The sequence below is a fragment of the Xanthomonas sp. NCPPB 3442 genome, from assembly GCF_056725145.1.
Window position 1 is genome coordinate 1,784,132 of sequence record NZ_CM161514.1, and the last position, 57,671, is coordinate 1,841,802.

The 57,671-nt window shown below is 65.3% G+C and carries 46 protein-coding genes and 1 tRNA gene (1 of these 47 cut by a window edge); 15 read left to right on the forward strand and 32 right to left on the reverse strand.

Going from position 1 to position 57,671, the window contains the following annotated elements; all coding sequences use genetic code 11:
• From dnaE to lpxD, 6 genes are all read right to left on the reverse strand, one after another.
• A protein-coding gene (dnaE, locus tag AC1POX_RS07620) for a DNA polymerase III subunit alpha (protein ID WP_372356923.1) crosses the window boundary here: on the reverse strand, positions 1-2,915 show its 5' portion. It extends 676 nt beyond the left edge of the window; 2,915 of the gene's 3,591 nt are visible here — the first part of the coding sequence; the start codon lies at positions 2,913-2,915; its stop codon lies off the left edge, out of view.
• A gap of 223 nt (positions 2,916-3,138) precedes the next feature.
• A complete protein-coding gene (locus AC1POX_RS07625) occupies positions 3,139-3,876 on the reverse strand; it encodes a ribonuclease HII (protein WP_051876393.1) in 738 nt (245 codons plus the stop codon).
• On the reverse strand, positions 3,873-5,144 hold the full coding sequence (lpxB, locus tag AC1POX_RS07630) for a lipid-A-disaccharide synthase (protein WP_372356924.1): 1,272 nt from the start codon (positions 5,142-5,144) through the stop codon (positions 3,873-3,875). The genes AC1POX_RS07625 and lpxB overlap by 4 nt, the downstream gene beginning before the upstream one ends.
• Positions 5,145-5,173: 29 nt before the next feature.
• On the reverse strand, positions 5,174-5,965 hold the full coding sequence (lpxA, locus tag AC1POX_RS07635) for an acyl-ACP--UDP-N-acetylglucosamine O-acyltransferase (protein ID WP_011346889.1): 792 nt from the start codon (positions 5,963-5,965) through the stop codon (positions 5,174-5,176).
• A gap of 25 nt (positions 5,966-5,990) precedes the next feature.
• Entirely contained in the window at positions 5,991-6,449 is a 459-nt protein-coding gene (gene fabZ / locus AC1POX_RS07640; protein WP_003485378.1) for a 3-hydroxyacyl-ACP dehydratase FabZ, read from the reverse strand.
• The gene (gene lpxD / locus AC1POX_RS07645) at positions 6,446-7,459 is read right to left on the reverse strand and encodes a UDP-3-O-(3-hydroxymyristoyl)glucosamine N-acyltransferase (protein WP_014089746.1); all 1,014 of its coding nucleotides are present in this window, start codon (positions 7,457-7,459) and stop codon (positions 6,446-6,448) included. The genes fabZ and lpxD overlap by 4 nt, the downstream gene beginning before the upstream one ends.
• A gap of 128 nt (positions 7,460-7,587) precedes the next feature.
• Here lpxD and AC1POX_RS07650 point away from each other — a divergent pair, with 128 nt between their 5' ends.
• On the forward strand, positions 7,588-7,779 hold the full coding sequence (locus AC1POX_RS07650) for a hypothetical protein (RefSeq protein WP_011346890.1): 192 nt from the start codon (positions 7,588-7,590) through the stop codon (positions 7,777-7,779).
• 76 nt (positions 7,780-7,855) lie between these two features.
• Here the strand turns inward: AC1POX_RS07650 and bamA are convergent, their stop codons facing one another.
• The 16 genes from bamA to AC1POX_RS07730 all read right to left on the reverse strand — a co-directional run bounded on the left by bamA (position 7,856) and on the right by AC1POX_RS07730 (position 25,887).
• Entirely contained in the window at positions 7,856-10,222 is a 2,367-nt protein-coding gene (gene bamA, locus AC1POX_RS07655; RefSeq protein ID WP_372356925.1) for an outer membrane protein assembly factor BamA, read from the reverse strand.
• A gap of 83 nt (positions 10,223-10,305) precedes the next feature.
• Positions 10,306-11,652, reverse strand: a complete 1,347-nt coding sequence (gene rseP, locus AC1POX_RS07660; protein WP_209260947.1) for an RIP metalloprotease RseP — start codon at positions 11,650-11,652, stop codon at positions 10,306-10,308.
• Between the two features lie 26 nt (positions 11,653-11,678).
• Entirely contained in the window at positions 11,679-12,869 is a 1,191-nt protein-coding gene (locus tag AC1POX_RS07665; RefSeq protein ID WP_127171364.1) for a 1-deoxy-D-xylulose-5-phosphate reductoisomerase, read from the reverse strand.
• A gap of 2 nt (positions 12,870-12,871) precedes the next feature.
• A complete protein-coding gene (locus AC1POX_RS07670; protein WP_372356926.1) occupies positions 12,872-13,699 on the reverse strand; it encodes a phosphatidate cytidylyltransferase in 828 nt (275 codons plus the stop codon).
• On the reverse strand, positions 13,696-14,454 hold the full coding sequence (gene uppS, locus AC1POX_RS07675) for a polyprenyl diphosphate synthase (protein ID WP_011346894.1): 759 nt from the start codon (positions 14,452-14,454) through the stop codon (positions 13,696-13,698). The genes AC1POX_RS07670 and uppS overlap by 4 nt, the downstream gene beginning before the upstream one ends.
• Positions 14,455-14,471: 17 nt before the next feature.
• On the reverse strand, positions 14,472-15,029 hold the full coding sequence (gene frr / locus AC1POX_RS07680; protein WP_005921623.1) for a ribosome recycling factor: 558 nt from the start codon (positions 15,027-15,029) through the stop codon (positions 14,472-14,474).
• 187 nt (positions 15,030-15,216) lie between these two features.
• Positions 15,217-15,939, reverse strand: coding sequence for a UMP kinase (pyrH, locus tag AC1POX_RS07685; protein ID WP_005911727.1), 723 nt, complete (start codon positions 15,937-15,939; stop codon positions 15,217-15,219).
• Between the two features lie 106 nt (positions 15,940-16,045).
• Positions 16,046-17,569 (reverse strand): sensor domain-containing diguanylate cyclase, encoded by a 1,524-nt coding sequence (locus AC1POX_RS07690; protein WP_372356927.1) that lies wholly within the window; start codon positions 17,567-17,569, stop codon positions 16,046-16,048.
• Positions 17,570-17,846: 277 nt separating this feature from the next.
• The gene (gene tsf, locus AC1POX_RS07695; protein ID WP_014089751.1) at positions 17,847-18,725 is read right to left on the reverse strand and encodes a translation elongation factor Ts; all 879 of its coding nucleotides are present in this window, start codon (positions 18,723-18,725) and stop codon (positions 17,847-17,849) included.
• A gap of 169 nt (positions 18,726-18,894) precedes the next feature.
• Positions 18,895-19,692: a 30S ribosomal protein S2 gene (rpsB, locus tag AC1POX_RS07700; RefSeq protein WP_011346896.1), complete on the reverse strand. Its 798-nt coding sequence runs from the start codon at positions 19,690-19,692 to the stop codon at positions 18,895-18,897.
• A gap of 383 nt (positions 19,693-20,075) precedes the next feature.
• Entirely contained in the window at positions 20,076-20,801 is a 726-nt protein-coding gene (locus AC1POX_RS07705; RefSeq protein WP_372356928.1) for a fimbrial biogenesis chaperone, read from the reverse strand.
• 2 nt (positions 20,802-20,803) lie between these two features.
• On the reverse strand, positions 20,804-21,136 hold the full coding sequence (locus AC1POX_RS07710; RefSeq protein ID WP_029819030.1) for a hypothetical protein: 333 nt from the start codon (positions 21,134-21,136) through the stop codon (positions 20,804-20,806).
• Positions 21,137-21,184: 48 nt separating this feature from the next.
• Entirely contained in the window at positions 21,185-22,219 is a 1,035-nt protein-coding gene (locus tag AC1POX_RS07715; RefSeq protein ID WP_011346898.1) for a Csu type fimbrial protein, read from the reverse strand.
• Positions 22,216-24,567: a fimbria/pilus outer membrane usher protein gene (locus AC1POX_RS07720; RefSeq protein ID WP_372356929.1), complete on the reverse strand. Its 2,352-nt coding sequence runs from the start codon at positions 24,565-24,567 to the stop codon at positions 22,216-22,218. Before AC1POX_RS07720 ends, AC1POX_RS07715 begins: the two co-directional genes overlap by 4 nt.
• A gap of 16 nt (positions 24,568-24,583) precedes the next feature.
• Positions 24,584-25,354: a fimbrial biogenesis chaperone gene (locus AC1POX_RS07725; protein ID WP_372356930.1), complete on the reverse strand. Its 771-nt coding sequence runs from the start codon at positions 25,352-25,354 to the stop codon at positions 24,584-24,586.
• An 8-nt stretch (positions 25,355-25,362) separates the two neighbouring features.
• On the reverse strand, positions 25,363-25,887 hold the full coding sequence (locus tag AC1POX_RS07730) for a Csu type fimbrial protein (RefSeq protein ID WP_005911736.1): 525 nt from the start codon (positions 25,885-25,887) through the stop codon (positions 25,363-25,365).
• 317 nt (positions 25,888-26,204) lie between these two features.
• Between AC1POX_RS07730 and map the strand changes: the two genes are divergently transcribed.
• The 6 genes from map (at position 26,205) to asnB (ending at position 34,717) form a co-directional block, all read left to right on the forward strand.
• Positions 26,205-26,981 carry a type I methionyl aminopeptidase gene (map, locus tag AC1POX_RS07735; RefSeq protein WP_008576697.1) on the forward strand — a complete coding sequence of 259 codons (777 nt, stop codon included), beginning with the start codon at positions 26,205-26,207 and terminating at the stop codon, positions 26,979-26,981.
• Positions 26,978-29,587, forward strand: coding sequence for a [protein-PII] uridylyltransferase (locus AC1POX_RS07740; RefSeq protein ID WP_008576698.1), 2,610 nt, complete (start codon positions 26,978-26,980; stop codon positions 29,585-29,587). Before map ends, AC1POX_RS07740 begins: the two co-directional genes overlap by 4 nt.
• A 20-nt stretch (positions 29,588-29,607) precedes the next feature.
• Positions 29,608-30,804 carry a 2,3,4,5-tetrahydropyridine-2,6-dicarboxylate N-succinyltransferase gene (gene dapD / locus AC1POX_RS07745; protein ID WP_008576699.1) on the forward strand — a complete coding sequence of 399 codons (1,197 nt, stop codon included), beginning with the start codon at positions 29,608-29,610 and terminating at the stop codon, positions 30,802-30,804.
• A 192-nt stretch (positions 30,805-30,996) separates the two neighbouring features.
• Positions 30,997-31,353, forward strand: coding sequence for an arsenate reductase (locus tag AC1POX_RS07750; protein ID WP_065628509.1), 357 nt, complete (start codon positions 30,997-30,999; stop codon positions 31,351-31,353).
• 245 nt (positions 31,354-31,598) lie between these two features.
• Entirely contained in the window at positions 31,599-32,729 is a 1,131-nt protein-coding gene (gene dapE, locus AC1POX_RS07755) for a succinyl-diaminopimelate desuccinylase (protein ID WP_014089758.1), read from the forward strand.
• A gap of 293 nt (positions 32,730-33,022) precedes the next feature.
• Entirely contained in the window at positions 33,023-34,717 is a 1,695-nt protein-coding gene (gene asnB / locus AC1POX_RS07760; protein WP_008576702.1) for an asparagine synthase B, read from the forward strand.
• A 67-nt stretch (positions 34,718-34,784) separates the two neighbouring features.
• Here asnB and hpaM read toward each other — a convergent pair whose 3' ends face one another.
• The 3 genes from hpaM to AC1POX_RS07775 all read right to left on the reverse strand — a co-directional run bounded on the left by hpaM (position 34,785) and on the right by AC1POX_RS07775 (position 41,252).
• Positions 34,785-35,837, reverse strand: coding sequence for a type III secretion-associated outer membrane-bound protein HpaM (hpaM, locus tag AC1POX_RS07765; protein WP_031421864.1), 1,053 nt, complete (start codon positions 35,835-35,837; stop codon positions 34,785-34,787).
• A gap of 441 nt (positions 35,838-36,278) precedes the next feature.
• Positions 36,279-38,417 (reverse strand): TonB-dependent siderophore receptor, encoded by a 2,139-nt coding sequence (locus tag AC1POX_RS07770; RefSeq protein ID WP_338334520.1) that lies wholly within the window; start codon positions 38,415-38,417, stop codon positions 36,279-36,281.
• A gap of 420 nt (positions 38,418-38,837) precedes the next feature.
• Positions 38,838-41,252 carry a penicillin acylase family protein gene (locus AC1POX_RS07775; RefSeq protein ID WP_218555910.1) on the reverse strand — a complete coding sequence of 805 codons (2,415 nt, stop codon included), beginning with the start codon at positions 41,250-41,252 and terminating at the stop codon, positions 38,838-38,840.
• A gap of 146 nt (positions 41,253-41,398) precedes the next feature.
• Between AC1POX_RS07775 and bfr the strand changes: the two genes are divergently transcribed.
• On the forward strand, positions 41,399-41,884 hold the full coding sequence (bfr, locus tag AC1POX_RS07780) for a bacterioferritin (protein ID WP_014089761.1): 486 nt from the start codon (positions 41,399-41,401) through the stop codon (positions 41,882-41,884).
• A gap of 263 nt (positions 41,885-42,147) precedes the next feature.
• On the opposite strand, the gene AC1POX_RS07785 is transcribed toward bfr, so the two are convergent.
• From AC1POX_RS07785 to AC1POX_RS07800, 4 genes are all read right to left on the reverse strand, one after another.
• Positions 42,148-42,804 (reverse strand): thiopurine S-methyltransferase, encoded by a 657-nt coding sequence (locus AC1POX_RS07785; protein WP_372356931.1) that lies wholly within the window; start codon positions 42,802-42,804, stop codon positions 42,148-42,150.
• 212 nt (positions 42,805-43,016) lie between these two features.
• Positions 43,017-43,268 carry a hypothetical protein gene (locus tag AC1POX_RS07790; protein ID WP_218495706.1) on the reverse strand — a complete coding sequence of 84 codons (252 nt, stop codon included), beginning with the start codon at positions 43,266-43,268 and terminating at the stop codon, positions 43,017-43,019.
• Between the two features lie 94 nt (positions 43,269-43,362).
• Entirely contained in the window at positions 43,363-45,606 is a 2,244-nt protein-coding gene (parC, locus tag AC1POX_RS07795; protein WP_081216239.1) for a DNA topoisomerase IV subunit A, read from the reverse strand.
• Positions 45,607-45,667: 61 nt separating this feature from the next.
• Positions 45,668-46,519, reverse strand: a complete 852-nt coding sequence (locus AC1POX_RS07800) for an AraC family transcriptional regulator (RefSeq protein WP_372356932.1) — start codon at positions 46,517-46,519, stop codon at positions 45,668-45,670.
• Positions 46,520-46,641: 122 nt separating this feature from the next.
• Between AC1POX_RS07800 and AC1POX_RS07805 the strand changes: the two genes are divergently transcribed.
• The 7 genes from AC1POX_RS07805 (at position 46,642) to AC1POX_RS07835 (ending at position 52,907) form a co-directional block, all read left to right on the forward strand.
• On the forward strand, positions 46,642-47,082 hold the full coding sequence (locus AC1POX_RS07805; RefSeq protein WP_014089765.1) for a MarR family winged helix-turn-helix transcriptional regulator: 441 nt from the start codon (positions 46,642-46,644) through the stop codon (positions 47,080-47,082).
• A 23-nt stretch (positions 47,083-47,105) separates the two neighbouring features.
• A complete protein-coding gene (locus AC1POX_RS07810; RefSeq protein ID WP_372357145.1) occupies positions 47,106-48,596 on the forward strand; it encodes an AdeC/AdeK/OprM family multidrug efflux complex outer membrane factor in 1,491 nt (496 codons plus the stop codon).
• Positions 48,597-48,606: 10 nt separating this feature from the next.
• Positions 48,607-49,800 carry an HlyD/EmrA/EmrK family protein gene (locus tag AC1POX_RS07815; protein ID WP_071118078.1) on the forward strand — a complete coding sequence of 398 codons (1,194 nt, stop codon included), beginning with the start codon at positions 48,607-48,609 and terminating at the stop codon, positions 49,798-49,800.
• Positions 49,801-49,806: 6 nt separating this feature from the next.
• Positions 49,807-51,387: a DHA2 family efflux MFS transporter permease subunit gene (locus AC1POX_RS07820; protein ID WP_014089768.1), complete on the forward strand. Its 1,581-nt coding sequence runs from the start codon at positions 49,807-49,809 to the stop codon at positions 51,385-51,387.
• A gap of 44 nt (positions 51,388-51,431) precedes the next feature.
• Positions 51,432-51,578, forward strand: coding sequence for a hypothetical protein (locus tag AC1POX_RS07825; protein ID WP_372184276.1), 147 nt, complete (start codon positions 51,432-51,434; stop codon positions 51,576-51,578).
• Between the two features lie 292 nt (positions 51,579-51,870).
• Entirely contained in the window at positions 51,871-52,332 is a 462-nt protein-coding gene (locus AC1POX_RS07830) for a hypothetical protein (RefSeq protein ID WP_228733734.1), read from the forward strand.
• Between the two features lie 155 nt (positions 52,333-52,487).
• Positions 52,488-52,907, forward strand: a complete 420-nt coding sequence (locus tag AC1POX_RS07835) for an STY0301 family protein (protein ID WP_372356933.1) — start codon at positions 52,488-52,490, stop codon at positions 52,905-52,907.
• A 131-nt stretch (positions 52,908-53,038) separates the two neighbouring features.
• Here the strand turns inward: AC1POX_RS07835 and AC1POX_RS07840 are convergent.
• The 3 genes from AC1POX_RS07840 to AC1POX_RS07850 all read right to left on the reverse strand — a co-directional run bounded on the left by AC1POX_RS07840 (position 53,039) and on the right by AC1POX_RS07850 (position 57,405).
• Positions 53,039-53,125 (reverse strand) — tRNA-Leu (locus AC1POX_RS07840).
• Between the two features lie 141 nt (positions 53,126-53,266).
• Complete coding sequence (locus AC1POX_RS07845) at positions 53,267-55,456, reverse strand: beta-glucosidase family protein (protein WP_372357146.1); 2,190 nt, start codon at positions 55,454-55,456, stop codon at positions 53,267-53,269.
• 179 nt (positions 55,457-55,635) lie between these two features.
• Complete coding sequence (locus AC1POX_RS07850; RefSeq protein WP_372356934.1) at positions 55,636-57,405, reverse strand: M14 family metallopeptidase; 1,770 nt, start codon at positions 57,403-57,405, stop codon at positions 55,636-55,638.
• Between the last annotated feature and the right edge of the window lie 266 nt (positions 57,406-57,671).

Below are 57,671 nucleotides of genomic sequence, written 5' to 3' on the forward strand. Positions count from 1 at the left end.
AGCGTTTCGCGCTCGCCGGTGAGCAGCTGGCCCAACGGCCATTCCTTGCTTTCGGGCAGGTCCAGGCGCATTGCCGGGGCGCTCGGGTCCGGCCCGCCGAACAGCGAGTTCTGCCCGGAGGCGCGTTCACGCGCCATCTGCTCGGTGGCCTTCATCACCTCGGGCAGCTGCAGCATCAGCGAGGCGCGGTTCTTGCCCAGCCCATCCATCGCGCCGGCATTGATCATCGCTTCCAGCGTGCGCCGGTTGAGCTTTGCGGTGCCCACGCGCGTGCAGAAATCCAGCAGCGTGGTGTAGGGGCCGCCGCGCTGGCGTTCTTCGACGATCGCCTCGCAGGCGCCCTGGCCGACGCCCTTGATCGCGCCCAGGCCGTACTGGATGGTGTCCGGGCTGGCGGCCTCGAACATGTAGGCCGATTCGTTGACGCGCGGCGGCTTGACGGTGAGGCCGAGGTTGCGCACTTCATCGAGAAAGCCGACCACCTTGTCGGTGTTGTCCATGTCAGAGGACAGCGTGGCGGCCATGAATTCGGCCGGGTAATGCCGTTTCAGCCACGCGGTCTGGTAGCTGACCAACGCGTAGGCGGCGGCGTGCGACTTGTTGAAGCCGTAGCCGGCGAACTTCTCCATCAGGTCGAAGATTTCGTCGGCCTTGGCTGCGCTCACGCCGCCCTTGGCCGCACCTTCGCGGAAGATTTCGCGGTGCTTGGCCATTTCGGCCGGCACCTTCTTGCCCATCGCGCGACGCAGCAGGTCGGCGCCGCCCAGCGAATAGTCGCCGACGATCTGCGCCATCTGCATCACCTGCTCCTGATACACCATGATGCCGTAGGTGTCTTTCAGGATGACTTCGGTGCGCGGATCGGGGTAGACGATCTCCTGCTGGCCGTGCTTGCGCGCGTTGAAGTCCGGGATCAGGTCCATCGGGCCGGGACGGTACAGCGACACCAGCGCGATCAGGTCCTCGAAGCGGTCCGGGCGCGCGTCCTTGAGCAGGCGGCGCATGCCCGAGGATTCGAACTGGAACACCGCACCAGTATTGCCCGAGGCGAACACGCCCTTGTAGGTGGGCACGTCGTCGAGCGGAATGGCGGTGATGTCCACCGGGTCGATGCCGGCGCGCGCGTGGCGCACGTTGATCGCCTTGACCGCCCAATCGATGATGGTCAGCGTGCGCAGGCCGAGGAAGTCGAACTTCACCAGGCCCACCGCTTCGACGTCGTCCTTGTCGAACTGGGTCACCGGGTTCTTGCCGCGGCCATCTTCGTCGTGTTCGGCGAACAGCGGGCAGAACTCGGAGAGTGGATCGGGGGCGATCACCACGCCGCCGGCGTGCTTGCCGGCGTTGCGGGTGAGGTCTTCGAGCTGGCGCGCCAGGTCCATCAGGTCGCGCACGTCGTCTTCGACCTGGTAGCGCTGGATCAGGTCCGGCGAGGCCATCTCCGAGTCCTTGCCTTCGCCCATCGCGTCCTTGAGCGTGATGCCCAGGATGTTGGGGATCAGCTTGGCCACGCTGTCCACCAGCCCATACGAGAAGCCCAGCACGCGCCCGGCATCGCGCACCACCGCCTTGGCGGCCATGGTGCCGTAGGTGATGATCTGGCTGACGCGTTCGCGGCCGTATTTGCGCGCCACGTAGTCGATGACTTCGTCGCGGCGGTCCATGCAGAAGTCGATGTCGAAGTCGGGCATCGACACGCGTTCTGGATTCAAAAAGCGCTCGAACAGCAGGTTGTAGGGCAATGGGTCCAGGTCGGTGATCTGCAGCGCCCAGGCCACCAGCGAGCCGGCACCGGAACCGCGGCCCGGGCCGATCGGAATGCCCTGGTTTTTGCCCCACTGGATGAAGTCGGCCACGATCAGGAAGTAGCCGGGAAAGCCCATCTTGATGATGGTGTCCAGCTCGAATTCGAGCCGGTCCACATAGTCCTGGCGGGTCTTGCCCGGCGCGATCGGGTTCTTTTCCAGGCGTGCGGCCAGACCCTGTCGCGACTGGCTGCGGATCCAGCTGTCCAGGGTCTCGTCTTCCGGCACCGGGTAGGCGGGCAGGAAGTAGGTGCCCAGGCGCATCTCGATGTTGCAGCGCTGCGCCAGCGCGTGGGTGTTGTCGATGGCGTCGGGGATGTCGGCGAACAGCGCCGCCATCTCCTCGCTGGACTTCATGTACTGCTGGTCGCTGTACTCGCGCGGGCGCTTGGGGTCGTCGAGCACGCGGCCAGAGGAAATGCAGACGCGCGCTTCGTGCGCATTGAAGTCGCTGGCGTACAAAAAACGCACGTCGTTGCTGGCCACTACCGGCAGCCCGCGCACGCCGGCGGCGTGCAGGGCGAACTGGTTGAAGCGTTCTTCGCCCTCGCGCCCGGTGCGGGTGAGCTCCAGGTGCAGGCCATCGCCGAACACGCGCTGCCAGTCGGCCAGCTGTTGCTCGGCCAGGTCCGCGCGGCCCTCGTTGAACAGGCGCCCGGCCAGGCTGTCGCGGCCGGCCAGCGCAAACAGGTTGGCGTGCCCGGCCTGCAGCCATTCCGGATGGATCGCCACGCCGCCTTCGGGGCGGTGGCCTTCCATCCAGGCGCGGGTGAGCAGCCGCGACAGGCTCAGGTAGCCCTCGCGGTCGCGGCACAGCAGGGTCATGCGCCAGGGCGTCATGTCCGGGGTGGCGATCATCACATCGGCGCCGGCGATCGGCTTGATGCCCACGCTTTCGGCCGCCTTGTAGAACTTGACCAGCGCGAACAGGTTGTTGAGATCGGTGACCGCCAGCGCGGGCATGTCGAGTTCGACTGCCCGGCTCAGCAGGTTGGCCTGCTTGGCCTTTTTCGGGTCAGCCTGATCCGGTTTCTCGGGCACACGGATGGTGGAATCCGCCAGCGAGAACTCGGTGTGGACGTGCAGATGGACGAAGCGGGAAGTGGACATGCGGGACCGGAATAATGCGCGGTCAGGGTACCGGCGGGGGCGGGGGCGAACAAGGCTTGACAGCTGGGGGCGGGACCGGGGACCTGCCAGGCTTGAGGAGCCGGGACCCGGCACCGGGGACCTGGGAAAGCAAAGCGGGAAGACGTGTCGGGACGCCACTCGTCGTTTCCTGGCTGTTGCTGTGCTGTTGCTTTTCCGAGTCCCGGGTCCCGGGTCCCGACCTCTAAAGCGGCACCACCAACCGGCCCACCTGCAGCTGTTCCGGGTCCCGGGTCCCGGGCCCCGGGTTGCGGCCTTCCAGCGCCAGGCGCACCGGCGCAAAACTGCGCCGGTGCTGGGGGCATGGCCCGTGGGTTTGCAACGCGGCCAGATGCACCGGCGTGCTGTAGCCCTTGTGCTGATCGAAGCGATATTCCGGGTGCCGCGTGTGCAGTTCGTGCATAAGCCGGTCGCGCGTCACCTTGGCCACGATCGAGGCGGCCATGATGGCGCGGTCCAGCGCGTCGCCACCGATCAATGCCTCGGCCGGGCAGGGCAGGCCTTTGGGCACGCGGTTGCCATCGATGCGCGCGAACCCGGCCACATGCGCCACGCCTTCCACCGCGCGCCGCATGCCGAGCATGGTCGCCTGGTAGATATTGATGCGGTCGATCTCTTCGCTGTGGATCAACACCACCGACCACGCCAGCGCCCGGTCGACGATGCGCGCATACAGCTGCTCGCGCCGCTCGGCCGTGAGCTGCTTGGAATCGTCCAGCCCATTGATGCGTGGTTTGCCGGGGTCGAACACCACGGCCGCCACGGCCACCGGACCGGCCAGCGGGCCGCGGCCAGCTTCGTCGACGCCGGCGATCAAACGCCGGGATTCGACATTCGGGATTTGGGATTGGTCAAACAAGGGCGACTGGCGCGCCTCAGCGTCGGCGCTATCGGCTTGGGTGCCTAAAGCAATGATTTTCATGCCTTCGCTCCTGCCGAATCCCCAATCCCGACCTCCGAATCCCTGCCTTCCAGCAGCCCGGCCACCGCATCCGCTGCCCGCGCCGACGCGTCGCGGCGCAACTGCGCATGCAGGGCCAGGTAGCGCGGTTGCAGGGCGGCGACCTTGTCGGGGTGTTTGAACCAGTCCAGCAGCGCCACGCACAGGCGCTCGGCGGTGCAGTCGTCCTGCATCAGTTCCGGCGCCAGGTCGTCATTGGCCAGGATATTGGGCAGGGCGTAGCGGTTGACCTTGAGCAGGCCCAGCAGCTTGACGATGCGGTAGGTGAGCGGTGCGACCTTGTAGCCCACCACCATCGGGCGCTTGACCAGCATCGCTTCCAGCGTGGCGGTGCCGGAGGCCAGCAGCACCACGTCGGCGGCCAGCATCGCAGTGCGTGCCTGGCCGTCGAGCAGGTGCGAGCGCATCACCGGCAGCGACGAGCGTGAGAGCTGCTCGGCCAGCAGTTGCTTGCAGCCCGGATTGGCGGCCGGTACCAGCACGTGCAGGTTGGGCAAGTGCTCGGACACCAGCCAGGCGGCCTGGAAAAAGGTGTCGCCGAGGCGGCTGATTTCGCCGTGCCGGCTGCCCGGCAACACTGCCAGGACGGTGCTGGAGGCGGACAGGCCCAGCGTTGCGCGCGCCGCTGCGCGGTCGGCCTGGTAGGCGATATCGTCGGCCATCGGGTGGCCGACAAAACGGGCGTCCACGCCATGCCTGGCGTAGATCGGCGGTTCCATCGGAAACAGGCACAGCACCAGATCGGCGCTGACGCCGATTTTTTCGGCACGCTTCTCGCGCCACGCCCACACCGACGGGCTGACGTAGTGCACGGTCTTGATCCCGCGCTGCTTGAGCCAGCGTTCCACCGGGAGGTTGAAATCCGGCGCGTCGATGCCGATGAACACGTCCGGCTTCCACGCCAGCACCCGCTCGCGGAACGCGCTGCGCAGCTTGAGCAGGCGCGGCAAATGCCGCAGCACCTCGGTCAGGCCCATCACCGCCAGCTCGCTGGCATCGAACCAGGTCTGGCAACCGACCCCACGCATCGCATCGCCACCGATGCCGACGAATTCGGCATTCGGATAGCGCAGCCGCAGCTGCTCGATCAGTCCCGCGCCCAGGATGTCGCCAGAGGCCTCGCCAGCGATCAGCGCGATGCGGGGGGCGCGGGGATTGGGGATTGGGGATTGGGGATTGGTCAGCGCGTCGTGCACGACTTCGCCCTGTGTGGTGTGGACGCTTTGCATCCCCAATCCCGAATCCCGAATCCCGGCCTTCATCGTAACAACGGCCGTTCTGCCGCTTCGATGAACTCGAGCATGCCGCGCACATCCTCGCTGCTCTTGGCCTGTTCGGCCAGCTGCAGCTTGGCATCGGCCAGCGGCAGGCCGGCCACGTACAGCGTGCGGTAGGCGCGCTTGATCGCGGTGATGCGTTCGGCGTCGAAACCGCGACGCTTGAGCCCTTCGCTATTGATGCCGCGCGGACGCCCCAGCGAGTCGCTGCCCACCATGGTGAACGGCGGGACGTCGCCATTGGTCAGCGCGCCCATGCCCAGGAAGGCATGCGCGCCGATGCGGCAAAACTGATGCGCGCCGGCAAAGCCGCTGATGATTACGTAGTCGCCCACGGTGACGTGGCCGGCGAGCGTGGTGTTGTTGGAAAACACGCAGTGGTTGCCTACATGGCAGTCGTGCGCCACGTGCGTATAGGCCAGCATCCAGTTGTCGTTGCCGACCACGGTGACGCCGCCGCCGCCGCCGGTGCCGCGATTGATGGTGACGAATTCGCGGATCACGTTGCCGTCGCCGATCACCAGTTCGGTGCGCTCGCCAGCGTACTTCTTGTCCTGCGGTTCGCCGCCGATCGCGGCGTGGCCGATGAAGCGGTTGTTGCGACCGATCCGGGTCGGGCCGTGGATCGAGCAATGTGGCCCCACCTCGGTGCCCGCCCCGATCTGCACATCGGCGCCGATCAACGAGAAGGCGCCGACGCGGACGTCGTCTGCCAGCGTTGCCGATGGATCGATGACCGCCGTCGGATGAATCAAAGGTGTTGAATCGCGCATCGTGTCTTACTCCGAAAGCGGGTGATTACCTGGCGCCGGCGCACATCACCTCGGCACTGGCCACCACTTCGCCATCGACCTTGGCTTCGCCGTAGAAGCATCCCACGTTGCGGATCAGGCGCTTCATCTGCACTTCCATGATCAATACGTCACCCGGGACCACCTGCTTGTTGAAGCGGGCCTTGTCCACCTTGACCATATAGAACAGCTGCGACAAGGCATCGCGGCCCAGACCGAGCTGGGTCATCACGCCGCCGACCTGCGCCAGCGCCTCGATGATCAGCACGCCAGGCATCACCGGGCGGTTCGGAAAATGGCCCTGGAAGAACGGCTCGTTGATGCTGACGTTCTTCTGCGCCACGATCCACTTGGTTTCAAGATCGAGTTCGAGGATGCGGTCGACCAGCAGAAACGGGTAACGGTGCGGGAGCAGCGTCTGGATTTGACTGACGTCGATCGGCAGTTCGTAAACGTGGTGGCTCATTCTTTCTCCTTGCCCACAGCCAGGATGCGCCTAGCGAGCACATCAAGCTGCTTGAAGCGCGCGGCGTTTTTGCGCCACGTGCGATTGTCGGTGAGAGGGGTGCCGGACGAGTACTCGCCCGGCTCATGGATGGAATTACGCACGACAGACTTGCCGGTGATCACCACCTTGTCGCAGATCTCCAGGTGGCCGACCACGCCGACATGCCCGCCCAGCAGGCAATAACGGCCGATCTTGGCGCTACCGGCAATGCCGGTGCAGCCAGCGATCGCACTGTGCGCGCCGATGCGGCAGTTGTGCGCGATCTGCACCAGGTTGTCCACGCGCACGTCTTCTTCCAGCACGGTGTCTTCCAGCGCACCGCGGTCGATGCAGGTATTGGCACCGATTTCGCAGTCGTCGCCGATCACAACACCGCCGAGCTGGGGCACCTTGATCCAGTGCCCGGCATCCATGGCCAGGCCGAAGCCGTCGGCGCCGATCACCGCGCCGGGATGGATGCGCACGCGCTTGCCCAACCGCACGCGCGTGACCAGGGTGACGCGGGCGAGCAGTTCGCTGCCCTCGTCCACCACGCAGTCCTCGCCGATGATGCTGCCGGTGCCGATCACGCAGCCATCGCCCACGCGGCTACGCGCACCGATGCTGACGAACGGACCGACATGGGCGGTGGCCGAGACCTGGGCGGTCGGGTCGATCACCGCAGAGGCATGGATGCCCGGTTCGCGCACCGGTGCCACGTCGAACAGCGCGGCGATCTTGGCGAATGCGGTATACGGATCCTTGGCGACCAGCACGGTGCCCTTGGCGGCGTCGGCATCGTCGGCACGCAGCACCACGACGGCGGCCTGGGTGTCGGCCAGTTGCGGACGATAGCGCGGGTTGGACAGAAAACTCAGCTGGCCTGCGCCGGCATGGGCCAGGGTGGCGACGCCGCTGACTTCAGTGGTGCCGTCACCGACGACGGTTAACCCGAATTGTTCGGCAATCGCACTGGCGGTCAATCGCATCAGGGTAAACCTCGCGTAAACGGTAAGTGGCTGGTTTAACAGGGGGAAAACGTCGCCAAAAGTTGGCTAAACAGTCGAGCGTATTGCTTGCCGGGCCGCAACGATGCGGCGAACCCAGGAAGAAACATATGAAAACTGTTCTCTCCATTTTCGGTAGCGTGATCCTGCTGGGCGCAATCACCAGTGCATCGGCCGACGATTTCGCGCAGCAGCGCACCAGCGCGCTGAGCTTCTGGGACCAGCAGGTGCAATGCGTGGACGCATCCGATTGGGGCGCCACCGCCACCTGCCTGGGCAATGTCTGGAACAACTACTTCTAAAGCTGTTTCATACCAGGGTGTTCAAACAACAATGGCGGCCCGGGCGTCCGGGCCGCCATTGTTTCGCGTGCCAATCTTAGAACTGGCCGCCGAAGGTGAACTGCAGACGCTCGATCTCGTCGTTGTCTTCCTTCTTCAGCGGGAATGCGTAGCTGATCGAAATGGGGCCGACAGGCGCGCGCCACAACAGCGCCACACCGGTAGAGGCGCGCAACTCGTTGGCCTTGAAGTTGTCCACCCCGTTGTACACGTTACCGAAGTCGACGAATGCCGAAACGCGCGCCGACGGGCTGTCGAACAGCTTGGGGAAATACATTTCCACCGAGCCCACCGTCTTGAACGAGCCACCCAACGGCTGGCCGCGGGTAAAGCCATTGATCGCTTCCGAACGCGGGCCCAGGGTGTTGTCTTCGAAGCCACGAACCGAATTGGTGCCGCCGGCGTAGAAGTTCTCGTAGAACGGCAGGCCGGTGGCGGTGACCGTGCGGGTGCTGCCATCCGGGTTGGTCAGCACGCGGGTGCTGTCCTGCCCGTAACTGTCGCCGTAGCCCAGTTCGAAGCGCGTGTTCAACACCAGCGCCGGAATGATCGGCCAGTAGTTGGAGATCTGGTAGTTGAGCTTGTAGTACTCGACCGTGGAGCCGGGCAGGGTGGTCTCCAGGCCCACGCGTTGGTACATGCCGCGGGTCGGCATGAAGAAGTCGTTGCGGGTGTCGCGTGCCCAGCCCAGCTCCGTGCGCCAGGCATGGAAGGTGCGCGTGCCGATCGCATTGATGTAGTCGATGATCGCCTGCGGTGTGGTGCCCGCGAAGGTCGTGATCTGGTTGCTGTCGATACCCACCATCGCCGAGACGGTGTCGTTTTCGGTGATCGGCACGCCGAACACCACCTGCGCCGAACCATTCTTGCTGTTGAACTGTGCGGTATTGAAGTCCGAGTAATCCAGCGCGCGCCAGGACAGGTTGTAGCCCAGCGACACGCCGTCGTCGGTAAAGAACGGATTGGTGTAGGAGAACGCGTAGCGTTGCTGGTAGCTGCTGCGCGAAGCCTCCACTGCCACGCGGTTACCGCCACCCAGGAAGTTGTTCTGCGACAACTGCACCGAGGTGGTCACACCGAAGCTCTGCGAGTAGCCCAGGCCGAACACGAAGCTGCCGGAGGTGGTCTCCTTGACGTTGTAGACCACGTCGACCTGGTCGTTGCTGCCGGGCACCGCGGGCGTTTCCACGTCCACGCTTTCGAAGTAGCCCAACCGCTGCAGGCGGATCTTGGAACGGTCGATCGCCGCCTGCGAGTACCAAGTGTTCTCGAACTGGCGCATTTCGCGGCGCAAGACCTCGTCGGAGGTGCGGCTGTTGCCCTTGTAGAGGATGCGGCGCACGGTCACGCGCGGGCCGGGCACCACCTGCAGGTTCACTGCCACGGTGCGGTCTTCGCGGTTCGGCGTCGGGATCGGGTTGACCTTGGCGAACGCGTAGCCGACGTTGCTCAGCGTGTTGGTGATCGCATCGGAGGTGTACTCCAGCAATGCACGCGAGAAGATGTCGCCGGCCTTGGGGATCACCAGGCGCTCGATGTCGGCCTGCGGCAGCACGGTGTCGCCGGTCACCTTGATTTCGGAAATCTTGTACTGCTCGCCCTCGGTGACGCCGGCGCTGATGAACATATCGCGCTTGTCGGGGCTGATCGAGACCTGGGTGGAGTCGATGCTGAAGTCGACATAGCCGCGGTCCAGGTACCAGGAGTTGAGCTTTTCCAGGTCGCCGGACATCTTTTCCTTGGAGTACTGGTCGTCGCGGCGGTACCACGAGGCCCAGTTGTGCTCCTTGGATTCCCAGTTGTCCAGGATGTCCTCGTTGGCGAACTTTTCCGTACCGATCAGGTTGACGTGGCGGATCTTGGCCGCCTTGCCTTCCTTGATCGCGATGGCCACGTCGACGCGGTTACGGTCCAGCGGACTCACCGTCGGGGTGATTTCCACGTTGTACTTGCCGCGGTTGTTGTACTGGCGGGTCAGTTCCTGGGTCACGCGGTCCAGGCTCAGGCGATCGAAGGTGCCGCCCTCGGACAGGCCGATGTCACCCAGGCCCTTGAGCAGTTCCTCGGACTTGATGTCCTTGTTGCCGGTCACGGTGAGCTTGTTGATCGCCGGGCGCTCCTTGACCGTGATCACCAGGATGTTGCCCTGGCGGTCCAGTTGCACGTCCTCGAAGAAGCCGGTGCGGTAGAGCGCACGGATCGCGTCGGCCACCTTGGCATCGTCCACGGTGTCGCCGCGGTTCACCGGCAGATAGGTGAATACGGTGCCGGAGGCGATGCGCTGCAGGCCGTCGACGCGGATGTCGCTGGCAACGAACGGCTCGACGGCCAGAGCAACGGCCGGCAGGCTGAGGCCGGCGGCAAGAGCGAGGGCAAGCAGGCGGCGAGTGGGAAGACGCGTCATGTCACATCCGGTTGGAGTCGTATTCGGGTGTTGCTGGATGCCGGCGTATGACGACGACAACAGGCGGAAAGAGTGGAGCAGCTTCATCGTGGAACCAGGCCGAGGATGTCGTTGTAGAACGCCAGTCCCATCAACCCGGCCAGGACCGCCAGGCCGACGTATTGTCCGGCAATCATGGCCCGTTCGCTGATCGGGCTGCCCTTGATCAACTCGATAAGGTAATACAGCAGATGCCCACCGTCCAAGATCGGGATGGGCATCAGGTTGATGATCGCAAGGCTGAGCGACAGCAATCCGAGGAAATACAGGAACCAGTCGAGCCCGCGTTCGGCCGAGGCGTTGGCGGCACGCGCAATGGTGACCGGGCCGGAGATGTTCTTGACCGAGGCCTGGCCGGTCAGCATGCGCTTCATCATGCCCAGCGAGTCGGCGGTCATCCGACCGGTTTCGCGGATCGCAGCCGGCACGGCGGCGAACAGCCCGTACTGCTGGCGGCTGTCGTATTCCGGAGCCGGCGCGGCGGCCGGACGCACGCCGATCATCCATTGGCCCTGCGGCGACTTGCGCGGGGCAATTTCCAGCGCCAGCCGGTCTTCGCCGCGCGCCACCTCGATCATGCCCGGCCCACCGTGGGCGCCCAATGCCTGCACTTGCGGAATGATGTCTTCGGCCGAGCGGATTGGCTGGCCGTCGATGGCCATGATGCGGTCGCCCGGCTTGAGCAGGCCATCGGCCACCGAGCCCTTCACCACTTCGGCAATCACCGGTGGCTGCAGCATGAACTGCCAGCCGATGCCGGCCAGTGCGGCCACGCGGCGTTCGTCGAAACCGAGCGGCAGCTGCGACAAGCGCAAGGTGTGCTCACTGCTGCCCGCAGTGTCAGAGGTGGTCAGGACGCGGACATCGCGCCTGTCCATTGCCGCAGTGGTGAGCTGCATGCTGGCATCGCTCCAGCTGCTCACGCTGCGACCGTCGATGCGCACGATGCGCTCGCCCGGGCCCAGCCCGGCCTCGGCGGCCAGGCCATCGGCCCGACCAATGGTTGCCGAATAATCCTGCTTGCCTACCACGAACATCGCCCACAGCATCGCCATGCACAGCAACAGGTTGGCAATTGGACCGGCTGCGACGATCGCGATGCGCTGCCACACGGTCTTGCGATTGAAGGCTTGGTCCTGCTCGGCCGGATGCACGTCGCCTTCGCGCTCGTCGAGCATTTTGACGTAGCCGCCCAGCGGAATCGCGGCAACCACGAACTCGGTGCCGTGGCGGTCGCGGCGCATCCACAGCGGTTTGCCGAAGCCCACCGAAAAGCGCAGCACCTTGACGCCGCAGCGCCGCGCCACCCAGAAATGCCCGAATTCGTGAAAGGTCACCAACACGCCCAGGCTGACGATCATCCACCAGACCGAACCGATGAAATCACCCATGTGTGCAACTCGCGTGCGTGGAACGATCAGGCATGAAGGGCGTGGTGGGCGAGGGCGCGTTCAGTGATTTGCCGGGCTTGCGCATCGGCAAAAAGCAGGGTGTCGAGGGAATCGGCATTGTGCCGCGGGAGCGTTGTCAGTGTGTGTTCGACCAACGCAGGGATCGCTAGGAAACCCACCTGGCCCTGAAGAAAGGCTGAAACAGCCACTTCATTGGCCGCGTTCAGGATTGCCGGGGCGGTGCCGCCGGCCCGTAACGCGTCCCAGGCCAGGCGCAGACATGGGAACGCGGCGGTGTCGGGGGCCTCGAAATCCAGCCGGCCCTGGCGAAGCAGGTCCAGCCCGCCGACGCCGGAGTCGACCCGCTCCGGCCAGGCCAAGCCCACCGCCAGGGTGGTACGCATGTCCGGCAGGCCAAGCTGGGCAAGCGTGGAGCCGTCGACGAATTCCACCAGCGAATGCACCAGGCTCTGCGGATGCACCAGCACATCGATCTGCTCGCCCGGCAGTCCGAACAGGTGATGCGCCTCGATGACTTCCAGGCCCTTGTTCATCAGGGTTGCCGAATCCACCGAGATCTTCGGGCCCATCGACCACTTGGGATGCGCCACTGCCTGCGCGGGCGTGACTGCGGCAAGTGCCGCGCGGTCGCGGCCGCGGAACGGGCCACCGGAGGCAGTCAGGATGACCCGGCGCACGCCGCGGCTGGCGTCGCAGGAGCGCAGGCACTGGAAGATGGCGCTGTGTTCGCTGTCGATCGGAATGATTTCAGCGCCGGCAGCGGCTGCGGTGCGGGTCAGCAGCTCGCCAGCCAGCACCAGCGATTCCTTGTTGGCCAGCAACAGACGCTTGCCGGCGCGCGCTGCCGCCAGCGTAGACGGCAGCCCGGCCGCACCCACGATCGCCGCCACCACGGTGTCGCACACATCGCCGCTCGCCAGTGCGTCCAACGCCTCGGCGCCGGCGTGCGCCTGGGTCGCCAGGCCCAGCGCGCGCAGGCCATCGCGCAGCGCGGGATACAGCGCTGCATCGGCAATCACCGCATGCGCAGGCCGGTGGGTGGCGCACAGCGCCAGCAGCTCATCGACCTTGCTGCCGGCCGACAGCACGCTGGCGCGCAGCCGCTCGGGGTGACGCGCGATCACGTCCAGTGCCGATGCACCGATCGAGCCGGTGGCGCCGAACACGGCGACCTGACGGAGAGAGGAGCCAGCCATGCCTAGAATCCGAGAATTTCCTTGCCGAGTGCGAACACCGGCAGGGCAGCGAGCACGCCATCGATGCGGTCCAGCACGCCGCCATGGCCCGGAATCAGCTTGCCCGAGTCCTTGGCGCCGGCGTGGCGCTTGAGCAGGCTTTCGAACAGGTCGCCCAGCACCGATGCCAGCACCGCCAGTGCGGAGACCAGCACCAGCTGCGGCACATGTGCCAGCGTCAGCCCGGCCAGCCAGCCGAACGCGCAGGCAACCGCAATGCCGGCGAGCAGGCCTCCGAGCAACCCTTCGATGGTCTTGTTGGGGCTGACCCGCGGCGCCAGCTTGTGTTTGCCGAACGCGCGGCCGGCGAAGTAGGCACCGGAGTCAGCCGCCCACACCATGGTCAGCGCGGTCAGCAACCACAGGTTGCCCTTGTCCGGGCTGGCATGCAGCAGCACCAGCGCTGCCCATGCCGGCAGCACCGCCAGGGTGCCGGCGGCCAGCTTGAGTGCGCGCGCCTGGCCGTTGCCATGATCGGCGCCGAAGGTGAAAAAGCGCAGCCACAGCAGCGCCAACAGCCACCACGCCACGCCGACCAGCGACGCAATCTGGAACAGCACCATCGAGCCGGCCGAGGCCCACACCATCAGCACCATCAGCAGCAGGTTGAGCGTCAAAAGCACGGTGCGCGGCAGGCTGTCGTCGATCCCGGAGAGCTTGAGCCACTCCCACAGGCCGGTCAGGAACAGGACCGCCGCCAGCGCTGCCAGCCATTGGGTGGGCAGCAGCACGATCGCGCAAATCGCGAGCGGCGCCATGATCAGCGCGGCAATCACGCGAGTCTTGGTCATGCGGAGGAGCTCTCCGTCGCCTTGTCGGCGATCTGTGCGCTGGTCAGGCCGAAGCGGCGTTCACGCCCGGCAAAGTCGTCCAGCGCTTGCTGCAGCACGCCGGCATCGAACTCCGGCCACAGGGTTTCGGTGAACCACAGCTCGGTGTAAGCCAGCTGCCACAACAGGAAATTGCTGATGCGGGTGTCGCCACCGGTGCGGATGAACAGGTCCGGCGCGGGCAGGTCGGCCAGGGCGACCCGGCTGGACAGCAGCGCTTCGTCGATCTGCTCTGGCTGCAGGCGGCCGGCAGCGACGTCTTCGGCCAATGCGCGGGCAGCCGCTGCGATGTCCTGGCGGCCGCCGTAGCTGGCTGCGATGCTCAGCACCAGCCGCGAGTTCGTTGCGGTGCTGCGCTCGGCGCCGGCCATGCGCTCGCGCAATGGTGCGGCAAAGCGGCTGCGGTCGCCGATGAAGCGCACCTGCACGCCACGTCGCTGCAGTTCTTCGACCTCGCGGTCGAGCGCATGCAGGAACAGCTTCATCAGCGCGTCGACCTCATCCTGCGGACGGCCCCAGTTTTCACTGGAAAACGCGAACAGGGTCAGCGCCGACACGCCTTTTTCCAGGCAGAAATCGATCGTGCGATTGACCGCGCGCGCGCCGGCGCGATGGCCGATCATGCGCGGACGCCGCCGACGCTGCGCCCAACGCCCATTGCCATCCATGATGATGGCGATGTGGCGCGGCACAGCAGCAGAAGGGACTGGATGCATGGCAGGCGATGCCACGATCAGACCGTCATCAATTCCTGTTCCTTGCCCTTGACGACCTCATCCACGTCCTTGATGGCCTTGTCGGTGAGCTTCTGGATATCGTCCTCGGCGCTGCGGGCTTCGTCTTCGGTGACGGCCTTGTCCTTGAGCAGATCCTTGACCTGCTGGTTGGCGTCGCGGCGGATGTTGCGAATGGCAACCTTGCTGTCTTCGCCCTCGCCATGCACGGACTTGCTGAGCTCCTTGCGGCGCTCCTCGGTCAGCGGCGGCAGGTTCAGGCGGATCACGGTGCCGACCACGGTCGGGGTCAGGCCCAGATCCGAAGCGTAAATGGCTTTTTCCACGTCCTTGATCATGCCCTTGTCGAACAGGCTGATGACCAGCGAGCGGCCTTCGGACACGCTGATGCTGGCAACCTGATTCAGGGGCGTATCGGCGCCGTAGGCCTTGACCTTGATACCGTCCAGCAGCGCCGGCGAGGCACGGCCGGTGCGGATGGTGGTGAGGGAATGGCGCAGAGCATCGATGCTCTTGGTCATGCGCGTCTGCGCGTCTTGTTTGATCTGGGTGAGCATCGCCGGAATCCGTGTGGAGCTGAATCCGGGGATTATAGCCGGGACTGGGGTTTCACGACTCGCGGGCCGTCAGCACCCGCGCAGCCGGTTCACTTGGCGCCCCTTTTCACGCCGGGCGCCGGGTTGGAGATCGCTGTGCAGCCTGCGGCCGTGCGCTCTTGCGATTCCCCAATCCCGATTCCCGACCTCAGCTGCGGCCCTGCACCAACGTGCCGATCTGCTCGCCGTGCAGGATGCGCAGCAGCACGCCCGGTTCGCTCATGCCGAAGATGCGCAGCGGCAGGTCGCTGTCGCGCGCCAGTGCGAAGGCGGCGGTATCCATCACTTCCAGGCCCTGCAGGATCACCTGGTCGTAGGTCAGGCTGTCGTAGCGCACCGCATCGGTGTGCTTCTTCGGGTCCTTGTCGTACACGCCGTCGACCTTGGTTGCCTTGAGCAGCAGGTCGGCACCGATCTCGATCGCGCGCAGCGCTGCGCCCGAGTCGGTGGTGAAGAACGGGTTGCCGGTGCCGGCGGCGAAGATCGCGATGCGGCCCTTCTCCAGGTGACGGATCGCACGGCGACGGATGAAGTCTTCGCAGACATCGTTGATCTTGATGGCGCTCATCACGCGCACCTTGGCGCCGAGCTTTTCCAGCGCATCCTGCATCGCCAGCGCGTTGATCACCGTGGCCAGCATGCCCATGTGGTCGCCGGTGACGCGGTCCATGCCGCTGGCAGCCAGGCCGGCGCCGCGGAAGATGTTGCCACCGCCGATCACCAGCGCCACCTGCGCGCCGGCCTGCTGGGCTTCGATCACTTCATGCGCCAGGCGATTGATGACCTTGGGGTCGATGCCGTAATCCCCGTCCCCCATCAGCGCCTCCCCGGAAAGTTTGAGAAGAATGCGGCGATAGGAAAGTTCGGACATGGGGAAACCTCGGGGGTGGGGGATCGGCAAACGCCGGCAATTCTAGCGGAAGCCTGTCACCTGGCGTGGTAAAAATTCCTTTGTTGGCAGTGGCGTGACCGGTTGCTCAATGCGCGCGCGGGTTCGGCGGCGTTGGTACATCGGTCGCATCGTACGCAGTGACGCGGTTGCGGCCGCGATGCTTGGAGCGATACAGCGTGCTGTCGGCGGCCTGCAACAAATGGTCGATGCTGTCGAACTGGCGCTCGGCACCGCCGTGCGTGGCAAGACCCGCAGAGAAGGTGATATGCAATGGGCCGCCCTGCAGTTGCGCCATCGGCGTACGCGCGGTTTCGGCCAGGATGCGTTCGATCACCATCAGCGCCGCATCGGCAGGTGTATTGGGCAGGATCACCAGGAATTCTTCGCCGCCGTAGCGCGCCACCAGGTCGCTGGTGCGCACCATGCGTTGCAGCGTTTGCGCGAAATTGCGCAACACTTCATCGCCGACCAGATGTCCGTGCGCATCGTTGACGCGCTTGAACTCGTCCAGGTCGATGAAGGCGATCGACAGCGGCCAGCCCTGGCGCGAGGCCAGTTCGAACTCATGCGTCAGCGCGGTACCGAGCTGATGCCGATTGAATACCCCGGTCAACGCATCGCGGCTGGCCTGTTCGGCCAGGTGACGCATGCGGTTTTCCGATTCGTCGGCATGCCGGCGCGCTTCGGCCACGTCCTGCAATTCGCGCAGGCTGCGCAGCATCGCCAGTTCACGCGCCTGCTCGAAGATCATCTGGATGTGCTCGGGCTGCGGCACGCGGATGTCGAACAGCGCCTCCAGTTCCGGCAGCGATTCGGCGATGCGTTCGATCACTTTTTCGAAGCGTTCGGCATCGAGCTCCAGCACGTCCTGCGCCTGCTGCTGCGCATGTTCGGTTGCAGTGACCGCACTGGCCGAGAGCCAGATATCGGCCAGGCGCCCGGATAGCGCCACGCAGGCCATGAACGGTTCCAGGCCTGCCGGTTCTTCTTCGCTTTGCGCAATCGCATTCTGCAGATACGGCGGCAGCTGCCACTGATGCGCCAGCCAGGCGCCGACTTCGGCATGCGTGGCGCCCAGCTGTTCGCGTTCGGCAACCAGCAGCGCGGTGTTGTCGGCGGCCTGTTCCAGCAACGGCCCGTATAAATCGGGCGCGCCCTGCAGCAGGGCCAGCTTGCCGATGTCCTGCAGCAGGCCCGCCAGCATCAATTCTTCGGGTTTGCGGATGCCGTAGGCCTGGCCGAGGATGCGAATGGCCAGCGCGCATAGGCCGGCGCGGCGCCAGATGCGCTCGTGCAAGGGGTGGGTGATGAAGGTGCTGCGCACGCCGTGCACCATCGAAAAGCCCAGTGCCAGGCTCAAGGTCGCGTTGAGACCGAGCATGGTCAGCGCCTGGCCGAGATTGTCGATGCGGCGGCGACTGGCGTAGAGCGGCGAATTGGCCACCCGCAGCATACGTGCGCTCAATGCCATGTCCATGCCGATGACCTTGGCCGTGGTGGTCATGTCCACGTCCGGATCCTGCGCAAGTTCGATGATGCGCAGCGCAACGCCGGGCGGCGAGGGCAGGTTACGGCAGTAGTGCAGGGCGGCCTGGAGATCTGGTTGCATGAGTCATCGCCAACAGTGGCCACAAGCATACAGCTGCGGTCGTTGAGTAGGGCGCGCCATGCTCCGCCATCGCCGTGCCACAAAACATGCGTGATGGAACGCCAGAGCCTGGTCGGCATCTTCAGGTAACGGCAATGCCGATGACATCTGTAGAGTTGAGGCCGCTTGCCGCCGTGCCGGATGCGTTCGCTTCAGGTTCGCGCCAGTGTGCGGATGCGCGAGCGACAGGCAAAAAAAAAGCCGCGGCATGCCGCGGCTTTTTTCCGAGCGGGGAAGATCAGGCCAGGCCGGCCTGCTTCATCACTTCGGCGGCGTAGTCTTCCACCACCTTCTCGATGCCTTCGCCAACGGCCAGGCGCTGGAAGCCGATCACGTCGGCGCCGGCGGCCTTGACTGCCTGCTCGACGGTCTGGTCGGTGTTGAGCACGTACGGCTGGCCGTACAGCGTCACTTCGTTGACGATCTTGCTGATCTTGCCGCTGATGATCTTTTCCAGGATCTCGGCCGGCTTGGCCTTGTCCTTTTCGGACATCTTGGCCAGTTCGATTTCCTTTTCCTTGGCAACGAATTCGGCCGGAACGTCGGAGGCCTTGACGTGCGGCGGGTTCATCGCCGCAATGTGCATGGCGATGCCGCGCGCCAGCTCGATGTCGCCACCCTTCAGTTCGACCAGCACGCCGATACGGCCGCCGTGCACATAGGCCGCGACGTTGTTGGCGCTGTCGATACGGACCAGGCGACGCACCTGCAGGTTTTCGCCGACCTTGGCGATCACCGCAGCGCGACGCTCTTCGATGGTCTCGCCGCTGTCGAGCTTGACGCTCTTGAGCGCTTCGGCATCGGCAGCGTTCGAGTTCAGTGCGGCATTGGCCACGACCTCGGTGAAGGCCAGGAAGTTCTCGTCCTTGGCGACGAAGTCGGTCTCGGAGTTGACTTCGACCAGCACGGCCTTGCCGCCGGCCTGGGCGGTGGCGATGCGGCCTTCGGCGGCAACGCGGTCAGCCTTCTTGTCGGCCTTGGCCAGGCCCGACTTGCGCAGCCACTCGGCCGCGGCGTCGATGTCGCCTGCGTTTTCGACGAGTGCCTTCTTGCACTCCATCATGCCGGCGCCGGTGCGCTCGCGCAGTTCCTTGACCAGGGAAGCAGTGATTTCCATGGAATTACCTCATATGGACGAATGCGTGCGGCGGAAGCGATTCCGCCAGTAGGAGACGGTGCGGCATGCCGCCGCCCCCGTAGATGTATGCAGTAGCCTCAGCGACGGAGCGCGAGGGCGCCGTCGGGACTGCGGCCGCACAGCATGGTGCGGCCGCATTGCACGCCGATTACTCGGCGGCGTCAGCCTTCTTGTCGCCCTTCTTGGCCGGAGCGCGACGGCCCTTGCCTTCGTCGGCGGACTCGGCCGAGAACTCTTCTTCGCGCACCGAAGCGGAGTTCGGCGCAGCCGCCTTGCCTTCCAGCACGGCGTCGGCAGCGGCGCGTGCGTACAGCTGCACGGCGCGGATGGCGTCGTCGTTGCCCGGGATGGCGTAGTCGACCAGGGCCGGATCGTAGTTGGTGTCAACCACGGCGATCACCGGAATGCCGAGCTTCTTGGCTTCCTTGATGGCGATGTCTTCATGGCCGATATCGATCACGAAGATCGCATCGGGCAGGCGGTTCATTTCCTTGATGCCACCGAGCGAGGCGTCCAGCTTCTCGCGCTCGCGACGCAGGCCCAGCACTTCGTGCTTGACCAGCTTGTCGAAGGTGCCGTCGGTTTCAGCCGCTTCCAGTTCCTTCAGGCGGGCAACCGACTGCTTGACGGTGCGGAAGTTGGTCAGCGTGCCGCCCAGCCAGCGCTGGGTCATGAACGGCATGTTGCAACGCTCGGCTTCTTCCTTGATGGACTCGCGCGCGCTGCGCTTGGTGCCCAGGAACAGCACGGTGCCGCGCTTCTGCGCAACCGAGGAGAGGAAGTTCATCGCGTCGTTGAAGAGCGGAACGGTCTTCTCGAGGTTGATGATGTGGATCTTGCCGCGCGCGCCGAAGATGTACGGCGCCATCTTGGGGTTCCAGTAGCGGGTCTGGTGGCCGAAATGGACGCCGGCTTCCAGCATCTGACGCATGGTGACTTGGGGCATTGAAAAAACTCCTGATAGCGGAATCGCCGTGCGCGGCTTGTTGTTGAAAAGTCCGCACATGGATGTGCGGGCTGTTGCGAGGGGCTCGCATCAAAACGCACACGATTCCGGGGTTGGGCTTCCCTGTTGCCTCCGCGACGAACCCTGTGTGAGGGCACCCCGGCGCGGATGGCGGCAGCAGGTGTGAATTCGTCGGTGACGTCCGACGTGGACGACGCAATGCGCAAGAGACGCAAAACAGCCGGCGGAGTATAGCTGGCGAGTGGGCGTGGCGCAATTGGCGGGAATCGGGAATCGGGATCGGGAATCGGAGAGCCTGGTTCGCTTGGGCCTTCACCAGCCCACGATCAGCTAGCGCAATCGGCTTGACCCATTCCCAATTCTCAATTCCCGATTCCCGGCTCCAGCGCCAACGTGCTTTCGATATCGCTGTTGATACGCGCCACGAAGCGGCCGCTGCCTGTGGGCAGGTTGGCGGGCAGGGCCCATTGGCGGGTCTGGCCGGGGAGGACGTAGCCGGCCAGGTCGCCGCGGATATTGCGGCGGGTGCCGCCGGCATCGATATAGGCCAGGTCGGCCAGGCGCGCATGGCTGGAGCCGGAATTGTGGATACGCAACGCGCGCTGGCTGCCGTGCCCGGCCAGGCTGGCGTGCAACGCCGGTTGCGCTGCGCTGGCCTGGCTGGGCTGTGCAAACACCGGGGTGGAATAACGCAGCAGGTCGGTCTCGTTGCCGATCGCGTGCTGGGTCACCACGAGCCGGTAGCTGTCTTCGGCCTGCGTGGGGCTGGGGCCGAGGCGGATCACGCGCAACAGCTGCCGGCCTTGCGACGGAATTTCGAAGTGCGACGGGCTGACCGTGACGCCGGTGGCTGGCTCGAGGAGTTCGCGCTCACCGTCCTGGCGCCAGCGGTAGAGCTTGGCGTCGGCACGCCATGGTTGCGCGGCCTGGTTGTAGAGCCAGACCGTTGCCTGGTCGCTGTCGGCCGGGATGTGCGCGGTGGTCGGCGCGATGGCGATCTCGGCAGCACTGGCGGCCCCGCTTGCTGCCATACAGCCCAGGGCCAGGGCCCAGGCCAACAGATCGCGAAGGTGGCGAGCAGTGGCCATGCTCAGAACGCGATGGTGGTGATGCGCGCGCTGCCGGCGGGCAGCGGCCCGGCAAGCGCGCTGGCGTCCTGGCCGGTGCTGGTGACGGTGGGTGCCTCATTGCTGCTGGGCGGCTCGGCGATCGCCATCGGCGTGCCCCTGGAGCAACTGGCGCGCGGCGGCGCGGTACGCAATTCGCAACCGCTGAGCAGACGCAGGCCGATGTGGAGCGTGGAATTTTCCGGCCCCCGCGCGGTGGCTGCGTTCGCGGCGGCAGACGTCGCGGCGCAAGCGAGAGCAGCCAGGGCCAAGCGCTTCAGGAAGGTGACCTGCGTCATGGAGGCAATCGTTTGCATTGGAGACGTAACGAATAGCGACGCCCCCGATACGAACTTTATTAACTGTCAGTAAGTGATGGAGACGGTCACCGTGTCGGTATAGGCGCCGGCAATCGGCAGTTGTGGGGCCGGCGCACGGCCATAGACGGTGACCGTCTGGGTGGTGCCATTGCCGGTGCCTGCCAGCGTATCCACCCCGATGACGGTGCCCCACCGATTACTGCGACCGGTATTGCTGTAGAGCTCGTAATTGATGTAATTGGCGCTGCTGGCGTGGCGCATTCGCCGCACGCTGCCGCTGGCATTGCTGCCATTGTCCAGGCCGATATTCCAGGCGGTGCGGTTGGTGCAGGCCAGGCTGATGGTGGAGGTGCGATCGATGGCGGTGTCGATGCTGCCGGCAATGCTGCCGAAGTCCAGGTCGGTGGTGACGTAGGCATTGCAGCGTGCCGGCACGGTCGCCGAGGCAGTGAACGGGAAGGCGTTGCTGGCAGTCTTGGAGCCGGTGCCGCCTGCCGTGCAACTGCTCGGCAGCGAGGGTACCCCGATGATGCTTTCGTTGTAGGAGTAGCGCAGCACGGTGTCGGCGCCGCCAAAGCTGCTGGTGTGGTTGCCGACCGAAAGGATCTGGTTGGCCGGAATCCGCCCATACACGGTGATGGTGGCGGTCTGCGAGCCGCCGGTGATGACCGGCACGTTGTAGGACAGTGTCAAGGTGCGCGGCGAGGGAGCCGCCGACCCGGTGGCGCCCCAGATCTGCGTGCGGGTTGCCTCGCTGTAGATCTGGAAATCCAGGCTGTCGCTGGTGGAGTTGAGCATGCGACGAGGGGCATACACGCCGCTGCTGGCACTGCCGGGGCCAAGGTCCAGGCAGAGGCTGACTTGTGCGTAGCCCAGCACGCTGAGCGCGGCAGTCGCGCAGGAAACGTTGAGTGTTGCCACTGCATCGGTGGTGCCGTTGGCCGCCACGTTGCCAAATGCCAACGGTGTGCCGAGGGTGACGGTGCAGGTGGTCTCTGCGTGCGCCCGCTCGCTGGGCCCAAGCCACACCATCGCGATCGTCAGCGCGAGCATCAGGCGCCAAAGCGTGGACATGCTCATGGCGTGGTCTGCTCAGGGATGCACTGCAGCGGCCCCACTCGCGGAATGCCGCCCGGATCGGCGGGATACGCGAATTGCGCCACGCAACGGCCCTCGGGCAGGTCGACCAGGATGCGGTTGTCGCGTTGCAGATTGTCCAGATAGGTTTCGCCGTCGTAGCCGACCACCACGCGTTCGGTACTGCCGTCGCGCTGTACCACGCTGCCCACGGGCAGCGGCGCGCCGCGCGCGTCGTGCAGCACGATGATGGCGGCGCGCACGCGGGTAATGCCGAAGCGCACCGCCACGCCGGATTGCTGGCGCGGTGTCACCGTGGTGTCGACACGGTCCACGCGCAGGTCTGCCGGCAGGCTCAAGGTGTCGATGGAGAGCTGGTTGCGCTGCCAGGATTGCAACGGCGTCACCAGCAGGGTGCCGCGCGCGTCGGTGACTCCGATCAGGCGGTTTTCCAGGCGGACCGGAATGCCTGGCTGGCCGTCGGTGGAGACCACCGCGAACGCGTCCTGGATATCGCGCGCGGCGAAGGTGCGGCCATTCATCCACACCAGGCTACCGCTGGCGCTGGCATAGCCGAAGCTGTCGCCGTCCTGGGTTGCGGCGCCGAGGTTGTAGCGGCCGACCCGGTTCAACCAGCCCAGTTCGGCCAGCCCGCCGCTGGCGTCGTCGCCGGCACGGCCTTGCAGGCGCCAGCCGATGCCGCCCAGATCGCCATCGCCAGGCAGCGGCTGGCTGACGTCGGCCACCAGGCCGGTACGCTCGCCGTTGCGCTGCATCGATGCGCTGGCCTGACGCACTTCGCCGAAGGTGGTCGACAGCGACAGGTACAGGCTGCGATCGCTGGAGACATCCAGATTCTGATTGCCCGACAGATTGGCCGCCCAGTTGCGCCCGAAGCTGCGGGACCAGAACACGCTCGCATAGCGCGAGGTATCGCCTTGCGGATAGCTCAGCCGCACATAGCTGGTGCCGAGCGAGCCGATCGGGTCGACGTTGACCCCGAGTGCTGCGCGGTCGCTGACGCGCGCTGGCAGGGCGCCTTGCAGTGCGCCCAGGTCGCGATAATCGCCATGGGTGCGCTGGCTGCCCAGATTGACGTTGAAACGCCGGTTGTTCCAGGCGTAGCCCAGCACGTACTGGCCGCCCCGTAGCGCGTCCATCCGGCTGTGCGCGTAGGCGGCATTGACCACACCGCCCACGCCAAGCAGCCACACGCCGCCTGCGCCTGCGTTGATCACGCCGCCGCCAGTTTCGGCTTGCGCTTCGATCGTGAAATCGTCGCGCAGGCCTTTGCGAAAGGTGGCGCTGGCCACACGGCGTCGGTCGTAGGAAAACGAGCGCACGCCGTAGTCGCGGCGCAGATGGCCGATGCCGGCCGACCATTCGGAAATGCCGCGCGCCAGCAACTGCGGTGTGCCATAGAACGCGAAATCCAGCCGACGCACGCGTCCGAACGCATCGGTCACCACGATCTGCGCCTGCCCGGTGCCGCTGATGCCCGGTTGCGCCGCCAGCTGAAACGGGCCGGCCGGCACCTGGCCGCTGTACTGGCGCAAGCCGTCCACATACAGCTCAACGGTGGAAGGCACTGCCGCTTCGCCGAGAAAGCTCGGCGTTGGCGTCAGCACCCGATACGGTTGCAAGGCGTAATTGCGGCCGATCTGCACGCCGCCCAGGCGGATCGAGCGGCTCCAGTCGACAAAGCCGCTATAGAAATCGCCCACGCTGAGGCTGGTGGCGCTGTCCGGGAAATCCATCTGCCAGGCACTGTCCAGACGCACCGCTTCGCTGCGCCAGCGTTTGTCCTGGGGGCGGTCGTAGCCCAGGAAGACCGCGGTGGTATCGACCATGCCGCGCCCGATGCCGAACGCGCGCACTTCGGTGGCCAGCGACGCGCTGCTGACGCCGGCATTGCGGGTGGCATACAGGTCGTAATTGAGCAGCATGCCGGGCGATGCAGTGGCGCTGGGCGGGGCCACTTCTTCGGCTTTGAGCACCGTGGTGGACAACGACAGCTGCGCCAGCGGCGCCTGCAGCGCCAGCCGCTGCAGCGCCGCGTCGTAGCGCACTTCCACGTCGGGCAGGCGGTCCAGATCGACCAATTCGCCAGGCACGCGGTCGGCCAGGATGAAGCCGAGTTTGCGCAGGGTTTCCACCGAGCCGCGTAGCCGCCCGTCGACCAGTTCGAATGGTGCCAAGCCGCGGTCGGCCTGGTTCAAGGTCACGTCCAGATACAGCGTTTGCGGCTGTGGCGTGGCGCTGGGTGGCGGCTGATCGGGAAGCGACGTCACATCGGCCAGATCGCCGGCTGCGGCGCTGCCCAGGCAACTGGCGGTCGCAAGGAGCGTCATCGCCAGCCGCGCCGCATCAAGGCGCCGTCGGCGCGGCCAACAAGATACGTTCGTCAGCCTCACCATTGATCCTTGCGATGATGGTGCCGCGGCCGAACTGCGCCAGCGGCGCACCCAGCGACCAACGCATGGTCTGCCCGGGCAGTACATAACCGACCAAGCCGTTCAACGCGGTCTTGGTTGCGCCATCGACCTGGTGCCGCAGGTCGGCGACCTGCGCATGGCCGGTGCCGGTATTGCTGATCTGGATCTGCGCCTTGCCATCGCTGCCGGCAACCACCTGCGCGCTCAGGGTCGGCGAAGGTTCGGTGTTGCCGGGCGGCAGCAGGAAGATCGGCACCGAATAACGCAGCACGAACTGCATGCCTTTGCGGTCGGCATCGGCACTGGGCAGCTCGTCGACGATGATGCGGTAACACTGCTCCTGCCCGCTCGGGGCAGGCCCGGCGCGGATGACCCGGATCAACTGGCGCTCGCCAGCGGCCAGGGTGCGCATCGGCGGGCTGACCAGCAGATCCTGGGTGGGGTCGAGCTGATCCTGCCCATCGCGCTGGGTCCAGCGATAGGCGCGGGTCTGCACCTGGACCGGCGCGCTGCCGCTGTTGCTCAGCCACAGGCCGTCGGCGGTCTGCTGGGCGCTCAGGTTCAGCGATGTGGGTGCCAACTGCAGGCTGGCGGCATGCGCCGGCGTCGGCACGGCGCCGTTGGCCATGACCAGCGTCATCGCCAGCCCGGCCGACATCAGCCAGGCAGGTAAACGTGACAACGGGCGGTGATGCACAGGCATGCGCGGGCTCAATAGACGATCGTGGCAGTGATCGTGTCCTGGTAACTACCGGTCGCAGGATTGTTGGCCGACGGATTGGTCACGCGGCCGTAGACCGGGTAGACCTGGTTCAGGCCGGTGGCGGTGCGGCTGAGCGTGTTGGTGCCGGTGGTGCTGCCCCAGACCGTGCTGCGGCCCAGATCCTGGTAGAGCTGGTAGGCGATGTAGTTGTTGGTGGTCACCAGCGCGTCGGTATTTTTCATGCGGCGGGTGGTGACGTCGTTGGCAGTCCCGGCATTGCTGCCCGCGCTCAGTGCGATGTTGTACGGCGTCAATGCGGTGCACTGGGCCGTCACGCTGCCGTTGGCGTCCGCATTGGCGGTCGAGGTCGAGAGTACCGAGCCGAAGTCGACGTCCGTGGCGGATGCGGCGGTGATCGTGCAGGCCTTGGTGACCGCGATCTTGACGTTGAAGGTGGTGGTGTCTGCCGCGCTCGCCATGCCAATGGTCGAAAGCAGGCCGAGCGATAGCAGGACAGGGCGGACAGTACGCATGGACATTTCCTTGACCGTTCTGGTCATTGATGACGCGACGAGTCGTCGCCTTCCCTGCAATGCATCAGCTGTGCCAAACATAACGCCGAATTCACACGCTATCTAGCTGTCCTGACTCGCTTTATTGGCAAAAGTGCGATGTCCTATGGATGACTTCGTTAGGATGTTTTTTGACGCCGCGTGCACGGCGTCACGCATGAATAGGCGGCTGCGCCGGTTTTCTGCTGTGCGGTCCGCTTGAGGCCAGTCGTTGCGTCCGCAAAAAAGCGCGTGCGCTGGTCGTTCAGATTCAGCCCGGATCGGCGATAATCGTGGCCATGAGCGTCAATCTGAAAACCAAAGAAGAAATCGAACTGATGCGTGTCGCCGGCCGCTTGGCCGCCGAGGTGCTCGATGTGGTCGCGCCGCACGTGAAGCCGGGCGTGACCACTGCCGAGCTGGACCGCATCTGCCATGACCACATCGTCAACGTGCAGGGCACCATCCCCGCCAATGTCGGCTATCGCGGCTTCCCCAAGAGCGTGTGTACCTCGGTCAACAACGTGATCTGTCACGGCATCCCGAGTGCAGCCAAGGTGTTGAAGGACGGCGACATCGTCAATATCGACGTCACCGTCATCAAGGACGGCTGGCACGGCGACACCAGCCGCATGTACTACGTCGGCACCCCGTCGGTGATGGCCAAGCGCTTGGTCGAAACGACATATGAAGCGATGTGGCGCGGCATCCGGGCGGTCAAGCCGGGCGCCACGCTGGGCGATGTGGGCCATGCCATCCAGAAGTTCGCCGAAGCCGAGCGCTTCAGCGTGGTACGCGATTACTGCGGCCACGGCATCGGCAAGGTGTATCACGACGAGCCGCAGGTCATGCATTACGGCCGTCCGGGCGAAGGGCTGGTGCTCAAGCCGGGCATGACCTTCACCATCGAGCCGATGATCAACGAAGGCACCTATCACCATAAGACGCTGCCGGACGGCTGGACCGTGGTCACCAAGGACCGCAAGTTGTCTGCGCAGTGGGAGCACATGGTTGCGGTGACCGAAGACGGCGTGGATGTGTTGACGCTGTCGGCCAATTCGCCCGCGCCGGTATGACCGACACGCCGGCGGAGCGACCCGACCCGGGCGTCGCCGGCGACGCGGACTGGGCCGCGCAGGCCCGTCCGCTGCTGGTGCATGCGGACATGCGCCTGTGCAAACGCTTCGATCAGGGCGAGCCGATCGAGCGTCTGGTCGCGCTGCGCGCACGCGCGGTCGACCAATTGATGCGCAATGCCTGGATGCGCTGTATTCCGGCCGACAGCGGTTTGTCGCTGCATGCGGTCGGTGGCTATGGGCGCGGCGAATTGTTTCCGCGCTCGGACGTGGATGTGCTGGTGCTGGGCGACACCGCCGCGCAACAGCAGCACGAGCAGGCCCTGGCACGCTTGTTCGCGCTGCTGTGGGATGTGGGCTTGCCGATCAGTCACGCGGTGCGCTCGCCAGCGCAGTGCACCGCTGCGGCGGCGGACCAGACCGTGCTCACTGCCTTGATCGAATCGCGCGCACTGGTGGCCGACGGCCAGGCGCGTGCTGCGCTGGCCACGGCGATCGCGCCGCCGCAGGTGTGGCCGCCGCGCGATTTCTTCCAGGCCAAGCGCGAGGAATTGCTGGCGCGCCATCAGCGCTTCGGCGACACCGCCGATAATCTCGAGCCGGATATCAAGGACGGCCCCGGCGGTCTGCGCGATCTGCAGACGCTGGGCTGGATGGCCTTGCGCGCGTTCGGGGTCAAGGACCTGGAGGCCTTGGTCGGGCTGGGCCATGTCGGCTTCGACGAGGCCGCCGCGTTGCGTCGCGAGCGCGAAGAACTTGCCCGTCTGCGTTTCGGCCTGCACATCGTAGCCAACCGGCCGGAAGAGCGCCTGCGGTTCGATTATCAAAAGACCCTGGCCGAACGGTTGGGGTTCGCCGACGACCCGGAAAGCCTGGGCGTGGAAAAAATGATGCAGCGCTTTTATCGCAGCGCTGCACTGATCCGCCGCATCAGCGACCGCTTGTTGCAGCGCTTCGAAGAACAGTTCGATGGCGAAGCGACGCCGGAGCCGCTGGGCGGCGGCTTCAGCCTGCGCCGCGGCTATCTGGCTGCCGACGCCGAGAGCTGGCCGGACGGCGATGTGCTGCAGGTGTTCGCGCTGTTTGCGCAATGGGCCGCGCATCGCGAGGTGCGCGGACTGCATTCGCTGACCGCGCGCGCGCTGGCCGAGGTCCTGCGCGATCTGCCGGCGTACGACATTGCCGATGCAACGGCCCGGGAACGCTTCATGGCGTTGCTGCGCGGCCCGCGTGCGGTGGAAACGCTCAATCGCATGGCGCGGCTGGGCGTGCTGGGCCAGTGGATTCCGGCATTCGCCAGCGTTTCCGGGCGCATGCAGTTCGACCTGTTCCATGTCTACACGGTGGACCAGCACACCTTGATGGTGCTGCGGAACATCGCGTTGTTTGCCGCCGGCCGTGCAGATGAGCGTTTCTCCATCGCCCATGAAGTCTGGCCGCGTCTGCGCAAGCCGGAACTGCTGTTGCTGGCGGGCCTGTTCCACGACATCGCCAAGGGCCGCGGCGGCGATCATTCGGAACTGGGCGCGGTGGATGCGCGCGCGTTCTGCCTGGCGCACCGCTTGAGCGAAGGCGATACCGAGCTGGTGACCTGGCTGGTGGAGCAGCACTTGCGCATGTCGGTCACCGCGCAGAAGCAGGACATTTCCGACCCGGAGGTGATTCACCGTTTTGCGACCTTGGTGGGCACACGCGAGCGTCTGGACTATCTGTACCTGCTCACCTGCGCCGATATTGCCGGCACCAGTCCCAAGCTGTGGAACGCCTGGAAAGACCGGCTGTTGGCGGATCTGTATTTCGCCGCGCGTCGCGCGTTGCGCGAAGGCCTGGAACACCCGCCGCCGCGTGAGGAACGGCTACGCGAAGCGCGCGAATCGGCGCGTACCTTGATGCAGGCGCAGGGGCACGATGACGTCACCATCGACCGCCAGTTCGCCGGCATGCCGGACGAGAATTTCCTGCGCTTCCGTCCCGAGCAATTGGCCTGGCAGGCGGCCTCGCTGATCGAAGTGGAGATCGGCCAGACCCTGGTCAAGGCGCGTCGTGCGGTGCCGGACAACGACGCACTGGAAGTGTTCGTGTATTCGCCGGACCGCGATGGGCTGTTTGCGGCCATCGTGGCCACGCTCGATCGCAAGGGCTACGGCATCCATCGCGCACGTGTGCTGGATGCGCCACACGATGCGATCTTCGACGTGTTCGAAGTGTTGCCGCAGGAGACCTATGCCGACGGCGACCCGCAGCGGCTGGCGGCAACGCTGCGTCAGGTGTTGGCAGGCGATCTGCACAAGGTGCGCCCGGCGCGCCGCGCAGTGCCGCGCCAGTTGCGCCATTTCCGCTTCGCACCGCGGGTGGAATTCAGCGAAAGCGCCGGCGGCCGCCGCACCCGCATCAGTCTGGTCGCACCCGACCGTCCCGGCCTGCTCGCCGATGTCGCGCACGTGTTGCGCATGCAGCACCTGCGCGTGCACGACGCGCGTATCGCCACCTTTGGCGAGCGTGCCGAAGACCAGTTCCAGATCACCGACGAGCATGACCGCCCGTTGTCCGAATCCGCCCGGCAGGCGCTGCGCGATGCGCTGTGCGCCTGCCTTGACCCTGTCTAGCTAGCAACTCCGGAGACCCCATGGCCACCAGCAAGAAGACCGCGCGCAAGCAGAGCACGACCACCCCCACCGCAGCGTCCAAGCGCGCGAGTGCAACGGCCAAGGCCGCCAAGGTGCCGGCTGTTGCCGCTTCCAAGCCAGGCGCTGGCGTCGGCAAGCAGGGCGCGGCAGCTGCCGCTGTCGGCAAAAAGGCTGCTGCATCTGATGCGGCAAGCCCGAAAACCGCTGCAAGGAAGACCGGCGGCAAGTCCGCGACGTCCGCTGCACCGCGCGTGGCCAAGCAGCCGACCAAGGTGGTTGCTGCACCGGCCGCAAAGAAGGCTGCGGCGGCAAAGAAGCTGCCGATTGCAGAGCAGGTCGTGCACAGCGCCGCAACGCAGGTCGGCAGCGACGAACTCAAACTGGGCATCGAAAGCGCATTCGAACGGCGCGCCACGCTGACCATGGACGAGATCGACGGTTCCACCCGTGCCATTGTCAATCGCGTGATCGACGGACTGGAAAGCGGGCAGTTTCGCGTCGCCGAGCCGGACGGGCAGGGCGGCTGGACCGTCAACGAGTGGCTGAAAAAAGCGGTGCTGCTGTATTTCCGCGTCAACGAGATGGCGGTGATCGAAGCGCAGCCGGCGCCGTTCTGGGACAAGGTGGAATCGCGCTTTGCCGGCTTCCATGAAGCCGAATTCCGCAAGGCCGGCGTGCGCGTGGTGCCGGGCGCGGTGGCGCGTCGCGGCAGTTACTTCGGCAAGGACGTGGTGCTGATGCCGAGTTTCACCAACATCGGTGCCTATGTCGGTGAAGGCACCATGGTCGATACCTGGGCCACCGTGGGGTCGTGCGCGCAGATCGGCAAGCACTGCCATTTGTCCGGCGGCGCCGGCATCGGCGGCGTGCTCGAACCGCTGCAGGCCAGCCCCACCATCATCGAAGATCACTGCTTTATCGGCGCACGCTCGGAAGTGGTGGAAGGCGTGGTCATCGGGCACCACAGCGTGATCGGCATGGGCGTGTTCATCGGCCAGAGCACACGCATCTACAACCGCGCTACCGGCGAGATTTCCTATGGCTATGTGCCGCCGTACAGCGTGGTGGTGTCCGGGCAGCTGCCCTCCAAGGACGGCTCGCACTCGCTGTATTGCGCGGTGATCGTCAAGCAGGTGGACGCCAAGACGCGCAGCAAGACCAGCGTCAACGAACTGTTGCGTGGTCTGGCGGATTAATCCGCTTCGCAGCGGCAACAGATGACGCGCAGCGCCGGTCGAGGGTGCGCCTTTGGCACTCTCGGCCGCTGCGATGACACGCGCGTCCAAGCGCGCTTGTGAGATCGCCTGCCGGTCGCGTTGCACGCAGTTTTATCGCACCCCCTTTCGAGAAGTGAGGGGCTCTGCAAACCGCCTTTTGGGATATTTCGCATGACCACGCTCTACGGACTCAAAAACTGCGATACCTGCAAGAAAGCCGCCAAGTGGCTGGATCGTTTTGGTGTGGCGTATACGTTTGTCGACTATCGCGATCACAAGCCGGAGCCGGAGACTCTGGCGGCGTGGGCGCAGCAAGTCGGTGGATTCGATGTGTTGATCAACAAGTCTTCGACCACCTGGCGGCAGTTGCCGGACAACCGCAAGGCGGCGGGCAGTGCGGCCGAATGGAAGCTGTTGCTGCGCGAGTACCCGCAGCTGATCCGGCGGCCGCTTGTCATCACCGACGAGGGCGCGCTGCATCAGGGCTTTTCCGACAACGGCTTCAAGAAGCTATTCGGCGTTGGCTAAGCGACTGCGGTTTTCGATGGTGCTGCGGATGGTGTTGCCGCTATCGTCGTGATGCGTGATGTCTGGCATGTTGATCGCGCGCTCATCGGCCGGGCAAGCCGTTCGACCTCGCGCCGGCAATGACGCGACGACTGCCTGCAAACCGGTTAGCTTCCACCACTGCAAGTGCGTTCAAGCCACGCCGATCGATGCAGACACGATCCCTCCATCAACGCCGCGCTGCGGCCCTACTGCGGTGACGTTTCATGAGCGATGTGCTGGAGTTGACCTGTGACCTCATTGCACGTGCCTCGGTAACGCCGGCGGATGCCGGTTGCCAGGCCGCGATTGCGCAGCGCCTGCGCGCAGCCGGCTTCGGCTGCGAGCGCTTGCGCCTGGGCGAGGTCGAGAATCTGTGGGCAACCCATGGCAGCGGTGCGCCGGTGCTGGTGTTGCTCGGGCATACCGATGTGGTGCCGCCGGGCCCGCGCGAGGCGTGGACCAGCGACCCGTTCGATCCGCAGATCCGCGACGGCGTGTTGTATGGGCGTGGTGCAGCGGACATGAAAGGCAGCGTGGCCGCGTTCGTGGTCGCCGCAGAGCAATTCGTCGCTGCACACCCAACGCACTCCGGCACGCTGGCGGTGCTGTTGACCTCGGACGAAGAGGGCGATGCCATCGATGGCGTGCGCCGGGTTGCCGAGGTGTTTCGCGAACGCGGGCAAACGATCGACTGGTGCATCACCGGCGAACCGTCGTCCACCGAGCGCCTGGGCGATCTGTTGCGCGTGGGCCGTCGCGGCAGCCTGTCCGGCACGTTGACCGTGAAGGGTGTGCAGGGGCATGTGGCGTATCCGCACAAGGCGCGCAACCCCATCCATCTGGCAGCGCCTGCGCTGGCCGAACTGGTGGCGCGGCAATGGGACGACGGCTTCGAAAGCTTTCCGCCCACCAGCCTGCAACTTTCCAACATCCACGCCGGCACCGGCGCCAATAACGTGATTCCTGGCGAGCTGCAGGTGGCCTTCAATCTGCGCTATACGCCACACTGGGACGCGCCGCGCCTGGAAGCTGAAATCACCGCGCTGCTCGATCGGCATGCGCTGGACTACACGCTGCGCTGGCACCGCAGCGGCGAGCCGTTCTATACCCCGGAAGGGCGGTTGCGCAGCGTCGCGCGTGAGGTCCTGGGGGAGTTCGCCGGTGCGCCGCCGGAAGAAAGCACCGGGGGCGGCACCTCCGATGCGCGGTTCATTGCGCCACTGGGTGCGCAATGCATCGAAGTGGGCCCGGTCAATGCCAGCATCCACCAGGTCGACGAGCATGTGCGCGTCGCCGACCTGCAGGCGCTACCGGCGCTGTACCGCACGTTGATCGAGCGCCTGCTGGTCGAGTGAGCGGGCCACGCAGACGCCGTCGTTGCCACTGAAACAGTTGCGCCGGTACCACCGAACCGTTAGCGTCGCCGACATGGTCCTTCGCCTCGCCAACCTCAATAACGCCAACCGCAGCAATCTGCGCGCGAATAATCGTGCGCGGCCGATGCGGATCTGCGACTAGGCGACGTCCACCAAGCGCCCAGGAACCAGAAAAACCCGCATCGACCGATGCGGGTTTTTTTATGGGCGTCAATCCATGCAGCACGCTCTCACCCGGCCGCCACCCCCCGCAGTTCTTCAGGAGAGTTTCCATGTGTTCCATCTTCGGTATTTTCGGCCTGCAACCCGGTGACGACCTGCAGGCGCTGCGCCGGCAGGCGCTGGAATGTTCGCAGCGGCAGCGTCACCGCGGGCCCGACTGGAGCGGCGTCTACGTCGATACCGGTGCCATCCTGGTGCACGAGCGCCTGGCCATCGTCGATCCGGCCGGAGGCTCGCAACCGTTGCTCTCCGATGACGGGCAGCTCGCCTTGGCGGTCAATGGCGAGATCTACAACCACCGCGAACTCAAGGCGGAGCTGCTGCAGCCGTACGCATTCCAGACCGGCTCCGATTGCGAGGTGATCAATGCGCTGTATCGCGAAGATACGCCGGCCTCCTATCTCAACCGCCTCAACGGCATCTTTGCATTCGCGCTTTGGGACAAGACGGAAGGGCGCGTCATCATCGCGCGCGACCCGATCGGCGTGGTGCCGCTGTACTGGGGACACGACCGCGAAGGCCGTTTGCGTGTGGCCTCGGAACTGAAATCGCTGGTGGACGACTGCGCCGATGCAGCGCAGTTTCCGCCGGGCCATTGGTACGACAGCGCCACCGGCGCACTGAGCCGTTACTACGAGCGCGCCTGGCGCCACTATGACGCGGTGGAAGGTGTACAGGTGCAACTGCAGGAATTGCGCGAAGCATTCGAGCGCGCCGTGCACCGTCAGCTCATGACCGATGTGCCGTACGGTGTGCTGCTGTCCGGTGGACTGGATTCTTCGCTGGTTGCGGCCGTTGCCGCGCGCTATGCCCGTCACCGCATCGAAGAAAACGACACCACCGAAGCCTGGTGGCCGCGCCTGCACTCGTTCGCGATCGGCTTGAAAGGCTCGCCGGATCTGGCCGCCGCCGAAGTGGCCGCCGCGGCGCTCGGCACCGTGCATCACGGCTTCGAATACACCTTCGACGAAGGCCTGGATGCATTGCCCGACGTCATTCGCCACATCGAAACCTATGACGTCACCACCATTCGCGCCTCCACGCCGATGTTCTTGCTGGCGCGGCGGATCAAGGCAATGGGCGTCAAGATGGTGCTTTCCGGCGAAGGCAGCGACGAGATCTTCGGCGGCTACCTGTATTTCCATAAGGCGCCGAACGCGCGCGAATTCCACGAAGAGCTGGTCCGCAAGCTCGACGCGCTCAACAACTACGATTGCCTGCGCGCGAACAAGTCGATGATGGCCTGGGGCGTGGAGCCACGCGTACCGTTCCTTGACCGCGAATTCCTGGATGTGGCGATGCGCATGGATGCCAGGTTCAAGATGATCGACAAGACCAGCGGTGGGGCAACGCGCATGGAGAAGGGCGTACTGCGCGAGGCATTTGCCGGCTATCTGCCCGAATCGATCCTGTGGCGTCAGAAAGAGCAGTTCAGCGACGGCGTGGGCTACGGCTGGATCGACGGGCTGAAGGCGCATGCACAGGCGCAGGTGAGCGACCGCGAACTCGCCGCCGCCGACCGGCGCTACCCGGTCAATCCGCCGCAGACCAAGGAGGCGTATTTCTATCGCAGCTTGTTCGAACAGTTTTTCCCCGGTCAGGCGGCGGCGGAAACCGTGCCGGGCGGCAAGTCGATTGCCTGTTCGTCGCCAACGGCGATTGCCTGGGATGCGAGTTTTGCCGCGATGGCCGACCCATCGGGCCGCGCGATTGCCGGGGTGCACGCGCAGGCGCTGGCTTCGTAAGGTTGCAGTCACTGCAGCGGCCGGCATGCATCGCTGCACGGCCGGCCGCTGTGTTGATCGGCGCGTCTTATTGCTCGTGACGCACGCAGTACCCATAGCGCTGCGGATCGATATCCACACCGGCCATGTCGGCCTGGTTGTTGCGCCATAGGTTCGGCTTGAAGTCGGCCGACGTGCAGTTGGCCGCGCGGTCCACGCCGATGGTGTAGGTAAATGGCGTGTTGGCGAAACGGTTGTTCTCGAACACGTTGTCCTGGCTCATGCTGTTGTCCCAGCACAAAATCTCCGGTGTGCGATAACGAATCGCGCAGGCCAGAAACACGCCGGCCACCTTGTTGCCGTCGAATTGATTGTTGCTGAAGCGATTGCGCCGCGCATCGGAGAGATAGATGCCCTGGCTGCCGTTGCGCTCGAAACGGTTGTTGCGGATCTCGCTGTCTTCCAGGTGTTCGGTGGTCAAGCCGGCGGCCACGTTGTCGTGGATGTAGTTGTTGACCATCGTGACCTTGGCGGTGCGGTTGAACGAGACGCCGTCCCAGATTGCGCCGGACACATCGTTGTTTTCGATGGTGATCTCGCGGGTGTCGTACTCGCTCAGCAGGCACGCGCTGCGGCACTTGTTGACCTGCAGGCCTGCAAGCCGGATGCCTTGCCCGGACCGCACCACCACCGCGCTGTTGCTCAGGTAGGGGCGCTCGGGCATGAACTCCTTGTCGCCTGTGCTCGCTACGATCTGCATGTCTTCGATGCTGACGTTGCGGATCACGCCGGTGGGCTGCTGGTTTTCGTAATCGCCAACCACCAGCACCGGCTGCTGCACGCCGTCGGCCATGCGCACGATGGTGCTGGGGCCCTGGCCGCGCAAGGTGAAGTTGCCGCGATGGATCGACACCAAGCCGTTGAGCGGGAACTCGCCCTTTTCCAGGCAAAGTACCGTGGGTTTGTCGCTTTGCGGCAGTTTGTCGATGGCTTTCTGCAGGTCCTGGCCAGGACGTACCTTGGCAGTGCATGCAGCCACGGGCGCATCCGGCGGGCCGGATTTGGCTGGCGGCGCTGCCGTGCAGGCAGTCGCAAACATCAGTGGCAACAGGGCGGAAACGGAGCGGGCAAGCAAAGGCATGCGGATTCCGGTCAGTGGGGGAAGTAGGGCGATGTGCGGAGCAAGACTCCACATTCGCGACGGGCTCTAGTGTGTCCCACCGAACGTTAAGTTCCAGCCCATGCGCAGCCGCTCGATTCGGCGCAGGTTCATTACGTTGCCGCAGTCGAGGCTGCCTTGAGCACACCGCACGGTCGGCTTGGCTGACCTGCATCACATTGCGCACGCTATGTTGTCAGCGTGCGATTCGTCTTGCGCCGAACGTCTTGGCGCCTTCAAGCGACGGCTGCGGCCGTTTCCAGGCGTTTTGCGCATGTAACTTGCACACCGAGCCAGACGCGGTTTGCCGTTCCAAACAGGAGAGACACGTGTCTTGAGCGCGTGGCGACCGCAGGCACGCTGCGCTGTTTGCGTTGCCGTCGCAGCGGGCCGGCGGCGCGCCACCGATCCGCTGCGCGCTGGTCAGAAGCTGTAAGCCAGCTGCGCGTGAAGGCGACGCGGCTCGCCGGGGAAGTGCCCGGCGCGCGTATTGAAACCGCTCACTGCATACACCTTGTCGAACAGGTTCTTGATGTTGATCTGCAGCTTCCACGCGTTCCATTGCGTCTGCCAGCTGATGTCGTAGATGGCGTACGGTTTGACGCGTTGCCCATCCAGGCTGACGCGTTCGCCCACGTAGTCGGCACCGAAGGCGATCGCCGAGCGCCAGGCGGGCAGGTCGTAGCGTGTCCACAGGCCAAAAGTGTTGCGCGGTGCATTGGCGAAGCGATCGCCAGAGGCATTGGTGATGCCGTTGGTGCCGGCATCGAGCACGCGTGCATCGTTGTAGGCATAAGTGAGATTGAGCACCCAGCGTTCGGTCAGGTCGGCCAGCAGGTCGACTTCCAGCCCTTCGCTGCGCACCAAGCCAAGCGCGGAGAGTTGATTGACGCCGTCGACGACGCGCCCGTTCGCCTGCACGATGTTGCTACGCTCGATGCGATACAGCGCCGTGTTGAGGGTGAGTCCGCCATCGTTGAGCGCAGTCTTCAGGCCCACTTCCCATTGGGTGCTGCGTTCCGGTGCGAACGGGCCGCCCACGCTGCTGTCCTGATTGGCCGCGTCCTGCGGCAGGAAGCCGCTGGCATAGCTTGCGTAGGCATTGATGCCGTCGCGTAACACGACGGTGCTGCCGACGCGCCAACTGAGATCGTTGCCGGTGACGCGCGAACCAGTCAGCAGGTCGTCGTCCTTGAAGCCGTCCCAGCGTAGCCCGGCCATTGCATACCAGCGCGGCGTCAGCGTGAGTTCGTCCTGCAGATATGCACCGTAGCGTTGACTGCGCGTGCTGGTGGCGCGCCAGGGCAGGGCATCCAAGCCGTAGTCGTAGAAGCCGCTGCGGCCGTACACCGGGTTGAACAAATCGATGCCGGGCACCGGGCCACGTACGCGTCCGGTGTCGGCGGTGTTGGCGGTTTGCGCGCGGAAATCCGCGTCCAGGCGGTAGTAGTCCGCGCCCATCAGCAACGTGTGGTCGATTGCCCCGGTACTGGTGCGGAATATCGCGTTGACGTTGCTGGAGATCGCATCGTTGTCGCGGTATTGATTGCGCAGCTGCCGGGTCATCCACTCGGCGGTACCGTCGCGATCGCGGTCGATCAACCCCATTGGCTCGTGATAGATCTGATGCTCCTGGTTCTTGAACCAGCGCAGCGCCATGTCCACCTCCCACGCGCTGGACGGCGCAAACCGATATTGCGCAAGCGCCACCTTGGCGCGCATGTCCAGGAAATCTGTGGGTTCGTTGTGGTTCCAGCGCCGGTCGGTGAGGAAGTTGCCGGCGTTATCGACCGGCACGCCGCGCAAGCGGTTGCCGCCCAGGTTTTGGGTGATGTCGGTGTATTGCAGGGTGAGCTCGCCGGTATCGCCCAGATCGAAGGCCACCGACGCATCGCCGATCTGGCTCTGGCTGTCGGTATTCCAACGAAATCCGTCTTCGCCATCGGCATAGGCGCCGATGCGGTACCGGATGCGGCCATCTGCGCGCGCAGGGCCGGTGGCCTCGAACGAGGCTGCACCGAAGGATTGATTGCCCAGCTGCAGCTCGATGCGTCGGGCCGCCTGATGAGCGGGTTTGCGCGTGACATAGTTGATCACACCCCCGGGTTCGCCACCGCCGTACAGCGCACCGGCTGGACCCTTGAGCACTTCCACACGCTCGATGTTGAACAGTTGCGGCACCGAGAACCCGGCATACGGGTCGCCACGCAGGCCGTCGTACAGCACGTTTTCCTGGCGGAAGCCGCGCAAGGTCACACCGGCATAGCTGAAGAAGCTGATGCCACTGATGCTGCGATACAGATCGGTGATCTGCCGCGCAGCCTGGTCGTCGATCAACTCGCGCGGCAGCACCTGCACCGACTGCGGCACCAGTGCCAGCGGGGTATCGGTGCGCGTGGCAACAGCTGCGTCTTCGGACTTGTAGAGCGTCTGCGCACGGCCGATGACATCCACGCCATCCAGCTCGGTCACGGCTGGCGTGGTGGTGTGTTGAGCGAAGGCGGGCAGGGTGTGCAGAGCGAGCGCAGCGGCGAGCGCGGTGACAAGAAGCGTGGGGCGCATTGATCACTAATGGGAATGGTTATCAAATGCATCTTAGCATGATGTGTTTGCTTGATCACGGAGGTGGCCGGGTGTGGGGCGCCCTGTTTGGTGGCAGATGCGCGCGCACCTGTGCGGATGCAGACATGCGACGCGAAGATGCGGAGCCCTGAAATGGAGGCATGAGTGCGCAGCTTCCCCTCTCCTGCCGGAATATTGTCCTGCTGCACGGGTGAGAAGGTGCCCGAAGGGCGGATGAGGGTACGTGCGAAGCCTCATGGGCGCGCACGCAGGGTCACATCACGCACTCTTCCAATCGTGCGTGATGGCCGTACCCTCACCCACCCCCTCTCCCGAGGGGAGAGGCGCCTGAAGCGGCGATGCTGTTGACGTCTTCGTCCTGCTTCGCTGCACGCTGCGCAGCCGCGTTGCCGCCCGCTGTTACTGCGGATGCAATTGCAGCGTGTACCGCGTGGCAGTGGGCAAGAATGGTGTGGGTCTGCCATGCACCCAATCGTCGTGCCCTGCGCCCCAGAACGGCGAGAGCGGGTGGCCGCTCTGGCCGCCGGGCATGTGCACGATGCCGTCCTGCTCGTGGCCGGGCGAAACCACCATGCGCTCGGAGGCGCCAAAGGCCGGGCCTTGCACACGCGGCATGTCGCGGTCGCCCGGCAGTTGATCGGGCGGCATGCAGAGCCAGCGCTTGGCCAGGGCGGGCAGGGCACGCGCGATGGGGTGGCAGATGGCAGCGGTGTTGCGCTGGCCCCAGGTGTGCTGGCCGCGCGGTTCGCTTTGTGCGTCTTCTGCAATCACCTCTGACTGCGCACTGCGCGCAGCATCGTCGAGCAACTGGTCCCAGCTTGCGGCGGTGGGCGGTAACAGGTGGGCCGGGCGCTGTTGCAGCAACGGCCAGACGACGCCCTCCAGTTGCGCGCGACGCGGCGGCAGGAACTCCTCGCCAAGTGCGGCTTTTGCCGGGGCCAGCAGGCCGGCTTCCACCGCTTCGATGGTCTTGTTGCGGAATTCGCGCACGATGCGATAGCTGGCCGAGCCAGTCGATGCGTGCCCGTCCCAGTCGCGCGTGGCATGTGCAATCTGTTGCAGTGCCGGGTCCTTGCTGTGCTCGACCACGCTACGCAGCAGTTGCCACCAGCGCGTAAGCAGCACGGCGCGATCGTCGAGCTGGATGGCGAGCAGATCGCGTTCGTTGAAGCGCTGCTTTGCGAAAAGATCATCGCGAATTTGCTGGGCACGCGCGCCAAGGTCGTAACCTGCGTTGCCAAGCGTGGCCAGTTGCTGCGCATCGACGATACGGTTGTTGGCGGTCCAGAGCCGGTGCGACGGCGGATCGATCAACGCAGGCGCAGCATCGCTGCGCAGCGACCATGGCAGGCAGGTGCCCGACATCGGCGCTGCAGCCGGTTCTGCAGGTGCGCCGGATGCTGCCTCAGGGACGGGCGTCGATGTCGCCAGTTCGGCAATCCCGCTCGGGCCGCACCCGGCATTGCGGGCGGGGCGCGCGCCGATCAGCCGCCAGGCGATGCGCCCGCTGCGATCGGCAAGCAGCAGGTTCTGCGCCGGAATGCCGGAGCGGTCGGCCACCGCGAACGCCGCCTGCAGATCGCCCGCCGTGCTCATCTGAGCGAAGTCCAACCGGATCGCACCGGGCAACTGCGCCACCCAGCGCAATGCCAGCGCGCTGCCGTCGGCGTTGACGTGCAGCAGCGGTCCCCACGCCGCTTCGCGGACCTCGAACTGCACCGGCGCTGCGCCCGCCACGCGGATGGTTTCCACATGCCTGGTCAGTGCTTGCGGGTGACCCGGCGTGGGTGCAGGAATGCGCGCGAAATCCGCGGTGTCGATATAGCTGTTGGTAAATGCCCAAGCCACGTGCCCATTGCTGCCCACGACCACCGCCGGCAAACCCGGCAGGGTGAATCCGGTGACATCCACCTTGCCCTCGGGCGCATTGCTGTCTGCATAGCGCAGGCGTGCGCGGAACCAGATATTGGGCGCGCGCAGGCCCAGGTGCATGTCGTCGGCAACGATGGCGCGGCCGTCGGCGGTGAGGCTGCCGTCTACCGCGAAGTTGTTGCTGCCCGGTGTCGGCGTTTCCGCGTGGGGCGCGGCAGGCCGATGCGGTAGACGCCGTAGATCCAGCGTGGTCGCATCCGGCAAGCTGGCATCGCCCTGCGGCTCCCCGAACAACGGCGCGTCCCAACTGGAGCCCTGGTGGTCGAGCAGTGCCGCCAGCGCAGGCGGCACCACGGCACGGATGCGCGCGGCGGCCAGCTCGGTCTGGTTATCGCTGTCCTGCAGGTCCGCGTACATCGCAAGGCCGGTGAGGATGGAGTCGTCCAGCGTCCATGCGCGCGGTGTCTGGCGCAGCAGCAGATAGGGCCAGGGCCGTACGCGCAGTGCCGCCAGTCCTGCGTTGACGCCATCGGTATAGGCTTGCAATGCAGCGTGCTGGCTGCTGGTGGCGATGTCCAGGCTGGCCTGCACGCGGGCACGCAGGCGATGCACGCGGTTGCGCTTGTCCAGGTCCACGGCCTTGGCGCCAAACAGCTCGGACAACTCGCCGGCCGGTGCGCGGCGCATCAGATCCATCTCGAAATAGCGTTCCTGCGCATGCACGTAGCCGAGCGCGCGCATCGCATCGAGCTGGTTTGCTGCATCGATGGTGACCACGCCCAGCCGGTCGCGCTGCACGCTGACCGGCGCAGCCAGGCCGCTGAGCGCGCTGTCGCCATCCAACTGCGGCAGGCTGCCGCGCATCAACAGATACAGCCCCAGGCTGGCCGCCAGGACCAGCAACACGATTCCCAGCAGCAGCCGGCCCAGCCATTTACGCATTGTCGGTTCCTTGGACCCCGGTGAAGTGTGGCCGGCGGACATGACCGTGGCGGGTCCGGCCGCAAGCGCAACTGAAAGTGATTCCGATTAGATCATTGCCCGGCGGCTTAGGGCACCATGCGCGCATTGCGTCGCTGGAGCACACCATGAAAGGCCATCCCGAAGTCATCGATTACCTCAAGCAGCTGCTGCGCGGCGAATTGGCGGCGCGCGATCAATATTTCCTGCATTCGCGCCGGTACGAGGATCAGGGCCTGATGGCGCTGTACGAGCGCATCAACCATGAGATGGAAGAGGAGACCGAGCACGCCGACGCGCTGCTGCGGCGCATCCTGTTCCTGGAAGGCGACCCGGACATGCGCCCGGCCGAATTCACCCCCGGCAAGACCGTGGTCGAAATGCTGGAGCGCGACCTGGTGGTCGAGTACGAAGTGCGCGCTGCGCTCGCTGCCGGCATGAAGCTGTGCGAAGAACATGGCGACTATGTCAGCCGCGACGTGCTGCTCAAGCAGCTGCAGGACACCGAAGAAGATCATGCGTGGTGGCTGGAGCAGCAGCTTGGCCTGATCAAGCGCATCGGACTGGAGTTGTATCAGACATCAAAGATCGACAAGGGTCACGTCGCCGGTTGAGCCGGCAACGCCGCTGCGCAGTCGCTTGGCTGGCTGACGCGGCGTGAACCGGCTCGGCATGGAATAGGCGTGCCTGGCCATTCCACGATGGTCTGTGCGGCCTGCCTGCCACTCCTGCAGCTGGCTGCAGGATTCCGTTTTGTCGCGTTTTGCTGCAGAACGACCGCATGGCGCAATGCCGCGCTGTCCTGATCCGCCACCCACGCTTGCCGCATGCAGACATGCAATTGCCACGTGATGGGCGTGCAGCGCCCGACGGCCTTTCAGCGGCGTTGCAGGCGATAGACAGCCGTCGATAACCCGGTGACGCCTTCATCGCGGAAGCGTGGTTCCTGATCGAGGATGTCGCGGTGTTCCAGCTGGTCTACCTGCCAGGCGGCATCGAAAAGTGCATGCACGTGCGTTGCGTCCACCGAGAACGGCGGGCCGGCCTTTTCAGCCTGCGGATATTCCAGGGTGATCAGCAGGCCGCGGCAGTGTGTGGGCAACGGCGCGTAGACCGTTTGCAGGTAATGCTGGCGCAGTTCGGCCGGTAGCGCGACCAGTGCGGCGCGGTCGTAGACGGCCGTGCAGTCGGCCAGCGCGCTGGCGTCCAGCGCGAATGCATCGCCGCAGATGATCTCGATCGGGCCGGCGATGAAATGCTCGCCAGCAGCGCCGCTGTGACGCTGGGGTTTAAGCCCTGCCTCATCGAAGAATTGCGTCACCGCCAGCGGCGACAGCTCCACGCCAAGCACGCGATGGCCTTGCGCCGCCAGCCAATGCATATCCAGCGTCTTGCCGCACAGTGGCACCAGCACGCGCGATTCCTTCGGCAGATCCAGTGCGTGCCAGTGCTTTTGCAGCAGCGGCAACACCTCTTGCTGATGAAAGCCGGTGTGTCCCAGCTGCCAACGTTCCAACCAGAAATTCGTGTCCATGCGTTGCCTTGTCAGTGGCTGTCTCCACTGTGGTCATGCGAGAGCGGGGCGTGGCGCGTTCTGAAGCGGTGCGCGGCGTGGGCTGTGCGTTTGCGACTGCATCGTTGCGCCTGGATGAGCGAATACTTGATGCCAGTGCATCAGCAGTTTTATTGCCTACAATGCCACAGGTGTTCGGACGCCTGGTCGCGTTGCACAGGAAAGGTAGAGGTTCAATTGCCCTGCAGCTGAGATGTGCCGCGTTGGAGAAGAACGAGTTCTTCGGCAAGTGCAGACGCTTGCGTGTAGTGGACAAGGCCGCAGAAATCCGTATCGACCATGATGCCCTCGCCAAGGTAGCCCCAGCTTTCCTGTCCCGCAAGGTAATCGGCAGTGTCCATGCACGCGATGACCTTGCCGCGATACAGCGTGTCTATCTGGATCAGATCACCTGATTTCGCTTCGTGGTTATCCGAATATTGCACATAGCCTCCTGGCTCGATAACGGCGCCCCAGCAGCCTGAGGCGACCGCAGTCCCCACCGCGCCGCTGCGCGCCGGGCGAGTGAATTGCCGTCTCCTACTGCACCTCCAACCCGTCCACCTTCTGCCACCCACGCGGCAACAACGATCCACGGCTCGCACGCGCACCCACATACGTATCCAGGTCCTTGAACGACAGGCTCATGGTGCGTGCGCCGCTGCGCACCAGCAGCGTGTTGCCTGGTGCGACCGCCACCACGGCCACCACGCGTTCGGTGCCGAGCTTGGCCTTGGGGATTTCGATGATCTTGTTGCCTTTGCCCTTGTCCAGCTCGGGCACGTCGGTGGCCGGCACCGCCAGCAGATTGCCGGCACTGGTCACGGCGACGATGCGATCGGTTTGCGGGTTGCTTACCTGGGCCGGCGTCAGCACATGCGAGCCGGTGGTGAGATTGAGCATCGCCTTGCCGGCCTTGTTGCGGCCGGTGAGGTTTTCGAAACGGGTGACGAAGCCGTAGCCGTGCGAGGATGCCAGCACGAAGCGGGTGGCGTTGTCGGCGCTGGCCATGACCTGGAACGCTGCGCCCGAGGCCGGCGAGAACCGTCCGGTCAACGGTTCGCCATTGCCACGCGCCGAGGGCAGGGTGTGCACGGCGGTGGAATAGGCGCGGCCGTCCGAATCCAGGAACGCCACCTGATGCGTGCTGCGGCTGCGCACTGCCGCCAGCAGGCCATCGCCTTCGCGGTAGGACATGCCGGCAGGATCTACCTCGTGGCCCTTGGCTGCCCGCACCCAGCCCTTCTCCGATAGCACCACGGTCATCGGTTCGCTGGCCACCATTTCGGTTTCGTCGATGGCCTGCGCGGCGCCACGCTGCACCAGCGGCGAACGCCGCGCATCGCCGAACTTCTTGGCGTCGGCAGTCAGTTCGTCCTTGATCAGCTTCTTCAGCTTGGTCTTGCTTTCCAGGATCGCCATGATCTGCGCGCGTTCCTTGGCGAGTGCTTCCTGTTCGCCGCGGATCTTCATTTCCTCCAGGCGCGCCAGTTGGCGCAGCTTGGTTTCCAGGATGTATTCGGCCTGTTCTTCGCTCAGCGCGAAGCGCGAGATCAGCACCGGCTTGGGTTCGTCTTCGCTGCGGACGATGCGGATCACTTCGTCCAGGTTGAGGAAGGCGATCAACAAGCCTTCCAACAGGTGCAGGCGACGCTCGACCTTCTGCAGGCGATGGTTGAGGCGGCGGGTCACCGTATCGCTGCGGAAGCTCAGCCATTCGCTCAGCAGGTGCTTGAGGTTCTTGACCTGCGGGCGGCCATCCAGACCGATCACGTTGAGGTTGACGCGGTAGCTGCGCTCAAGATCGGTGGTGACGAACAGGTGGCCCATCAGCTGTTCGGCATCGACGCGATTGGAGCGCGGCACCAGCACCACCCGCACCGGGCTGGTGTGGTCGGACTCGTCGCGGATGTCTTCCAGCCACGGCAGCTTCTTGGCACGCATCTGCTGGGCAATCTGTTCGATCACCTTGGACGGGGAGACCTGGTAGGGCAGCGCATCGATGACGATGTTGGCGTGCTCTTTCTTGTAGGTGGCGCGCGCGCGCACGCTGCCGTGACCGGTCTCGTAGATGTTCCGCAGGTCCGCAGCCGGGGTGATGATCTCGGCGGTGGTCGGGTAATCCGGGCCCAGCACGTGCTCGCACAGCTGCGCGACCGTGGCGTCAGGGTCATCGAGCAGCCGCAGCAGTGCGCTGACGATCTCGTTGAGATTGTGCGGCGGCACGTCGGTGGCCATGCCCACCGCAATCCCGGTGGTGCCGTTGAGCAGCAGGTGCGGCAGGCGTGCCGGCAACCAGGTGGGCTCTTCCAGGGTGCCGTCGAAGTTGGGCGCCCAATCGGTGGTGCCCTGGCCAAGCTCGCCCAGCAGCACTTCGGCGATCGGGGTCAGCTTGGACTCGGTGTAGCGCATCGCTGCAAACGACTTGGGGTCGTCGGTGGAGCCGAAGTTGCCCTGGCCTTCGATCAGCGGATAGCGGTACGAGAACGGCTGCGCCATCAGTACCAGCGCCTCATAGCAGGCACTGTCGCCATGCGGGTGGTACTTACCGATCACATCGCCCACGGTACGCGCGGATTTCTTCGGCTTGGCGGCGGCGTTCAGGCCCAGCTCGCTCATCGCGTAGACGATGCGGCGCTGCACCGGCTTCAGGCCGTCACCCAGGAACGGCAGGGCGCGGTCGAGCACCACGTACATCGAGTAGTCGAGATAGGCGCGTTCGGCGTATTCGCGCAGCGGCAGCTGTTCAAAGCCGTGGAAGGTGGGGCGGGTCAGATCGGTCATGTAAAGCCAGGTCCTGCGTGAAGAGGAACCCGCGCCGGGGCGCGGGCTCGAAGAGCGCCGATTATCCGGATGCGGCGGGGGATGCCAAGCCGCGCGCATGCGGGCTGGCCAGATAACGGGTGGGCGGGGCGCCGAAATGGCGATGGAACACGCTGACGAAGGCGCTGGGGCTGCTGTAGCCAAGCTGGTCGGCCACCTGCGCCACCGCGTGGCCCTGGCTCAGCTGCCGCAGGCCTTCGGTCAGCCGCGCCTGCTGCCGCCACTGCGCAAAACTCAGGCCGGTCTCGTCGCGGAAATGCCGGCTCAGGCTGCGCGGCGACAATCCGCCCCAGTCGGCCCAGGCGTCGAGCGGGCGCGGGTCGGCGGGCGTGTCGAGCAACTGGCGGGCGATCCGCAGCAGCCGGCGGTCGGCCGGCATCGGCAGGTGCAGGTGGTCGATCTGCACCTGGCATAGCTCGTCCAGCAGCACCGCGGCCAGGCGTTGCTGGGCGGCATCCAGCGGCTGATCCAGTGGCCAGTCGGCGGCCCGCATGATGGCCTCGCGGGCCAGCCCGGTCAGCCGGATCACCCCGCCTCGCGCAGGCAGGGCGGCGCAGGCATCCGGCCGCACAATCACGCCCCACCCGCGCATCGGCCCGGCCAGCTCCACGGTGTGCTGCTGCCCGGGCGGCATCCAGCCGGCGCAGCCCGGCGGCAGCGACAGGGCACCCTGTTCGGTATGTACGGTGAGCACGCCATGCTCCACATACATCAGCTGGCCGCGGACATGCGCGTGCCAGGCAGTTTCCGGCGCCCACACCTCGCGCAGCTCCGCCAGGAACGCGATCAGCACCGGCCCATCGGCTTTTTCGAAGCTGGCGCGTACGCCTGGCGGCAGGGCATCGATCTGGGTTGGCGGGTTTTCGATACTCATTGGCCGAATTGTATTACCGAGCCAGCGCACGCGCCGCGTAAGGTGGCGATCCTTGCGGGCGGTTTAATCCCTGGCGGGATAATTGCGTTGACAAATATATTTTTCGGAACAAAATGTGCGGCATGAATGTTTCGTCTTCCGCCACACCGTCGTTCGGCCTGTTGCTGCGTCAGGTGCGCGATGCGCTGATGCGCCAGCTCGATGCCGAGATGAAGGGCGAACTGCCCGATTTCGGTTTCAGCCACTACGTGGGCCTGAAGATCCTGGCGGTGCGCTCCCCGTGCACGGCCAACGAACTGGCGCTGGCGCTGGACCAGACCCCGAGCGCGGTGACCCGCCTGCTCGACAAGCTTGAAGCGCTGGGCGCGGTGCGGCGTGAGCCGCATGCGCAAGACCGGCGCGCGCTGCAGATCGTCATGACCGAGCAGGGCGTGGCGCTGTGGGAGCGGTTGCGCCTGCGCGGCGAACGCGCCATCGAGCACGGCCTGCGCGACCTGTCCGCGGCCGAGCGCGAACTTCTCACCTCACTTCTTATCCGTGTCCGCGATGCACTCAACTCATGAACGTTGCTAGTTCCCCGACCCAGATCCTGCGCCCGCGCTCGATGCGCCTGGCGCGGCCGCTCGTTATCACCGCCCTGGCATTGGCGTTGGCCGCCTGCGCCAGCAGCCGTGGGCTGAATCCGCAAGGCGCCGTGCTGGATCCGAGCACGCTGCATGCAGAGCGCACCCTGGCGCAGCAAACCACGTTGAGTCCGGCCGCGTGGCCGGCCAGCGATTGGTGGCGCGCGCTGGGCGATGCGCAGCTGGACGCGCTGATCGCCGAAGGCCTGCAGCACAGTCCCAGCCTCGCTGCGGCGGATGCGCGCCTGCATCAGGCGCAGGCGCGTATCGGCACTGCGCAGGCCGAGCGCGGCCCCAGCCTGTCGGCGTCCGGCGGCTACACCGGCCTGCAGCTACCTGAATCGATGGTCGGCGAAGAGCTCGGCGGCAGCTACGGCGGCAGCGCGCAGGTCGTGCTGGATTTCCGCTACGGCATCGATCTGTGGGGCGGCAAGCGCAGCGCGTGGGAAGCGGCGGTCGACCAGGCGCATGCGGCCGAAGTGGATGCGCAGGCGGCACGATTGAATCTGTCGTCGGCGATTGCCGAAGGCTATGCACAGCTCGCGTACGCGTGGAGCCTGCACGACCTGGCCAACGACGAATTGAGCCGTGCGCAGAAGACCCTGCAGCTGACCCGGCAACGCCGCAGCGCCGGCATCGACAGCGAGTTGCAGGTGCGCCAGGCGCAGGCGCGCGTGCCGGCCGCGCAGCAGCAGCTGCAATCGGCGCAGCAGCAGATCGACGAAGCCCGCACCGCGCTGGCGGCCTTGGTCGGGCAGGGCCCGGATCGCGGTTTGGACATCGCCCGCCCCGTACTCGGCGGGGGCATCGTCACGCAGTTGCCAAGCATGCTGCCGGCCGACCTGCTGGGTCGTCGGCCCGACGTGGTGGCGGCACGCTGGCGCGTGGAGGCGGCCGACAAGGACATCGCAGTCGCCAAGACCCGCTTCTATCCCAGCCTCAACCTCACCGCGCTGGGCGGTGTGATCAACCCGGATGTCGGCAAGCTGCTGGAAAGCGGCTCGGTGTTCGGGCTGGTCGCGCCGGCGCTGAGCCTGCCGATCTTCGACGGCGGCAAGCTGCGCGCCAATCTGGCCGGCAGCGACGCGCAATACGACCTGGCCGTGGCCGACTACAACCAGAAAGTGATCGCTGCGCTGCGCGAAGTGGCCGACCAGGTCACCGCCGTGCGTTCGCTGGAGCAGCGCGCGCAAGCGCAGAACGATGCCGTGCAGACCGCCACGGCCGCCTTCGATCTGGCCCAGCAGCGTTACCGCGCCGGCATCGGCAGCTATCTGGAAGTGCTCAGCGTACAGGAGCAGTTGCTCCTCGCACGCCAACGCATGGCCGGGCTGCAGTCGCAACAACTTCTGGCCTCGGTGAGGTTGCAGCGTGCGCTGGGCGGCGGATTCACGCCGGAACCCGCACGCGACACCGCCCACGCCGCGCCCACTTCCGCACAACCGAATTCCTGAGACATCGACGATGAGCCAGACGACTTCAACTTCTCCTCAACCCGCACCGGCCGCGCCCAGCAAGCGCCGCGCTGCGCTGCGCATCGTGGCCATTGTGGTGATCCTGGCGATCATCGGTCTGGTGGTGTGGTACTTCCTGGTCGGCCGTTGGCACGAAGACACCGACGATGCGTATGTGCAGGGCAACCAGGTGCAGATCACCCCGATGGTGGGCGGTACCGTGGTCAGCATCGGCGCCGAAGACGGCATGCGTGTGGAGCGCGGCCAGTTGCTGGTGCAGCTGGATCCGGCCGACACCGAGGTCGCCTTGCAGCAGGCCGAAGCCAACCTGGCCAAGACCGTGCGTCAGGTGCGCGGTCTGTATCGCACCGTGGAAGGTGCGCAAGCGGAGTTGTCCGCTCGCGAAGTCACGCTGCGCAGTGCGCGCTCGGACTTCGCACGGCGTAAGAATCTGGCCGCCACCGGCGCGATCTCCAACGAAGAACTGGCGCATGCCCGCGACGAACTGGCCGCCGCCGAAGCGGCCGTAAGCGGCTCGCGCGAGAGCTTGGAGCGTAACCGAGCGTTGGTGGACGACAGCGCGGTGGCCAACCAGCCGGACGTGCAGACCGCCGCCGCACAACTGCGTCAGGCGTATTTGAATCATGCGCGCACCGGCGTGGTGGCGCCGGTGTCCGGCTATGTCGCACGGCGTTCGGCGCAGGTGGGTCAGCGCGTGCAGCCGGGCAGCGTGTTGATGGCGGTGGTGCCGCTGGAGCAGGTGTGGGTGGAAGCCAACTTCAAGGAAACCCAGCTCAAGCACATGCGCCTGGGCCAGGAGGTGGAACTGCATTCTGATCTGTACGGCGGCGGCGTGAGCTACACCGGCCGTATCCAGAGCCTGGGCCTGGGCACCGGCAGCGCGTTCTCGCTGTTGCCGGCGCAAAACGCCAGCGGTAACTGGATCAAGATCGTGCAGCGCGTGCCGGTGCGCATTGCAGTGGATTCCAAGCAGCTGGCCAGCAATCCGCTGCGGATTGGCCTGTCGATGAAGGTCGATGTGAACCTGCACGATCAGCAGGGCAGCGTGCTGCCGACCAAGGTCGCCAACGGCGCGGTGTTTTCCACCGACGTGTATGCGCAGCAGCTCAAGGCTGCCGACGCCGACATCCAACGCATCATCCAGGACAACCTGCCCTCGCAGGCTGCCAGCAAGGCGGGCTAAGCCACCATGTCTTCGCAAGCTCCCACCGCGCCCGGCGGCCCGGCGGCACCGGCGCCGGCCGCCGGATTTCGCCCGGCCAGCGTGGCGTTGTGCACCGTGGGCCTGGCCATGGCCTCGTTCATGCAGGTGCTGGACACCACCATCGCCAACGTCTCGCTGCCGACCATCGCCGGGAACCTCGGCGCCAGTTCGCAGCAGGCTACCTGGGTGATCACCTCGTTCGCCGTCAGCACTGCCATTGCGCTGCCGCTGACCGGTTGGTTGAGTCGCCGGTTTGGCGAAACCAAGTTGTTCGTGTGGTCCACGCTGGCGTTCACCATTGCCTCGCTGCTGTGCGGCCTGGCGCAGAGCATGGGGATGCTGGTGGTGGCGCGCGCGCTGCAAGGATTCGTTGCCGGCCCGATGTATCCCATCACCCAGAGTCTGCTGGTGTCGATCTATCCGCGCGAAAAACGCGGACAGGCGCTGGCGTTGCTGGCGATGATTACCGTGGTGGCCCCGATCGCCGGGCCGATTCTCGGCGGCTGGATCACCGACAACTACAGCTGGGAATGGATCTTCCTGATCAACGTGCCGCTGGGCGTGATCGCCAGCAGTATCGTGGGTTCGCAATTGCGGCATCGCCCCGAACAGCTCGAAAAGCCGCGCATGGACTACATCGGCCTGATCCTGCTGGTGGTTGGGGTGGGCGCACTGCAGTTGGTGCTGGATCTGGGCAACGACGAAGACTGGTTCTCTTCGGACAAGATCGTGGTGCTGGCCTGCATCGCGGCAGTGGCGCTGGTGGTGTTCGTGATCTGGGAGTTGACCGACAAGGATCCAATCGTCGATCTCAAGCTGTTCCGGCATCGCAATTTCCGCGCTGGCACCTTGGCGATGGTGGTGGCGTATGCCGCGTTCTTCAGCGTGAGCCTGCTGATCCCGCAATGGCTGCAGCGCGATATGGGCTATACCGCGATCTGGGCCGGCCTTGCCACCGCGCCGATCGGCATCCTGCCGGTGCTGATGACGCCATTCGTGGGCAAATACGCGCTGCGCTTCGACCTGCGCATGCTGGCCACCATCGCTTTTATCTTCATGTCCTTCACCAGCTTCTTCCGCTCCAATTTCAACCTGCAGGTGGACTTCGGCCATGTGGCCACGATCCAGTTGGTGATGGGCGTAGGCGTGGCATTGTTCTTCATGCCGGTGTTGCAGATCCTGTTGTCTGATCTGGATGGCCGCGAGATCGCGGCGGGTTCGGGCCTGGCCACTTTCCTGCGCACGCTGGGCGGGAGTTTCGCCGCGTCGTTGACGACCTACCTGTGGGCACGCCGTACCCAGGTGCACCACGCGCACATCACCGAGCACATTTCGGTGTACACGCCCGGCATGCAGGAGCAGGTGACCGCGATGGGGCAGGGCGACCTGCAACGCGGCGCGGCATCGCTCAATAACATGATCAACCACCAGGCTTCGCAGATGGGCTTCAACGACATCTTCTATCTGCTTGGATGGACCTTCCTGGCGATCATCTTCTTCCTGTGGCTGGCAAAACCGCCGTTCGGCGCCGGCGCCGGGAGCGCGGCGGCAGCAGGGGGGCACTGAGCCCTTCTGTCCAGAGCGTTACGGCATCGTCGGCGGTGTCTGTGGTGCATAACGGCAAGCCGCTAGTTCGCGTCGTCGATGGGCTTGCCGATCTGGACACCACACAGCCAGCGACGCCGGAGCAGCGTTCGTTTGGCGTCGGTGCCATCTCGAAAAACACGCATCGCCTTTCCGCTGCACTCGCCGGCTGATGGCGACATGCGGGCATTTGCCCATGCGCTACGCACCGAAAACGCCGGTGCTGCAGACCAGCTTAGGGCGGGGCGTCAACACGGCCGGATCCACCATTGGTTGGCAGCGTGAGGGCGGCTCTCATGCGCGCGCGATGGGCCGCTTGCGCAGATAAGGCGCCAGGCGATCTCGCAGGGGTTGGGGTAGCATGCGTCGCTGCCGCTAGCGCGGTCCTGTTTTTTCCGCGAGGGCCACGCGCGGCGTCGTGCGCGGGCATGCCGCCTGCGTTTTTCATCACACAAGGAAGCTTCGATGATGTTTCGATCCCCATGGCGTCGCGTCTGTGCGACGACATTGCTCATTCCACTCCTTGGCATCGCTGCCGTTGCGCAGACGCAGGCCGCGGCCGCACGTCCGGAGGTGGCCAAGCAAGCCAAGGCGTATAGCTCCAGCGATGGCGTCAAGGTGTCGACCTTGCGCTACGGCCCGCGCGAAAAGAATCAGGCACTGATGCAGGTGACCGGTGCCGACAGCGAGATCGACGACAAGATCCTGCTGGCAACGACGGCCGCCACGCAAAAGGACACCCGCTACACGGTTCAGCTGAAGGGCCGTCCGTACGTGCTGCTGATCCTCGACGAAGGTGGCGGCGAGTTGTACCTGCCAGGTGCGGCGAAGCCGGCGCGCGTCGGCTATGACGCCGGTGTCTCGGAGCAGATCAATCCCGAGCATTATCTGACCGATTATCTTGAGCAGATGGCCGGCAGCAAGTAAGCCACGCGACGCGCTGCAGGCCAGCGTGGCCAGGTCTGCAGCGCGGTCTGGTTTCAAAACGCGGCAATGTTGCCGCTTCGTACGGTGCAGTTGCACGCGAGGGGTTTGCGATCATGGCAGGGGCGTCGTTCGTTGGATCATTGCGGTGCCTAGCGGTGCTTCTCGCACCGGTGCTTGCCTTGCCTGCCTTGGCCGAACCCACATTGCAGTGCCCGGCCGCCTTGCACATCACCGATGGCACCTTGCAGAGCCCGGACCTGCCGGTGGGCGCGCAGCTCGGCGTCGACCCGCACCAGGCGCTGCGGTTAGCGTCGATTGGCGTGTATTCGGGCCACCCCCGCGAGCGTGCCGCCCTGGTGCCGCGCAACGCGGAAGCAGCGCAGCCGCGTGGCGTGGCGCACTGGGTCTGGCGTTTCGATGATGCAGACCCGCACGGCACCTATGTGGTTTGCGCGTACGGTGAGGCAGTGCAGGTGTCCCTGCGCATCAGCGATGCCGCACGCACCTGCATAGGCACCTTGCGCAGCGACCCCAGGCCCGCAGCCGAGCGGAGCGCATCCTTCGACTGCCAGTAGCGCGCCCGACCCGATGGCCGAGCAGGCGGCAGCGCACTGTCGATCAGCGCATCGCGCTGCCTGTCTTGCACGATCGCCCAAACGCAAAAAACCCCGCCGAAGCGAGGTTTTTTACGATCTACCGTGAGTCGTGGTGCCCAGGAGAGGACTCGAACCTCCACGAAGTTGCCCCCGCTAGCACCTGAAGCTAGTGCGTCTACCAATTCCGCCACCTGGGCGACTCAGGGGGCGAATTGTGCAAGCTGCGCGCGAGGCTGTCAACGCACCCGGCACATTTTTTTCGTCGCCCGTACGCAGTATGGCAACCGAACCGGCCTGATGGTGGCGCACGCACGGGTTAGTGCATGCGCCACATGCGCTCACGGCAACTGTGCCGCCTGCAGCGTGACCTGGGCAGTTTGCACCGGCTCGCTCGCCGAGCGCGCCAGTTGCACGCGGTACGTGCCTGCGGCGATCGTCCAGCGACGTGCCTGGGCATCGAAGTCGGCCAGGGTCCTGGGCTCTGCCACCACCTGCACGCTGCGTTTTTCGCCGGGCTTTAGCGTGAGCTTCTGCCAGCCGATCAGGCGCAGCGGGGTGGCGTGGCCGTCGGGCAGGGTGACGTAGAGCTGCGGCACGGCGGCGCCTTCGCGCGAGCCGGTGTTTTCCACCTCGAAGCTGGCGGTGAGCTGGCTGCCGCTTGCCTCCACCTGCAGCCCGCCCATGCGGAACTGCGTGTACGACAGGCCGTGGCCGAATGGGTAGCGTGGTGTCAGCTTGCGCGCGGCGAACCACTTGTAACCGACGTTGGCGCCTTCGATGGCGTAGTCAATGGTGTCTTCGCCCGGCTTGGCCGGCTTGAAGCCCAGCCCCGGAATCGACGGACGCGGCAGCTGCGATTCGTCCACCGGCCAGGTCACCGGCAGGTGGCCGGAGGGATTCACCGCGCCGGTCAGCAGGTTGGCGATCGCCTCACCGCCGCCGATGCCCGGATACCACGCCTGCAGGACCGCCGGCACGCGCTCGGCCCACGGCATGCGCACCGGTCCATTGGTTTCCAGTACCACGGTGGTCTTCGGGTTGGCTTTGGCCACCGCTTCGATCAATGCGTCCTGGTTGTCGGGCAAGCGCATGTCCGGCAGATCCACCGATTCGGCGGCCCATTGGGTGGCGAACACGATCGCCACATCGGCCGCCTTGGCGGCGCGTGCGGCAGCGGCGCGGTCGGTGCCGTCTACATAGTCGATTTGCGCATTCGGCAACGCGGCGCGTAGCGCCTGCAGCGGCGAGGATGGGTGGATGATCACCGGGCCGGGCCAAGTGGTCGGGGTGATGCCGGGCACCGCGTTGCCGCCGTTGATGGTGTAGTCCACCCGCGAGGAGCCGCCGCCGGACATCACGCCCTTGTCGGCGTAGCCACCGATCACGGCAATGCGACGCACGTCCTTGGACAACGGCAATGTGGCTTGCTCGTTACGCAGCAACACGCTGCCTTCTTCGGCCACATGTTGCGCAGCCAACAGACCGGCCTTGCCGTCGATGGGCTGGCGCTGGGTCGGGTGATCGAAGGCACCATGCGCGAACAGGCTGCGCAACACGCGCCTGACCATGTCGTCGAAGCGCGCGCGCGGCACCACGCCGGCAGACACCGCCATGCGCAGCGGCGTATCGAAAAACACCGCCGCGTCGAACACTTCGCCGGCCGATTGCTGGTCCAGCCCGGCCAATGCCGCCTTGGAGCCGCTATGCACGCCGCCCCAATCGGACATCACATAACCGGGGTATTTCCATTCCTGCTTGAGCACCTGGTTGAGCAGGTAATCGTGCTCGCAACCATAGGTGCCGTTGATCTTGTTGTAGGAGCACATCACCGAGGCCGGGTCGCCGATCTTCAGCGCAATCTCGAAGGCCAGCAGGTCCGATTCGTGCATCGCCTGCTCGCCGATCTGCGCGCTATGAAAGTTGCGCCTTGTTTCCATATCGTTGAGTGCGAAGTGCTTCATCGTGGACAGCACATGCTCGCTTTGCACGCCGCGAATCGATTCGCCGACCATGGTGCCGGCCAGCAACGGGTCTTCACCCGCATATTCGAAATTGCGCCCATTACGCGGGTCGCGCTGCAGATTGACGCTGCCGGCGAGCAACACGTTGAAGCCTTGCTGCCAGGATTCGCGCCCCATGGTCTTGCCGCCGGTATACGCCAGTTGCCGGTTCCAGCTCGATGCGGTCGACGGTCCGGATGGCATCGCGGTGGCGTAGTCGCCCTTGCGGATGCCGCCGGGGTTGGTCACGCCCACGCCGGCATCGGCCAGTTGCTGGGCGGGAATGCCCAGGCGCGCAATACCGGGAACGTAGCCGGCCGAACCGAGCGCGCCTTCGGGCTTGGGAATCTTGTCGGTGCCCAGGCCGAAATAGCTGCGCAGCATCTGGAATTTTTCATCCTCGCTCATCTGCGCCAGCAAGCGGTCGGCGCGCTGGTCCGGGGTCAATGCAGTGTCCATCCACGGCTGCGAAGAGGGCGCGCCTTGCGCAACTGCCAGCGGCGCGGTCAGGGCGATGCCCAAGCCCATCACGACCGCCAGGACCAGGGGGCGTGGACGGTATTTGCGGACTGTAAACGGTTTCATATCGAGCTGTGGCACGGAATATCCTTGTGGTGCTGGGTCAAAACATATGAGAGGGGCACTAAGTGCCCACGTCTGGAAGGCGCGGTGATGCCGCGCCGACGCGTGCAGGAATCGGCAGGCGGCTAGAAGTCGGTCTGCGCGGTGCGGAGTACCGGGTAGAGCTGGTAGCGCTCATCCCAGGATGCGTGGCGCTTGGCAAAAAATTCCAGCCGCGCCTGCGGGTTGTTGGAAAAGTCCGGATCGCTGGCGATGCGCTGTTCGAACTGCGCCTTCAACGCGGCATCGTTGGCGAGCATGTCGCGCGCCACCTCTTCGGCGACGTAGGCTTCCATGTATTCCTTGCGCTCGAACGCGGTATTGAAAAAGCCCCACTGCAGCAGCGAATCCGGCGCCTGTGGTTCCAGGATCGCCATCACCAGACGCGCCTTGGGCTGGGCGATCGGCACGAACAACGAGCCGGACGGCACGCTGCGGGTTTCATTGCGCCATTGCCCGCTGAGTTCCACTGTCTGGTGGCTTTCGTTGGAGCGTGCTGCAAACTTGACCGCGTCGGCGCGGAAGGTCTGCACCGGCCGCTGCGCCGCATTGCCGATGGTCGTGAATTGGATGCCATGCAGGCGCAGTTTTTCGCCCACCAAGGCCGCTTGCGCAGCCGGGACCAGGTAGCCGCCGCGTGGCGCGTCCACCACCACATCGGGCTTGATCTGGTCGCGCAGTGGCACCTTCCAGACTTGCGGCTTGCTTTCGTCGTAGTGCGTCATCAGTGCACCGGAAATCGGCGACGGTGTGCGCGTATACGCATAGCCACGAAACGCAACGGTGCGTGCGTCTGGGCCCGCAGCGAAGCTCAACGGTTCGGTCGTGCCGGCCAGACGCTTGGCGCGCTGATCGGCAGCCAATGCATCGGCGCGCCACTGCGTTCCATGGCGTGCGGCCTGCTGCAACACCGAGACGATGGCGTTGCGGGTGATCCGCACACGGGTGGGGTAGTCCTTCCACGAATGCGTTTCCACCAGCATGCCGAAGCGGTTGCGTAGCAGGAAATAGCCATGCGAAAAGCGTGGCGGCGACACATCATCGGCAAAGCCGGAACCGGGATCGTCTTCGTGCACGAAGGACGGGTAGTACGGCAGCGGCAACGAGCCCTGTTTTTTCAAATCGGCGAGCACTGCGTCGCGCCAGCGTGTGCCATCGCGCTGCAAGCCCGCATCGCCGGCATGCACCGGTTCCACCTGCACCGAGACGTCGTGCTCGAACTTGGCGCCGTCGGTGACGTGCAGGTCTACATACATCAACGGGTCCCATTGCTGCACCAGTTGCAGCATGGCCTGCATTTCCGGCGCGTCGGCCTTGACGTAATCGCGGTTGAGATTGAGGTTCTGCGCGGTGGTGCGCCAGCCCATCTGTTCGGGACCGCGCTGGTTGGGGCGGTTCCAGGCACCGAAGCGCTCATGCCCATCGACGTTGAATACCGGCACGAACACCCACACCAGCTTGTCCAGCACGCCATGGCCGGCCTTGCCATCGAGCAACTCGCGCAGGGCCAGAAAGCCCGCATCCTTGCCATCGATCTCGCCGGCATGGATGCCGCCCTGGACCAAAATCACCGGCAGCTTGCGTTGCGCGGCCGATTGCGCGTCGAGTGCGCCACTGGTGGAGACGATCAAGGCCTTCATCGGCCTGCCCTCGGGCGTGGTGCCGAACTGGATGCAACGCACCGCCTGCGGGTAGCGCTGCGCAAACGCATCGCACAGTGCAATGACTTCGTCGTAGCGGCCGGTCTGGATGAAACCGCTGCGCTCTGCCTGGGTCGTCAGCGGCGCGGCAGCCAGCGCGGCGGGGGCGGAAGTCAGCAGCAACAGGCTCAGGGCCAGGCGAGTGAAGCGGGGCATCCAGCGGTCCAGTGTTCCAGGAAAACGTTTGCAATGTAGCCGAGCCGGCGTGCAAGGCCAATCTGCACTGCGTCATGGTCTTGCTGTGATCGGTGCCAAGCGTGGGTTTCACCCGGACACGCTGCGGCTTTCCCTTGATCGGGCGAGCAACATTCGAGGAGGCGCAGGCTACGCGGCTGCCGTGCAACGCTTGGCGCCATGGCGTTGTCGGCCAACCTGGACGACACCGATCACGCTGGGCGAGGTCCGCCAGCTGCGTCCGCTGA

Excerpts from the sequence above, each read along its gene's own strand:
- AC1POX_RS07815 (WP_071118078.1), top strand. The coding sequence starts at position 48,607 with ATGAGCCAGACGACTTCAACTTCTCCTCAACCCGCACCGGCCGCGCCC.
- AC1POX_RS07625 (WP_051876393.1), bottom strand. The coding sequence starts at position 3,876 with ATGAAAATCATTGCTTTAGGCACCCAAGCCGATAGCGCCGACGCTGAG.
- tsf (WP_014089751.1), bottom strand. The coding sequence starts at position 18,725 with ATGGAAATCACTGCTTCCCTGGTCAAGGAACTGCGCGAGCGCACCGGC.
- AC1POX_RS07740 (WP_008576698.1), top strand. The coding sequence starts at position 26,978 with ATGACCGACACGCCGGCGGAGCGACCCGACCCGGGCGTCGCCGGCGAC.
- AC1POX_RS07690 (WP_372356927.1), bottom strand. The coding sequence starts at position 17,569 with ATGCAACCAGATCTCCAGGCCGCCCTGCACTACTGCCGTAACCTGCCC.
- dapD (WP_008576699.1), top strand. The coding sequence starts at position 29,608 with ATGGCCACCAGCAAGAAGACCGCGCGCAAGCAGAGCACGACCACCCCC.
- AC1POX_RS07775 (WP_218555910.1), bottom strand. The coding sequence starts at position 41,252 with ATGCGTAAATGGCTGGGCCGGCTGCTGCTGGGAATCGTGTTGCTGGTC.
- dapE (WP_014089758.1), top strand. The coding sequence starts at position 31,599 with ATGAGCGATGTGCTGGAGTTGACCTGTGACCTCATTGCACGTGCCTCG.
- AC1POX_RS07650 (WP_011346890.1), top strand. The coding sequence starts at position 7,588 with ATGAAAACTGTTCTCTCCATTTTCGGTAGCGTGATCCTGCTGGGCGCA.
- AC1POX_RS07845 (WP_372357146.1), bottom strand. The coding sequence starts at position 55,456 with ATGGGCTTGGGCATCGCCCTGACCGCGCCGCTGGCAGTTGCGCAAGGC.
- AC1POX_RS07750 (WP_065628509.1), top strand. The coding sequence starts at position 30,997 with ATGACCACGCTCTACGGACTCAAAAACTGCGATACCTGCAAGAAAGCC.
- AC1POX_RS07670 (WP_372356926.1), bottom strand. The coding sequence starts at position 13,699 with ATGACCAAGACTCGCGTGATTGCCGCGCTGATCATGGCGCCGCTCGCG.
- uppS (WP_011346894.1), bottom strand. The coding sequence starts at position 14,454 with ATGCATCCAGTCCCTTCTGCTGCTGTGCCGCGCCACATCGCCATCATC.
- AC1POX_RS07665 (WP_127171364.1), bottom strand. The coding sequence starts at position 12,869 with ATGGCTGGCTCCTCTCTCCGTCAGGTCGCCGTGTTCGGCGCCACCGGC.
- parC (WP_081216239.1), bottom strand. The coding sequence starts at position 45,606 with ATGACCGATCTGACCCGCCCCACCTTCCACGGCTTTGAACAGCTGCCG.
- AC1POX_RS07850 (WP_372356934.1), bottom strand. The coding sequence starts at position 57,405 with ATGCCCCGCTTCACTCGCCTGGCCCTGAGCCTGTTGCTGCTGACTTCC.
- rseP (WP_209260947.1), bottom strand. The coding sequence starts at position 11,652 with ATGGGTGATTTCATCGGTTCGGTCTGGTGGATGATCGTCAGCCTGGGC.
- AC1POX_RS07770 (WP_338334520.1), bottom strand. The coding sequence starts at position 38,417 with ATGCGCCCCACGCTTCTTGTCACCGCGCTCGCCGCTGCGCTCGCTCTG.
- AC1POX_RS07715 (WP_011346898.1), bottom strand. The coding sequence starts at position 22,219 with ATGAGCATGTCCACGCTTTGGCGCCTGATGCTCGCGCTGACGATCGCG.
- AC1POX_RS07820 (WP_014089768.1), top strand. The coding sequence starts at position 49,807 with ATGTCTTCGCAAGCTCCCACCGCGCCCGGCGGCCCGGCGGCACCGGCG.
- AC1POX_RS07785 (WP_372356931.1), bottom strand. The coding sequence starts at position 42,804 with ATGGACACGAATTTCTGGTTGGAACGTTGGCAGCTGGGACACACCGGC.
- lpxD (WP_014089746.1), bottom strand. The coding sequence starts at position 7,459 with ATGCGATTGACCGCCAGTGCGATTGCCGAACAATTCGGGTTAACCGTC.
- hpaM (WP_031421864.1), bottom strand. The coding sequence starts at position 35,837 with ATGCCTTTGCTTGCCCGCTCCGTTTCCGCCCTGTTGCCACTGATGTTT.
- AC1POX_RS07710 (WP_029819030.1), bottom strand. The coding sequence starts at position 21,136 with ATGCAAACGATTGCCTCCATGACGCAGGTCACCTTCCTGAAGCGCTTG.
- bfr (WP_014089761.1), top strand. The coding sequence starts at position 41,399 with ATGAAAGGCCATCCCGAAGTCATCGATTACCTCAAGCAGCTGCTGCGC.
- frr (WP_005921623.1), bottom strand. The coding sequence starts at position 15,029 with ATGCTCACCCAGATCAAACAAGACGCGCAGACGCGCATGACCAAGAGC.
- bamA (WP_372356925.1), bottom strand. The coding sequence starts at position 10,222 with ATGACGCGTCTTCCCACTCGCCGCCTGCTTGCCCTCGCTCTTGCCGCC.
- lpxA (WP_011346889.1), bottom strand. The coding sequence starts at position 5,965 with ATGCGCGATTCAACACCTTTGATTCATCCGACGGCGGTCATCGATCCA.
- AC1POX_RS07805 (WP_014089765.1), top strand. The coding sequence starts at position 46,642 with ATGAATGTTTCGTCTTCCGCCACACCGTCGTTCGGCCTGTTGCTGCGT.
- AC1POX_RS07705 (WP_372356928.1), bottom strand. The coding sequence starts at position 20,801 with ATGGCCACTGCTCGCCACCTTCGCGATCTGTTGGCCTGGGCCCTGGCC.
- AC1POX_RS07725 (WP_372356930.1), bottom strand. The coding sequence starts at position 25,354 with ATGCCTGTGCATCACCGCCCGTTGTCACGTTTACCTGCCTGGCTGATG.
- AC1POX_RS07720 (WP_372356929.1), bottom strand. The coding sequence starts at position 24,567 with ATGACGCTCCTTGCGACCGCCAGTTGCCTGGGCAGCGCCGCAGCCGGC.
- lpxB (WP_372356924.1), bottom strand. The coding sequence starts at position 5,144 with ATGCAAAGCGTCCACACCACACAGGGCGAAGTCGTGCACGACGCGCTG.
- pyrH (WP_005911727.1), bottom strand. The coding sequence starts at position 15,939 with ATGTCCGAACTTTCCTATCGCCGCATTCTTCTCAAACTTTCCGGGGAG.
- fabZ (WP_003485378.1), bottom strand. The coding sequence starts at position 6,449 with ATGAGCCACCACGTTTACGAACTGCCGATCGACGTCAGTCAAATCCAG.
- AC1POX_RS07800 (WP_372356932.1), bottom strand. The coding sequence starts at position 46,519 with ATGAGTATCGAAAACCCGCCAACCCAGATCGATGCCCTGCCGCCAGGC.
- AC1POX_RS07730 (WP_005911736.1), bottom strand. The coding sequence starts at position 25,887 with ATGCGTACTGTCCGCCCTGTCCTGCTATCGCTCGGCCTGCTTTCGACC.
- map (WP_008576697.1), top strand. The coding sequence starts at position 26,205 with ATGAGCGTCAATCTGAAAACCAAAGAAGAAATCGAACTGATGCGTGTC.
- asnB (WP_008576702.1), top strand. The coding sequence starts at position 33,023 with ATGTGTTCCATCTTCGGTATTTTCGGCCTGCAACCCGGTGACGACCTG.
- AC1POX_RS07830 (WP_228733734.1), top strand. The coding sequence starts at position 51,871 with ATGATGTTTCGATCCCCATGGCGTCGCGTCTGTGCGACGACATTGCTC.
- rpsB (WP_011346896.1), bottom strand. The coding sequence starts at position 19,692 with ATGCCCCAAGTCACCATGCGTCAGATGCTGGAAGCCGGCGTCCATTTC.